Origin of the sequence: Roseobacter sp. N2S, from assembly GCF_031454055.1 — a bacterium.
Taxonomy (GTDB): domain Bacteria; phylum Pseudomonadota; class Alphaproteobacteria; order Rhodobacterales; family Rhodobacteraceae; genus Amylibacter.
On record NZ_JAVDQB010000005.1, the window covers coordinates 1 to 57,671 of the forward strand.

The 57,671-nt window shown below is 56.1% G+C and carries 53 protein-coding genes (1 of these 53 running past the window's edge); 35 read left to right on the top strand and 18 right to left on the bottom strand.

Annotated features, from left to right (window positions below; genetic code table 11):
* Window positions 1-473: 473 nt before the first annotated feature.
* The 11 genes from GGE09_RS12850 to GGE09_RS12900 all read right to left on the bottom strand — a co-directional run bounded on the left by GGE09_RS12850 (window position 474) and on the right by GGE09_RS12900 (window position 15,006).
* Window positions 474-2,204 (bottom strand): OFA family MFS transporter, encoded by a 1,731-nt coding sequence (locus tag GGE09_RS12850; RefSeq protein WP_309746543.1) that lies wholly within the window; start codon window positions 2,202-2,204, stop codon window positions 474-476.
* A gap of 254 nt (window positions 2,205-2,458) precedes the next feature.
* Window positions 2,459-4,363, bottom strand: coding sequence for a cache domain-containing protein (locus GGE09_RS12855; protein WP_309746833.1), 1,905 nt, complete (start codon window positions 4,361-4,363; stop codon window positions 2,459-2,461).
* A 69-nt stretch (window positions 4,364-4,432) separates the two neighbouring features.
* Window positions 4,433-5,890: a sigma-54 dependent transcriptional regulator gene (locus GGE09_RS12860; RefSeq protein ID WP_309746544.1), complete on the bottom strand. Its 1,458-nt coding sequence runs from the start codon at window positions 5,888-5,890 to the stop codon at window positions 4,433-4,435.
* Entirely contained in the window at window positions 5,862-6,086 is a 225-nt protein-coding gene (locus GGE09_RS12865) for a formate dehydrogenase subunit delta (protein WP_309746545.1), read from the bottom strand. The genes GGE09_RS12860 and GGE09_RS12865 overlap by 29 nt, the downstream gene beginning before the upstream one ends.
* Complete coding sequence (gene fdhD / locus GGE09_RS12870) at window positions 6,076-6,897, bottom strand: formate dehydrogenase accessory sulfurtransferase FdhD (protein ID WP_309746546.1); 822 nt, start codon at window positions 6,895-6,897, stop codon at window positions 6,076-6,078. Before fdhD ends, GGE09_RS12865 begins: the two co-directional genes overlap by 11 nt.
* A gap of 2 nt (window positions 6,898-6,899) precedes the next feature.
* Window positions 6,900-9,776, bottom strand: a complete 2,877-nt coding sequence (gene fdhF / locus GGE09_RS12875; protein ID WP_309746547.1) for a formate dehydrogenase subunit alpha — start codon at window positions 9,774-9,776, stop codon at window positions 6,900-6,902.
* Window positions 9,773-11,290, bottom strand: a complete 1,518-nt coding sequence (locus GGE09_RS12880; protein WP_309746548.1) for an NADH-quinone oxidoreductase subunit NuoF — start codon at window positions 11,288-11,290, stop codon at window positions 9,773-9,775. Before GGE09_RS12880 ends, fdhF begins: the two co-directional genes overlap by 4 nt.
* Window positions 11,287-11,757 carry a formate dehydrogenase subunit gamma gene (locus GGE09_RS12885; RefSeq protein ID WP_309746549.1) on the bottom strand — a complete coding sequence of 157 codons (471 nt, stop codon included), beginning with the start codon at window positions 11,755-11,757 and terminating at the stop codon, window positions 11,287-11,289. Before GGE09_RS12885 ends, GGE09_RS12880 begins: the two co-directional genes overlap by 4 nt.
* Window positions 11,758-11,851: 94 nt before the next feature.
* Window positions 11,852-12,742 (bottom strand): LysR family transcriptional regulator, encoded by an 891-nt coding sequence (locus GGE09_RS12890; protein WP_309746550.1) that lies wholly within the window; start codon window positions 12,740-12,742, stop codon window positions 11,852-11,854.
* Between the two features lie 77 nt (window positions 12,743-12,819).
* A complete protein-coding gene (locus GGE09_RS12895; protein WP_309746551.1) occupies window positions 12,820-13,983 on the bottom strand; it encodes a mandelate racemase/muconate lactonizing enzyme family protein in 1,164 nt (387 codons plus the stop codon).
* A gap of 114 nt (window positions 13,984-14,097) precedes the next feature.
* Window positions 14,098-15,006 (bottom strand): LysR family transcriptional regulator, encoded by a 909-nt coding sequence (locus GGE09_RS12900; protein ID WP_309746552.1) that lies wholly within the window; start codon window positions 15,004-15,006, stop codon window positions 14,098-14,100.
* 159 nt (window positions 15,007-15,165) lie between these two features.
* Here GGE09_RS12900 and GGE09_RS12905 point away from each other — a divergent pair, with 159 nt between their 5' ends.
* From GGE09_RS12905 to GGE09_RS12940, 8 genes are all read left to right on the top strand, one after another.
* The gene (locus GGE09_RS12905; protein ID WP_309746553.1) at window positions 15,166-16,020 is read left to right on the top strand and encodes a transporter substrate-binding domain-containing protein; all 855 of its coding nucleotides are present in this window, start codon (window positions 15,166-15,168) and stop codon (window positions 16,018-16,020) included.
* A 66-nt stretch (window positions 16,021-16,086) separates the two neighbouring features.
* Window positions 16,087-16,776, top strand: a complete 690-nt coding sequence (locus GGE09_RS12910; protein ID WP_309746554.1) for an amino acid ABC transporter permease — start codon at window positions 16,087-16,089, stop codon at window positions 16,774-16,776.
* An 11-nt stretch (window positions 16,777-16,787) separates the two neighbouring features.
* Window positions 16,788-17,537 (top strand): amino acid ABC transporter ATP-binding protein, encoded by a 750-nt coding sequence (locus tag GGE09_RS12915; RefSeq protein WP_309746555.1) that lies wholly within the window; start codon window positions 16,788-16,790, stop codon window positions 17,535-17,537.
* Window positions 17,538-17,560: 23 nt separating this feature from the next.
* A complete protein-coding gene (locus GGE09_RS12920; protein WP_309746556.1) occupies window positions 17,561-18,739 on the top strand; it encodes an iron-containing alcohol dehydrogenase in 1,179 nt (392 codons plus the stop codon).
* 65 nt (window positions 18,740-18,804) lie between these two features.
* On the top strand, window positions 18,805-19,407 hold the full coding sequence (locus GGE09_RS12925) for an amino acid synthesis family protein (RefSeq protein ID WP_309746557.1): 603 nt from the start codon (window positions 18,805-18,807) through the stop codon (window positions 19,405-19,407).
* Window positions 19,408-19,442: 35 nt separating this feature from the next.
* Window positions 19,443-20,255, top strand: coding sequence for an alpha/beta fold hydrolase (locus GGE09_RS12930; RefSeq protein ID WP_309746558.1), 813 nt, complete (start codon window positions 19,443-19,445; stop codon window positions 20,253-20,255).
* 43 nt (window positions 20,256-20,298) lie between these two features.
* The gene (locus GGE09_RS12935; protein ID WP_309746559.1) at window positions 20,299-21,762 is read left to right on the top strand and encodes an aldehyde dehydrogenase; all 1,464 of its coding nucleotides are present in this window, start codon (window positions 20,299-20,301) and stop codon (window positions 21,760-21,762) included.
* A gap of 142 nt (window positions 21,763-21,904) precedes the next feature.
* Window positions 21,905-22,597: a GntR family transcriptional regulator gene (locus GGE09_RS12940; protein WP_309746560.1), complete on the top strand. Its 693-nt coding sequence runs from the start codon at window positions 21,905-21,907 to the stop codon at window positions 22,595-22,597.
* Window positions 22,598-22,615: 18 nt separating this feature from the next.
* Here the strand turns inward: GGE09_RS12940 and GGE09_RS12945 are convergent, their stop codons facing one another.
* From GGE09_RS12945 to GGE09_RS12955, 3 genes are all read right to left on the bottom strand, one after another.
* Window positions 22,616-23,230 (bottom strand): pyridoxamine 5'-phosphate oxidase family protein, encoded by a 615-nt coding sequence (locus tag GGE09_RS12945; RefSeq protein WP_309746561.1) that lies wholly within the window; start codon window positions 23,228-23,230, stop codon window positions 22,616-22,618.
* A 90-nt stretch (window positions 23,231-23,320) separates the two neighbouring features.
* Window positions 23,321-25,471 carry a TonB-dependent siderophore receptor gene (locus tag GGE09_RS12950; RefSeq protein WP_309746562.1) on the bottom strand — a complete coding sequence of 717 codons (2,151 nt, stop codon included), beginning with the start codon at window positions 25,469-25,471 and terminating at the stop codon, window positions 23,321-23,323.
* 115 nt (window positions 25,472-25,586) lie between these two features.
* On the bottom strand, window positions 25,587-26,414 hold the full coding sequence (locus GGE09_RS12955; RefSeq protein WP_309746563.1) for an AraC family transcriptional regulator: 828 nt from the start codon (window positions 26,412-26,414) through the stop codon (window positions 25,587-25,589).
* Between the two features lie 195 nt (window positions 26,415-26,609).
* Here GGE09_RS12955 and GGE09_RS12960 point away from each other — a divergent pair, with 195 nt between their 5' ends.
* The 5 genes from GGE09_RS12960 to GGE09_RS12980 all read left to right on the top strand — a co-directional run bounded on the left by GGE09_RS12960 (window position 26,610) and on the right by GGE09_RS12980 (window position 31,209).
* Entirely contained in the window at window positions 26,610-27,587 is a 978-nt protein-coding gene (locus GGE09_RS12960) for an ABC transporter substrate-binding protein (protein WP_309746564.1), read from the top strand.
* A gap of 32 nt (window positions 27,588-27,619) precedes the next feature.
* The gene (locus GGE09_RS12965) at window positions 27,620-28,561 is read left to right on the top strand and encodes an iron ABC transporter permease (RefSeq protein ID WP_309746834.1); all 942 of its coding nucleotides are present in this window, start codon (window positions 27,620-27,622) and stop codon (window positions 28,559-28,561) included.
* On the top strand, window positions 28,558-29,508 hold the full coding sequence (locus GGE09_RS12970) for an iron ABC transporter permease (RefSeq protein ID WP_309746565.1): 951 nt from the start codon (window positions 28,558-28,560) through the stop codon (window positions 29,506-29,508). The genes GGE09_RS12965 and GGE09_RS12970 overlap by 4 nt, the downstream gene beginning before the upstream one ends.
* Window positions 29,505-30,278, top strand: a complete 774-nt coding sequence (locus GGE09_RS12975) for an ABC transporter ATP-binding protein (protein WP_309746566.1) — start codon at window positions 29,505-29,507, stop codon at window positions 30,276-30,278. The genes GGE09_RS12970 and GGE09_RS12975 overlap by 4 nt, the downstream gene beginning before the upstream one ends.
* Window positions 30,279-30,411: 133 nt before the next feature.
* Complete coding sequence (locus tag GGE09_RS12980) at window positions 30,412-31,209, top strand: siderophore-interacting protein (protein ID WP_309746567.1); 798 nt, start codon at window positions 30,412-30,414, stop codon at window positions 31,207-31,209.
* Window positions 31,210-31,227: 18 nt separating this feature from the next.
* Here the strand turns inward: GGE09_RS12980 and GGE09_RS12985 are convergent, their stop codons facing one another.
* Window positions 31,228-32,520 carry a glycosyltransferase gene (locus GGE09_RS12985; RefSeq protein ID WP_309746568.1) on the bottom strand — a complete coding sequence of 431 codons (1,293 nt, stop codon included), beginning with the start codon at window positions 32,518-32,520 and terminating at the stop codon, window positions 31,228-31,230.
* 7 nt (window positions 32,521-32,527) lie between these two features.
* A complete protein-coding gene (locus tag GGE09_RS12990; protein WP_309746569.1) occupies window positions 32,528-33,454 on the bottom strand; it encodes a GntR family transcriptional regulator in 927 nt (308 codons plus the stop codon).
* A gap of 172 nt (window positions 33,455-33,626) precedes the next feature.
* Here GGE09_RS12990 and GGE09_RS12995 point away from each other — a divergent pair, with 172 nt between their 5' ends.
* From GGE09_RS12995 to GGE09_RS13100, 22 genes are all read left to right on the top strand, one after another.
* Window positions 33,627-34,688 carry a spermidine/putrescine ABC transporter substrate-binding protein gene (locus GGE09_RS12995; RefSeq protein WP_309746570.1) on the top strand — a complete coding sequence of 354 codons (1,062 nt, stop codon included), beginning with the start codon at window positions 33,627-33,629 and terminating at the stop codon, window positions 34,686-34,688.
* Between the two features lie 67 nt (window positions 34,689-34,755).
* A complete protein-coding gene (locus GGE09_RS13000; RefSeq protein WP_309746571.1) occupies window positions 34,756-35,610 on the top strand; it encodes an ABC transporter permease in 855 nt (284 codons plus the stop codon).
* Complete coding sequence (locus GGE09_RS13005; protein ID WP_309746572.1) at window positions 35,610-36,392, top strand: ABC transporter permease; 783 nt, start codon at window positions 35,610-35,612, stop codon at window positions 36,390-36,392. Before GGE09_RS13000 ends, GGE09_RS13005 begins: the two co-directional genes overlap by 1 nt.
* Window positions 36,389-37,447, top strand: coding sequence for an ABC transporter ATP-binding protein (locus GGE09_RS13010; RefSeq protein WP_309746573.1), 1,059 nt, complete (start codon window positions 36,389-36,391; stop codon window positions 37,445-37,447). The genes GGE09_RS13005 and GGE09_RS13010 overlap by 4 nt, the downstream gene beginning before the upstream one ends.
* 31 nt (window positions 37,448-37,478) lie before the next feature.
* Window positions 37,479-38,765, top strand: coding sequence for a glycosyltransferase (locus GGE09_RS13015; RefSeq protein ID WP_309746574.1), 1,287 nt, complete (start codon window positions 37,479-37,481; stop codon window positions 38,763-38,765).
* On the top strand, window positions 38,762-39,115 hold the full coding sequence (locus tag GGE09_RS13020) for a cupin domain-containing protein (protein ID WP_309746575.1): 354 nt from the start codon (window positions 38,762-38,764) through the stop codon (window positions 39,113-39,115). Before GGE09_RS13015 ends, GGE09_RS13020 begins: the two co-directional genes overlap by 4 nt.
* 11 nt (window positions 39,116-39,126) lie before the next feature.
* The gene (locus GGE09_RS13025) at window positions 39,127-39,468 is read left to right on the top strand and encodes a cupin domain-containing protein (protein ID WP_309746576.1); all 342 of its coding nucleotides are present in this window, start codon (window positions 39,127-39,129) and stop codon (window positions 39,466-39,468) included.
* Window positions 39,465-40,475, top strand: coding sequence for a phosphotransferase (locus tag GGE09_RS13030; protein WP_309746577.1), 1,011 nt, complete (start codon window positions 39,465-39,467; stop codon window positions 40,473-40,475). The genes GGE09_RS13025 and GGE09_RS13030 overlap by 4 nt, the downstream gene beginning before the upstream one ends.
* Window positions 40,472-41,980, top strand: coding sequence for an aldehyde dehydrogenase family protein (locus GGE09_RS13035; RefSeq protein WP_309746578.1), 1,509 nt, complete (start codon window positions 40,472-40,474; stop codon window positions 41,978-41,980). The genes GGE09_RS13030 and GGE09_RS13035 overlap by 4 nt, the downstream gene beginning before the upstream one ends.
* 21 nt (window positions 41,981-42,001) lie before the next feature.
* On the top strand, window positions 42,002-42,505 hold the full coding sequence (locus GGE09_RS13040; RefSeq protein WP_309746579.1) for a hypothetical protein: 504 nt from the start codon (window positions 42,002-42,004) through the stop codon (window positions 42,503-42,505).
* A 24-nt stretch (window positions 42,506-42,529) separates the two neighbouring features.
* On the top strand, window positions 42,530-44,584 hold the full coding sequence (locus GGE09_RS13045) for an NAD(P)-binding protein (protein ID WP_309746580.1): 2,055 nt from the start codon (window positions 42,530-42,532) through the stop codon (window positions 44,582-44,584).
* Between the two features lie 27 nt (window positions 44,585-44,611).
* Complete coding sequence (locus GGE09_RS13050; RefSeq protein ID WP_309746581.1) at window positions 44,612-45,001, top strand: cupin domain-containing protein; 390 nt, start codon at window positions 44,612-44,614, stop codon at window positions 44,999-45,001.
* A 48-nt stretch (window positions 45,002-45,049) separates the two neighbouring features.
* Window positions 45,050-46,213, top strand: coding sequence for a M20 aminoacylase family protein (locus GGE09_RS13055; RefSeq protein ID WP_309746582.1), 1,164 nt, complete (start codon window positions 45,050-45,052; stop codon window positions 46,211-46,213).
* Window positions 46,214-46,228: 15 nt separating this feature from the next.
* Window positions 46,229-46,837 (top strand): MliC family protein, encoded by a 609-nt coding sequence (locus GGE09_RS13060; RefSeq protein ID WP_309746583.1) that lies wholly within the window; start codon window positions 46,229-46,231, stop codon window positions 46,835-46,837.
* A gap of 172 nt (window positions 46,838-47,009) precedes the next feature.
* On the top strand, window positions 47,010-48,038 hold the full coding sequence (locus GGE09_RS13065; RefSeq protein ID WP_309746584.1) for a LacI family DNA-binding transcriptional regulator: 1,029 nt from the start codon (window positions 47,010-47,012) through the stop codon (window positions 48,036-48,038).
* A 125-nt stretch (window positions 48,039-48,163) separates the two neighbouring features.
* A complete protein-coding gene (locus tag GGE09_RS13070) occupies window positions 48,164-49,447 on the top strand; it encodes an ABC transporter substrate-binding protein (RefSeq protein WP_405048554.1) in 1,284 nt (427 codons plus the stop codon).
* Between the two features lie 108 nt (window positions 49,448-49,555).
* Entirely contained in the window at window positions 49,556-50,422 is an 867-nt protein-coding gene (locus GGE09_RS13075; RefSeq protein WP_309746586.1) for a sugar ABC transporter permease, read from the top strand.
* A 13-nt stretch (window positions 50,423-50,435) separates the two neighbouring features.
* Window positions 50,436-51,266, top strand: a complete 831-nt coding sequence (locus tag GGE09_RS13080) for a carbohydrate ABC transporter permease (RefSeq protein WP_309746587.1) — start codon at window positions 50,436-50,438, stop codon at window positions 51,264-51,266.
* 11 nt (window positions 51,267-51,277) lie between these two features.
* Window positions 51,278-52,282: an ABC transporter ATP-binding protein gene (locus tag GGE09_RS13085; protein ID WP_309746588.1), complete on the top strand. Its 1,005-nt coding sequence runs from the start codon at window positions 51,278-51,280 to the stop codon at window positions 52,280-52,282.
* The gene (locus GGE09_RS13090; RefSeq protein WP_309746589.1) at window positions 52,279-53,052 is read left to right on the top strand and encodes an L-iditol 2-dehydrogenase; all 774 of its coding nucleotides are present in this window, start codon (window positions 52,279-52,281) and stop codon (window positions 53,050-53,052) included. The genes GGE09_RS13085 and GGE09_RS13090 overlap by 4 nt, the downstream gene beginning before the upstream one ends.
* Complete coding sequence (locus GGE09_RS13095; RefSeq protein ID WP_309746590.1) at window positions 53,040-54,518, top strand: mannitol dehydrogenase family protein; 1,479 nt, start codon at window positions 53,040-53,042, stop codon at window positions 54,516-54,518. Before GGE09_RS13090 ends, GGE09_RS13095 begins: the two co-directional genes overlap by 13 nt.
* A gap of 25 nt (window positions 54,519-54,543) precedes the next feature.
* Window positions 54,544-55,470: a carbohydrate kinase gene (locus GGE09_RS13100; protein WP_309746591.1), complete on the top strand. Its 927-nt coding sequence runs from the start codon at window positions 54,544-54,546 to the stop codon at window positions 55,468-55,470.
* 4 nt (window positions 55,471-55,474) lie between these two features.
* Here the strand turns inward: GGE09_RS13100 and GGE09_RS13105 are convergent, their stop codons facing one another.
* Both GGE09_RS13105 and GGE09_RS13110 read right to left on the bottom strand, forming a co-directional pair.
* Window positions 55,475-56,548 carry a hypothetical protein gene (locus tag GGE09_RS13105; protein WP_309746592.1) on the bottom strand — a complete coding sequence of 358 codons (1,074 nt, stop codon included), beginning with the start codon at window positions 56,546-56,548 and terminating at the stop codon, window positions 55,475-55,477.
* A 125-nt stretch (window positions 56,549-56,673) separates the two neighbouring features.
* Window positions 56,674-57,671, bottom strand: partial view of an acyl-CoA dehydrogenase family protein gene (locus GGE09_RS13110; protein ID WP_309746593.1) — the 3' portion only. It continues 148 nt past the right edge of the window; the window shows 998 of its 1,146 coding nt (coding positions 149-1,146); its start codon lies off the right edge, out of view; it ends in the stop codon at window positions 56,674-56,676.

Here is a 57,671-nt window from a genome sequence, read left to right on the forward strand (position 1 = left end):
CCAACATGGGCATCGGCGGCATGACGCCCGCCATGAAACTGAAAACAGCTGCGTGAATTCTACGGCTGAACCCCATTGAAAATGGGGGGATTACCGAAAGAAGCGAGATTGATGAAATTTATTGGAAAATGGTCAAACGCGAGATCGCCAAACTCGAGCGAGAAACAGTAGATTTTGGACGATATTCATCGTAAAGACCCAAGCGTTTCCATCAAGTGTTTTCTTGACGCAACTGAAATATCGAAGGGCGTACAAATCCAATCATACTTTTTTAGGATGTAGGCGGTTGCTAGGAAGTTTTGTCTGCTTTGTGAAGGCAGCAGCCCAGATCGATATGTCCCAAAGAACCCCTAATCCGGTCTGGAAGCGCTAATTTGAACAGTTATATTGGCGCGTAGCGCCAATATAACGGGGATTTAGGAAGCTGAAAGGAGCGAAACGGGGGGCCAGTAGCAACGCTTACTACCTGCCTCCTATTCAGCAGGAGCAGCCGCCATGGATGGCTCTGCGTGGTGGTGATGGTCGCGCACGGGACGGATCAGCAGATTGGCGAAAAACGCAATCACCAACAAGGCCGCCATACAGTACATGGTGGTGTTATACAGACCCGGCGTCGGATCAATCGTCCCCTGCGGAGCGATTTCCATCAACTTGGAAATGGTCACCGTTTTGGCGGCCACCAGTTGATCAATCTGCGCCAAAGGTGCGCCGAACTTTTCAGCAAAAGCCGCAGGATCAACCCGCGCGGCAAGGTCCGAAATAGCCCGCCCCACCGACATTTCGCGCAAAGACGTGATCGCCAGTGGACCAAGCACACCCGCCGTTGACCAAGCCGTCAGAAGCCGCCCGTGGATACCACCCACATGCATGGTGCCAAACATATCCGCCAGATAGGCAGGGATCGTCGCAAACCCGCCGCCATACATGGAAAAGATAATCATCGTCGCCACATAGAACCCGATTAGATAAAACATCGACGGGTTCGCTGCCCCTGCTGTCGCAAAATAGGGGATCGACAGATACAACACCGTGCCCAACACAAAGAAGCAATGATAAGTGTTCTTGCGCCCGATAAAATCAGATGTAGAGGCCCAGAAAAACCGGCCCACCATGTTGAACACAGAAATCATCAGGACATAGGTCGAGGCAAAAGCCGCCGTCACAATCAGTGGCATGGTGGTGCCATAAATCTCGGACATCATGGTTTTAGCCACACCGATCACACCAATCCCGGCCGTCACGTTGAAACACAACATCACCCACATTTGCCAGAATTGCGGCGTTTTCAGCGCCTGATCAATATGCACATTGTTGCGCGTGATCATGCCGGATGCCGCAGGTTTTGGCTGCCAACCCTCGGGCTTCCAATCCTCGGCAGGCACGCGGTAGCTGAATGCTGCAATGATCATTACAAAGAAATAGACGATCCCCAGCGTCATAAAGGTAGACGCCGCACCGGTATTCCCTGTGCCAACTGCATAAACACCAGCCGCGCCACCCCCTGGCAGATTGGCCGCTTGCGCGGCAGAGGCGACGACCACCTCAATCTTGCCGGACGTGGTTTCTGCAAACAGACGACCTGCCTCGGTGATGGTGGCAATGGCATCCGTTGCGCCAAGGTAATCAGGCGCAGTGGCAAAAACCGACAGCAACCAGCCTTTGACCGGAGCCGCGATCATTGCGCCGCCGCCAAAGCCCATAATTGCCATGCCCGTTGCCATACCGCGGCGATCAGGGAACCAGCGGATCAGCGTAGACACAGGCGAAACATATCCCAAGCCCAGCCCGCAACCGCCCAAAACGCCGTAGCCCAGATAGACCAACCAAAGCTGGTGGCTTGCAATCCCGAGCGAGCCGATGATGAACCCACCGCCCCAAAGCGTAGCCGCAACTACCCCCACCATACGCGGGCCGACTTTTTCCAGCCATTTCCCTGCGAAAGCAGCCGCCAGACCCAGAAAAACGATGGCCACGGAAAAGATCCAGACAACCGAACTCAGGCTCCAGTCGTCCGCCGCAGGGGCCACGACGCCCAACTCTCGCGTCAGCGCGGGGTTGAACACCGACCACGCATAAACAGAACCGATGCACAGATGGATGGCGATAGATGCTGGCGGAACCAGCCAGCGATTGAAACCGGGCTTGGCGACAATGTTTTCCTTCATCAGGAACCCGAATGCGCCGCCAGAATTGGCGTTACTCATGGTATTTTCCTCCCTATTTCGCCCGTGCTTCCCGTTACAAGTGTCCTCCCGCAACAGGGCCGGCGCGCAGCATTTGACATTATGCTTGGGGTATTTCTGGGGTTTCCCCTTGTCTTGTCAATAAAATTAATTATATAAAACAATAGGTTAGATTGACAATTTGTCTTTCAGGCCCTTTGCATAAACCAACATTAGGGACAATTCGTCCAAGCCGTATGTCCCAACAGATCAAAAAACGGGACATTTTGTCCAAATCACTCGGATTTGACGATAGGCAGAGAAATCGTAAAACAGCTGCCCTGTCCAAGCGTTGACTCCACCGAAATACGCCCCCCGACCCGACTGACCAAGGTCTGACTGATCGAAAGACCAAGCCCGCTGCCCTGACCGTATTTGGTGGTGAAAAAGGCATCGAAAATCCGTTTGGTCGTTTCCGCTGCCATGCCGATACCACTGTCTTGCACCGCGATTTCCACGTCTGGACCCCGCACAGCTACCCGCAATGACATCGCCCCCCCATCGGGCATTGCCTGCACCGCGTTCAGGATCAGGTTCACGATCACTTGCTGCAATTCCGTGCGCGACATCAGCACGCTGGGTTTATAGTCCAGATCACTTTGTACATTGATCTTTTGCGACTCAATCTGGTGACTGGTCAGGACCAAACTATCGCGTAGTACCTCGGCTGGAGAGATCACATTGGCAGCACCCGAGTATTCCTCGGGGCGGGCAAATTGCAGCAGCTTGGAAACAATCGACCCGATCCGATAAACCTGATCGTCGATCAAATCAAATTCGGTTTTCACCCCGTCACTGGCGGGCCCCAACAAATCACGCGCCACATCCAGATTGCCCTGAATAACCGCAATCGGGTTGTTGATTTCATGGGCCACGCCTGCGGTGATTTCCCCCACCGCCGCCAGTTTTTCCGAAATGATCAACCGCTCTGTGGTTTGTTCCAACTTGCGATTGCTTTCGCGCAGATCGCGGGTGCGTTCCTCGACTTTTTGATTCAGTTTTTCGCCCCATTCGCGTAACTGTCGGTCCCGCTCTTGCACCTGATCCAGCAGGTCATCCAGATGCCCTGCCACTTGGGCGATTTCATTATCCCCGTCCTGCAAAGCGTTGCGCGCTTGCAGGTCTCCCGCTTCCACACGTGACATGGTTTGCGTCATCTGTTCCAGCGGCAAAAAGATACGTCCCGCCCATCGCAGGAAAATTGGAACCGACAAGGCGGCGATCAGCAGGAACAGTAGGGTCAGGGTGATCACAGAGCTGATTTTGGCCTGCTGAAACGGGGTTTCCAGAAAGCCCACATACAACATGCCAACCGGCATACCGCGACTGTCAACAATGGGTTCATAGGCCGAAATATACCAGTCATTCACCACAAAAGCGCGATCCAGCCAGATCATTCCCGCCCCTAAAACCCGGTTTCGAACCTCGGCTGAAACCCGTGTTCCAAGGGCACGGACGTTTTCAAATAGGCGCACATTGGTGGAAATCCGAACATCTTCCAGAAACAGGGTCGCGGTGCCCTGGCTGCCTTCTGGCAGGCTATGTTCTTGATAAACCAGTGCATTTATTGTGTCGATGAAATCAAGGTTACGGTTCAGCAGCAGCCCACCGACCAAAGCCGCTTTGGTGCCGTCGGGCAGGGTCACAGGGGCGGCGGAATGGATAATCATGCCGCGATCTTCAACCGCGCGGTCAGATGGAACCGCCGCACGCGTGGCCACCAATGGAATTGCTGCGCGGGCCGCCAGACCGGCCCCCAACGCTTCCAACTCGGCCGCTGACAGAATATCCACAGCACTTTGCCACCTGCCACCCACCGCCTGCTGCACCACGGGCCAAACTGAAACGTCAAAACCTACTGGCCCCTTGGTGCCATCCGTCAAATACAGGAAATCCAACCCCAATTCCCTGCGTTTTTGTTCGATCAAGCCCCGTGGGTCTTTGGTGTTGGCCAATGCATTCTGCAACGCCACAGATTTGGCCAGCGCGTCCAACCGCTCGCCTGAATTTTCCAGCAATCTGGCCAGATATTGATCCGCAATTGTCAGGTCGCCATTAACCTTTGTGATCAAGATTCCGTCGATTTTACCCGACCAGCGCAGCATGGTGCTGCCCAGCATCACAGGCAGCAAAACCAGCATCGGCAGCAGCGCAATCACCAACAACCGCACCCGAACCGAGCGAAAAATCCGCCTGAGCGCCAGCACGATCTATAATCCCCAAGCGGCACATTTGCGGTCGATTGTCTTGCGCGACACCCCCAAACGCAGAGCAGCCTTGGTGCGATTGCCGTTGACCGCCTCAAGTGCTCGCAAAATTTCGCGGCGCTCCACCTGATCCAAAGGTTCGATCTGACGAGTGGCGGGTGTTTCTGGAGACAGCGTATCCAGCGGGAAGCGCCCAAAAATCAACGAGCGTTCGATAAAATTGCGCAGCTCGCGGATATTGCCCGGCCAGTCGTGCCGCAAAAGGGCGGCGCGGGTGTCAGGGTCGATGTCCAACGCGGGCAAGCCAAGCCGTGAGGAAATATCTTTGATGAACAGCTCTGCCAGAACAATGGTGTCGGTTTCACGGCGGCTGAGCGGGGGCATGGCGATTTCCACCACGTTAATACGAAACAACAGGTCTTCGCGGAAACGACCTTCGGCTACTTCATGTTCCAGCACGGCACTGGTGGCCAACACAAAGCGCAGGTCCAGTTGGATGGCCCGCTCGGTACCAATCGGGCGCACCATACCGTCTTCGAGCACCCGCAAAAGCGCTGTTTGCGCCGAGAGGCTGAGGGCGGCGACCTCGTCCAGAAACACGGTGCCGCCGCGGGCTGAGGGCAACAACCCTTCGCGGGCCTGACCTGCACCCGGGAAGGCACCAGCCACATGGCCGAACAGTTCGATTTCAATCATATCGGCGGGGATTGTGGCGCAGTTTATTGCCACAAAAGGCATGGTTGCACGGTTCGAGGACTGGTGCATATGACGGGCGGCGACCTCTTTTCCTGACCCTGATGCGCCGGTGATCAGCACCGGCGTTGCCACAGTGCTGACGCGGGCCAGCGTATCGCGTACAGCCGCAATCGCGGGCGACTCTCCGATCAATTGTTCCCGCCGCTTGCGCCCGATGTCAGCCGTGTCCAATTCCCGCAACAACAGGGCATTTTCGCGGCGCAGAGTGGCCATCTGGATACAGCGGCGCACCGCGTTCAGAATTTGGTTGGAGCGGAACGGTTTCAGCACAAAATCACTGGCCCCCGCGCGCATGGCTTCGATCGCGGTTTCCAGATCAGCGTAGGCGGTGATCATGATCGTGTCAGTAAACCCGCCTTTGCTGCGTTGTTCGGCCAGCCAATCAATACCTTTCTGATCGGGCATTATGTTATCAAGGATCATCACATCGAAATGGTATTGCGCCAGCAGATCGTTGGCACTGGCAGCATCCTTGGCTTCGGCTACAGATTTGCAGTAGGGGCTAAGGGTCTTAACCATAAAGTTGCGCATGCCTGGTTCGTCATCGACAATCAGGATACTGGCCTGTTTTAACCTGTCGGTCAGCACGGCCTTGTCAATATCATTGCCGCTCATCCCCGCGCCCCCCGCCTGTTTCCCTGCGGGCATATTACGCAAATCCTGCGGCGTTACCACGTCAGAGTTGAACCTGTTCCAATCGCACATGAGCCACGGCCTGCTGGGCAAGTGCAGATAGGCCCGCAGCCCCCGCACCTGTATGGGCCACCAGTTGTTCGCGCATGCGCGGCTCCCAAAAATCATTGATATGATCGGCCACAAGGCGGGCCTGATCTGTGCCGGGTTGGGTCTCGAAATAGGTGGCGATCTGGTTGATCATCGTGACCATTTTTTCAGGCTGCATCACTGGCTCCGCTTAAAATACGTTCGGGATGGGAATAAACGTCAAATCCGCCCCCCCGCGCAAAAGCCGCAAGGGTCAGGTTTGCGTCCCGCGCAAGGCGCAGGGCAAGGGCAGTCGGGGCGGAAACTGCAATCAAAACGGGGCAGCCCGCAATCACCGTTTTTTGCACCATATCCACCGACACCCGCGAGGTGAGGACAATCGCGCCCTTTCGGGCATCCATACCGGCCAAAGCCAGCGCGCCGATCAATTTATCAAGCGCATTGTGTCGCCCGACATCCTCGCATGACATAACGATGCCCTTGTCTGGCAAAAGAAAACCGGCTGCATGAACTGCATGGGTTTGATCGTGAAGGGGCTGATGGTCGCGCAATCTATCGGTGGCCGAGGCGACATCAGATCGGGGCAATGCAACCCCGCCATCAGGTAAAACAGGCAACGGGCGGATCGCCTGTTCCAGACTGTCGATACCACACAACCCGCACCCCACTGGCCCCAGCATATTGCGCCTGCGCAAATGCAACGCCTTGGCGCGATCCGCGTCCAGCCAGATCCGCAACTCCGTGCCTTTGGTTTGGGTCACACAGTCAAAACTTTCAACCTGATCGGGGCGTTCGATGAATCCTTCGGACAGTGCAAAGCCGATGGCAAACTCTTTCATATTCGCAGGTGTTGCCATCATTACCGCCGCCGTTGTTCCATTGAACACCAGCGCGACAGGTTGTTCTTCGGGCAGAGAACGGCTGACCTGCCGCGCACCATCCCGTTGAACGGAAAGCCCCGCCATGCTTTGTGAAACCTGCACCACCATAGTTATTCCGCTGCGGGCAAGATGCGGCGGGATTGGGCGGCTTGGGCGCTATAATCTTCCTGCCAGTTCGTGGGCCCGTTTGACGCAGAAACCTGCACGGCGGTGACTTTGAACTCTGGGCAATTGGTGGCCCAATCGGAAAAATCCGTGGTGATCACATTTGCCTGCGTATCAGGGTGGTGGAACGTGGTATAGACCACCCCCGGAGACACCCGATCCGTTATTTTGGCCCGCAACGTGGTTTCCCCCGAACGGGACGCCAGTTTGATGAAGTCCCCTTCCTTCACGCCGCGCAATTCCGCGTCATGGGGGTGGATTTCCAGCACGTCCTGATCATGCCACGCCACATTGTCCGTGCGCCGCGTTTGCGCACCCACGTTATATTGCGACAAGATCCGGCCCGTGGTCAGCAACAGCGGAAAGCGGGGGCCGGTCTTTTCATCGGTTGCCACATATTCAGTGACAATAAATCGCCCCTTACCACGCATAAACCCGTCCACATGCATCAGCGGCGTCCCATCGGGCGAAGAGTCGTTACAGGGCCATTGCACCGAGCCTTTTTCCTCAAGCAGATCATACGTCACCCCTGCAAACGAAGGCGTAGTGGCGGCGATCTCTGCCATGATCTGGCTTGGATGGGTATAGCCCCACCCCGCCCCCATGGCATTGGCCAACAGTTGCGTGACTTCCCAATCCGCATAGCCGTTGCGCGGGACCATGACCTTGCGCACACGGTTGATGCGCCGCTCGGCGTTGGTAAAGGTGCCGTCTTTTTCAAGGAACGTAGAACCCGGCAAAAACACATGGGCGTAATTGGCGGTTTCATTCAGGAACAGGTCATGCACGATGACACATTCCATCGCCGCCAGACCTGCGGCCACATGTTTGGTGTCTGGATCGGATTGCAAAATGTCTTCGCCCTGACAATACAGCCCTTTAAACGTGCCATCCACGGCCGCGTCCAGCATGTTGGGAATGCGCAACCCCGGTTCAGGGTCGATTTTCACACCCCAAGCACTTTCGAAAATACTGCGCACTTCGGGGTTTTTCACATGGCGGTAGCCCGGCAATTCATGGGGGAAAGACCCCATATCACAAGAGCCCTGCACGTTGTTTTGCCCCCGCAACGGGTTCACGCCAACGCCCTTGCGCCCGACATTCCCCGTCAACATGGCAAGGTTGGCAATGCCGATCACGGTGGTCGAACCTTGGGAATGCTCCGTCACCCCCAGCCCATAATAAATCGCGCCATTACCCCCCGTGGCAAACAAACGTGCGGCTGCGCGCAGATCAGCCGCGGGAACACCTGTCAACAATGCGGTGGCTTCGGGGCTGTGGCGCGGGTTGGAAATAAACTCCGCGTATTCCTGAAATTCATCCCAGTCACAGCGATCACGGATATAGTCCTGATCCATCAGACCTTCGGTCACAATCACATGGGACAGGGCAGACACGACCGCAACATTGGTGCCCGGACGCAAGGGCAGGTGATGCTGCGCTTTGATATGGGCGGATTTCACCAGATCAATCCGCCGTGGATCAATCACGATCAGTTTCGCACCGTCGCGCAGGCGTTTTTTCAGACGGCTGGCAAAAACCGGATGGCCGTCTGTGGGGTTGGCACCAATCACGATCACCACATCCGTGTGTTCCACACTGTCAAAATCCTGCGTTCCCGCAGAGGTGCCAAAGGTCTGCCCCAGCCCGTAACCCGTCGGCGAATGGCAAACCCGCGCGCAGGTATCCGTGTTGTTATTCATAAACACCCCGCGCGTCAGTTTTTGCACCAGATAGGTTTCTTCATTCGTGCAGCGCGACGAAGTAATCACCCCGATAGAGCGCCGCCCGTATTTTTCCTGCAACCCGCGCATCCGTTTGGCGGCAAAGGTAAGGGCCTCGTCCCAACTGACCTCTTGCCACGGATCACTGACGTTTTCACGGATCATCGGGTTCAAAATCCGGTCTTTATGGGTGGCATAACCATAGGCAAACCGACCCTTCACGCAGGAATGGCCCCGGTTCGCCTTACCGTGTTTATAAGGCACCATACGCACCAGTTCGTCGCCGTTCAGTTCAGCCTTGAACGAACAGCCCACGCCGCAATAGGCGCAGGTGGTGATGACGGATCGTTCCGGCGTGCCAAGGTTCAGGATCGAATTTTCCTGCAAGGTCGCCGTGGGGCAAGCCTGCACACAAGCGCCGCAACTGACGCAATCAGAGGCCATGAAATCCTCGCCTGCCATGCCCGCCGACACACGGCTTTCAAAGCCGCGTCCTTCAATCGTTAAAGCAAAGGTGCCCTGCACTTCTTCGCAAGCGCGCACGCAGCGCGAACAGGCGATGCATTTTTGCGGGTCATACGTAAAATAGGGGTTCGACGTATCTGCCGGAATATATTCAGGGTTGGGTGTACCTGCCGTGCGCTGTTCAAAGTGGTTTCGACCCGGTTCATAACGCACATCGCGCAGGCCCACCATGCCCGCCATATCCTGCAATTCGCAATCGCCATTGGCCGAACAGGTCAGACAATCCAGCGGGTGATCCGAGATGTACAACTCCATCACACCCTTGCGGATTTTCTTGACCTTTTGGGATTGTGTGGAAACCACCATGCCTTCTGTAACTGGCGTAGTACAGGACGCAGGCGTGCCGCGACGGCCTTCGATTTCAACCACACACAAACGACAGGACCCAAACGCCTCGACGCTATCCGTGGCGCAAAGTTTCGGGATTTTGAACCCCGCCTCAGCGGCTGCGCGCATAACGGAAGTACCTTCAGGCACAACCACGTCGAACCCGTCAATGGTCAGCGAAACCGACTTACCGGTTCTGGCAGGCGTGCCCATGTCAAAATCGTCGGGGAGGATGAAATCTTTCATTCCGCAGCTTCCTTTTGGGTGGCAAATTCATCGGAAAAATGGGTCAGTGCAGACATCACCGGATAAGGCGTAAACCCGCCAAGCGCGCAAAGAGAGCCCTCTTTCATGGTTTCACAAAGGTCGGTCAGAATTTCGATCGCGGCTGTATCGCCACGCCCGATCCGGTCAATGGTTTCTACACCGCGCACCGCCCCGATGCGGCAAGGGGTGCATTTTCCGCAGCTTTCAACCGCACAAAATTCCATCGCAAACCGCGCCATGCCCAGCATATCGGCAGTGTCATCAAACACCACAATCCCTGCGTGCCCGATCAAGCCACCCTGCCCGTCGAATTCTTCGTACCCAAAAGGCGTGTCAAATTTCGATCTTGGCATATAGGCCCCAAGCGGTCCGCCTACCTGTACCGCTTTGACGGCCCGACCCGTTGCTGTACCGCCGCCAATTTCATTGACCAACTCGCCAAGCGGCATCCCGAATGCGGTTTCAAACAACCCGCCGTGTTTCACATTTCCCGCTATCTGGATCGGCATCGTTCCCTTGGAGCGTCCCAATCCAAAGCCCGCGTAAAATGCCGCGCCCCGTTCAAAAATCACCGGCACCGTAGCCAGTGAGATCACATTATTTACCACCGTTGGTTTGCCTAAAAAACCTTCAAGTGCAGGCAATGGCGGCTTTGCTCGTACTACGCCGCGTTTCCCTTCAAGCGAGTTTAACAATGACGTTTCCTCGCCACAGACGTAAGCCCCAGCCCCGTCACGGATTTCCATATCAAACGATAGCCCCGAGCCCAGAATATCCGCGCCCAAAACCCCATTTGTCCGGGCGATCTCAACCGCCGCTGTCATAATTTTAATCGCATCGGGATATTCAGAACGCAGATAAACAAAACCCTTGGTTGCGCCCACAGCCATGCCCGCGATGGCCATGCCCTCAATCAGGGTAAAGGGGTCGCCCTCCATGATCATCCGGTCGGCAAAAGTTCCGCTATCGCCTTCATCTGCGTTGCAAACGATGTATTTTTGATCAGCCTTGGCCCCCAGTACCGTGTTCCATTTGATCCCCGTCGGAAAGCCTGCACCGCCCCTGCCGCGCAAGCCACTTTCGGTGACCTCTGCCACGATTTCCGCGCCCGTTAACTGAACCGCACGGCGTAATCCAACCAACCCGCCGTGGGCGGCATAATCATCCAGATCCAGCGGATCAATCACCCCGCAACGGGCGAATGTCAGCCGTGTTTGACGGGCGAAAAATGGAATATCTTCGACGGAACCTAGACTATCCAGCGTGCCGCCCAACAAAGCTGGCACATCATCCACCGTGACCTGCCCAAAGGCTTTGCGCCCTGTGCCTGTGTCAACTTCCACCAAAGGTTCCAGCCAGATCATGCCGCGTGTGCCATTGCGGATCAAATCTACCGCGACGCCGCGGGCGGCAGCCTCAGCTACAATCGCTGCGGCCAGTTCATCTGCGCCCACGGCTTTGGCGGCGCTGTCTTGGGGGACGTAAATCTTCATGCGCCTGCCTCTTTCAAAAGGGCCTGCATGCGGGTTTGATCCACGCGGCCAACCACCCTGTCATCCAGCATTGCTGCGGGCGCACAGGCACAAAGCCCAAGGCAATAGACAGGTTCAACCGTCACAGCCCCGTTCGCGGTCGTGCCATGCCAGGCTATACCCAAATCCTTCAAGGTCTCCTCTGCCAACCCGTTTGCGCCCATCGCCTGACAGGCCTCGGCGCGGCAGATTTTGACCACGTGGCGGCCTGCGGGGGTTGTGCGAAAATCATGGTAAAACGACATCACGCCGTGAACCTCTGCCTTGGTGATGTTCAAGGCTTCTGCGATCAGCGGCAAGGCTGATGCAGGCACATGGCCAAAAGCGGATTGCAAGGACTGAAGGATCGGAAGCAACGGGCCTTCGAGGGTTAGGCACGGCGCAATCAACGCAGTGATTTCCGTATCAGAGGGGGCTTGCTGGGGCATATGCATGGCGGGCCTTTTGAAAATTTACTCCCAAGACCTAGCCCGCTGCTTCATGCGCTATCAATATTGACATTCCGTTAACCGATTGAGAAATTCAATCATTGAGCCTCGACATCTTACGGGCCTCCCCCAGCAAAGCCTGAAGCGTGGGCGTATGGGGTTCGCGATAAGGGGCGACCAAACCAACACTTGGCCCAGTGGTGGTTCCAGTCATCGAAACCAGCGCCAAGTCCTTGCCCCGCGTCAAGAAAACCGCCAGATCGGATGGCAGAACCGTCAGCCAATTTCCGTCTTCCACATTTGCCACCAGAACCACTGTTGAGTTGGATTCAATCCAGGCATCCGGTGTCGCCCCTGCATCGCGGAAATGCCGGTTAATAATCCGTCGGTTCTGGTTGTCTGGTGTCAAAAGACCCAGTTTTTCACCCTCTAACTCTTTCCAACCCACCGATGATCGCTTGGCGAATTTGGACTGTTTGCTGCACACCAGCATATACCGTTCGCGGTACAAGGGTTCAGTGCTGACGCGGCCTGTGGGTTCATTATCAAGGTAGGTTATCCCCGCGTCCACATCCAGATTTTCCATCATCGACAGAATTTCGATTGAGGTTCGAGACAGTAAAGTGAACCGCACTTTGGGGTGTTTTTCGGTGAACCGCGCACTGAGTTTTGCCGCCCATGTCAGCGCCGTCGGGATCACCGCCACGCGCAACTGTCCCGAAAGCCCGTGTTTGCTAAAGCGCATTTCGTCTTTCAATTGGCGGGCATCGCCCACAATGCGGCGCGCCCAGACCAATGCGCTGTGTCCCTCGGGCGTCAATCCCCCGAACCGAGAGCCACGAAACACCAGTTTCACACCAAGCTGCGCTTCTAGCTGTTTGATCCCCGTTGACAGGGTCGGCTGCGTGATCCCGAGCGTTTCAGCCGCTTTGCCAAAATGCTCGGTCTTGGCGAGCGCAATGAACATATCCAGTTTGTCGAGCATGAAACGCCCCCATCTTGATTGAATTTATCAATCAGGATAGCAGCGTTTCATTCAAAACCACAACCCAAAGCCCGATGCTATACAGCCAGATCCCGCATCACTTTGATCAGATCGGATTTCCCTTCAAACCCGATGCCGGGCAGTTCGGGCATGGTGATATGGCCGTCGATCACCTGTACCCCGTCGGGAAAGCCGCCGTAGGGTTGGAACAGGTCGGGATAGCTTTCATTCCCGCCAAGCCCCAGACCCGCCGCGATGTTCAAAGACATCTGATGCCCGCCATGGGGAATGCAGCGTTTGGGGGACCAGCCGAATTGTTCCAGAACATCCAAAGTGCGTTCATATTCAACTAACCCGTAAGACAGCGCGCAATCAAACTGCAACCAGTCCCGATCGGGGCGCATACCGCCATGCCGCAACAGATTGCGGGCGTCCTGGTGGGAAAACAGATTTTCGCCTGTAGCCATTGGCGCGGAATAAAATTCGGCCATCGCCGCTTGCAGGCTGTAATCCAGCGGATCGCCGATTTCCTCATACCAGAACAGCGGATATTCTCGCAACATCTTGGCGTAGGCAATGGCTGTTTCCAGATCAAATCGGCCGTTGGCATCCACGGCAAGCTGCGCCTCGGTTCCGATTTCCTGCAAAACGGCTTCAATCCGGCGCTGGTCTTCTTCAATCGACGCACCACCGATTTTCATCTTAACAACCGTATAGCCGCGATCCACATAGCTGCGCATTTCTGCCCGCAACGCACTGTCATCCTTACCCGGGTAGTAATAACCGCCTGCCGCATACACGAACACGCGGGGGGCAGCGGTGATGCCCTTACGCTCTGCCAACATGCGAAACAGCGGCTTTTCTTCGACTTTGGCAATGGCATCCCAAACCGCCATATCCAACGTCCCCACCGCGACCGAACGTTCGCCGTGCCCCCCCGGCTTTTCGTTCTGCATCAGTGCAGCCCAGATTTTATGCCCGTCAAAATTTGTGCCTGCGTCATTCAACAGGCTCTCCGGCTCCGCCTCTAAAATCCGGTCCCTGAACCGGTCGCGGATCAAGCCGCCTTGCCCGTATCGCCCGTTGGAATTGAACCCGTAGCCCACAACCCGTTTCCCGTCGCGGATCACATCAGTGACCACGGCAACCAGACTAGTGGTCATCTTGGTAAAGTCGATATAGGCGTTCCGGATCGGGGAAGAAATTGGCTTGGTGACTTCGCATACTTCAACAATGCGCATGGGGATATCCTTTGGTTTTCGGGGCACATGGGTGTGTGTTGACCCTAGCTACACCGGTGCCACAGGTTTTTTCCAATGCTGGTTCGGTACAAATTGATACCGGTTTTGCATAGATCAAACCGTTTTAAAGTCACTGACCTGCAGCCAGAACTTTTCGGAATGGGGGGAAAGGCGGATGCGGGGGCGATAGATGACGATTTGCACCGGCACATCAAAGGAAACCGCCCCTGCCCGCACCAATCGCCCTGCTGCCAACTCTGGCTCAGCAAGATGCAAAGGCAGATAGGCAACGCCCTGCCCCTGTTTTGCCATCTCTAGATTGGTCGCCGCCAGAACCGAACTCATACGTTGTTCAAACTGTGGCCCGCCCGCAGAACCCCAATGGGCCTGAAGGATCGTGCTAAGCCCTGACGCCGCTCCATAGCCGATCAGCGGCACTGGGTTCTGCGCATTTTCAAGTGACCAAAGCGACTGCCCGTTTGCATCGGGCGCACATAGTGGAGCCAAACGGTCATGGCCAATCACATGAAACTTGAACTGGCGTTCAGGCAGGCTCGTTTGATCAGCACTACCTTCATAACATACGAAAAAACTGGCATCACCGCGCACCATCAACTGGGTGCATTGGCGATGGGTATCAGACACCATGCTTAAGGACCCAAGCTGTTCCGGCCCTGAAATCTGCATCAACCAGCGCGGCACGAATGAATAAGATAAGGCATGGGTGGATGCGAGGGTTAGACCAAGTCCCGCTTTTTCTGCCACTTCTCGCACTTCGGTCTTAGCCTCGGAAAACAGGCGCACAAGGGCCAAAGCGCGGGGTTGAAAGGTCTGTCCTGCAGGGGTCAAAGCGACCGAGCGGCTGGTGCGAAACACCAGAGGAGTTTCCATCGCAGTTTCTAGGCTTTTGATCCGTCTGCTAAAGGCGGGCTGCGTCATATTTCGGGCCTCTGCGGCCCGTGAAAAATTCAAACAGCGGGCTAGTTCCAGAAAATCTTCTAAAAGGTCTAGATCCACAACCATTCCCGTCGCTGTTTGGTTTCCATGCATAGCAAACATGGGTCAAATTGGCAAATCTGTTGAAAAACGCCCCCTGCGCAAGCCCCTGCTTGACAGATTCGATCCCTTGAACTTATGGTATACCATAATACCGAATACCATAAATCAACAGGGAACTGAATTATGACACTGACCGCCACCTCTCGTTTTACAACCCATTCCTTTCGCGCTTTGCTGTGTTCTGTTGCTGTCGCGCTGACGGCCAATTCTGTACAAGCGCAGGACTGCACACCACGGATTGCCGACGAATTTCTGGTTGAACCCGCAACTTTGACCATGGCCACCAGCCCGACATTGCCGCCGATGGCCTATGCGGATCAAACCGGCGCGCTGAAGGGGTTGCGCATTGAACTGGGGATCGAAATCGCCAAGCGTCTGTGCCTGACGCCAAAATACATCAGCACCGAATATGCAACGATGATTCCGGGCCTACAAAGTGACCGTTGGGACATGGTCAATGCGGGTCTGTTCGTCACCGAAGCGCGGCGCAAAATCCTGTTGATGATCCCCTATGAAAGTCTTGCGATCAGTATCTCGACCAATGCAGGCGATACTTCGATCACCAAAATCGACGATCTGGCAGGTAAAACCCTGAGTACCGACATCGGCGGTTATGCCGAACGGAAAATGAAGGAGTTGAACGTCGAATTCAAAGACCGTGGTCTGGCAGAGATGCGCCTGAACCTGTTTGACAATTACGCCACCGTCTATCAGGCGCTGCGGGCAGGTCAGGTGGAAGCGGCTGTTTCCATTGATCCGGTTGCCAAACAATATCAGGACCGTGGCGAATTCACCCAAGCCTTGTCAGGCATGTACGCCACACCGGGTTCGCTTTCCCTATTGAAAGAGGATGTGGCTGCTGGTGTTTCAACCGCGCTCAAAGAAATGAAAGCCGATGGCAGCTTTGATGCACTGATGAATTCCTACGGCGTGATCCAAGCCCCTGGCGATCTAAGCTTTCTGCCATTTGCTGAATGAACTGACTGACTTTGCGTCCAGTCAGTGTGGCTGGGCGCACCACCAAAATACAGAAGGGAATATGTGGTGAAAGGCTGGAATTGGGATGGGTTCTTTGACTATCTGACGAACTATTACTTATTCGAGGGCGCTTTGGTGACCCTTGGACTGACGGTCTTTGCCATGACTGCGGGTTTGGCCATCGGCTTTGCACTTGCGCTGATGCGCATGTCCAAACACAAATTTATCTCGGCCCCTGCGGTGTTTTACATCTGGGTATTTCGCGGCACCCCGTTGTTGGTACAGTTGATCATCATCTACACGGGCCTGCCCCAGTTGGGTATCAAGTTCACGGTACTGCAATCTGTGCTGATCGGTCTGGCCATGTGTGAAGGCGCCTATCTGGCGGAAATCCTGCGCGCTGGTATTTCGGCCGTACCAGCAGGCCAGATCAACGCGGCCCGTGCCATCGGCATGAAAGAATCCCAAGTGATGCGTTATGTCATCGCGCCCCAAGCCTTGCGGATTGTCATTCCACCGCTGGGAAATTCGGTGAACAGCGTACTGAAAACCACATCCATCGCGTCCATCATTTCCATGGAGGAACTGCTGCGACGCACGCAAGTTTTGATTCAAGAACGGTTCCTGGTGCTCGAACTTTTTATCGTCGCAGCGCTTTATTATCTGGCGATGACTACGATCTGGGATCTGATCCAACGGCGGATCGAAGCACGGTTTGGCAAGGCCTACGGCCCCATGTCCATTGATAAACAATAAGGAGCGCCCCCATGACAGATCGTGAAACCGTCATCGAAATGCAGGACGTTAACAAATGGTATGGCGAGAGCTTTCAGGTTCTCAAAAATTGCAGCCTGACTGTTGGCAAAGGCGAGGTTGTGGTGATCTGCGGCCCCTCTGGCTCGGGCAAATCCACATTGGTGAAATGCGTCAATGCGTTGGAACCGATCCAGCAGGGCACCATCACCGTCACCGGAGTAGAGGTAAACGGCGCAAAAACTGACCTGCCAAAACTGCGCGCTCGCGTCGGGATGGTGTTCCAAAGCTTTGAGCTGTTCCCCCATATGACCATCATGGAAAACCTGTGCATCGGGCAGCGCAAGGTTCTGGGCCGCAGTGACGCCGAGTCTGAAACCAAGGCCACAATGTTGCTGGAACGGGTTGGCCTGCTGGCCCAAGCGCAAAAATATCCGGGCCAGCTTTCGGGCGGGCAACAACAACGGGTGGCAATCGCCCGTGCTTTGGCGATGGACCCTGTTGCCATGCTGTTTGACGAACCCACTTCGGCGCTTGATCCTGAAATGATTAACGAGGTGTTGGACGTGATGGTCGCCCTGACCCAAGAGGGCATGACCATGATGGTGGTCACCCACGAAATGGGGTTTGCCCGAAAAGTGGCCGACAGAATTGTGTTCATGGATGAAGGCGAGATTGTTGAAATCGGCGATCGGGGCACCTTTTTTGATGATCCCAAGACCGAGCGGGCAAAGTCCTTTTTGTCCAAGATCCTAGCCCACTAATTGGCCAGAAAGAAAAGACGACCATGATCAATCGCATCCTGACCCCGCGTGATATTCTTGTAGGGGGCGGCGCCCGCCGTGAACTGGCGGGACTGCTGAAATCAAGGGAGGTGAAACGGCCTCTTGTTGTGACCGATCCAACTATGGTGAAAGTCGGCCACGCCACCGAAATTATCGACGGATTGGCCGCCGCAGGGCTGGAAGCAGGTTTGTTTTCTGAATGCGTCGAAGACCCGACCGATTTGTCGGTGGCGGCACTGGTCGCAGTTGCACAGTCGGGCAAACATGATGGGTTGGTCGCACTTGGCGGGGGCAGCGCCATAGACACCGCCAAGGCTGCTGGCATTGTTTTGGCAACCGGCGAAGCGCTGAACGCCCTTAAAGTTCCGCGCATTGTGGATGTGGATACCATGCCACTGGTAGCGATCCCGACAACGGCTGGAACCGGCTCCGAAGTCACCCGCGCCGCAGTGATCACAGACACCGAAGTAAACGAAAAAATGCTGATCCTCGGGTCTGCCGCTTTGCCCACAGCGGCAATTGTGGATTATGAATTGACCTTCACCTGCCCGTTTCGCGTGACAGTGGACACAGGGATCGACGCGCTAACCCATGCGCTGGAAGCACTGGTGAACCGCAACGCCAATCCCCATTCGGACGCGCTGGCGCTGTCCGGGCTGGCGCTGATCGGCGGGCATCTGGAAACCGCCGCACATGAACCGAAAAACGCCGCTGCCCGCGAAGCGGTGATGCTGGGCGCAACCCACGCAGGGCTGGCGGTTTCAAACACGTCAACGGCGCTGATCCACGGGCTAAGCCGCCCGCTTGGCGCGTTTTTTCATGTACCCCACGGCATGTCTAACGCGATGGTTTTGCCACTGGTCACCCAGTTTTCGCTGGCATCTGCGCCCGTAAAATACGCTATGGCAGCTCGCGCCCTTGGTCTTGCAACGCAAGACGTTTCAGACCAAGCTGCGGCAGGTATGCTAGTGACGGCTTTTCAAGACATGAACGCGCGCCTTGACGTACCCACGCCGGAACGTTTTGGCATCGCGCGGGACCGCTACACGGATTTGATCCCTGAAATGGCCGCGCAAGGCATTGCCTCTGGCACGCCAAACAACAATCCGCGCGTGCCAACACCTGATGAAATGGCGCGGCTTTACATGCTCGCCTATGACGGACAGCTTGACGCTGCTTAACCCTTTTCCTGCCCTGCCCCAAAAGCGCGGCAGCAAAAAAGCTGACACTTATAAGGACCATTCTAATGGCAATTGAAATCCGCAAAACGCTTTTACAACTTGAAACCACCTTGATCGAAGGCGGGCGAGCTGCGCCAACCCCGATGAAACTGTATTCTGCCTTGGCCGTGGTGAAAAATCCTTGGGCGGGGCGGGGATTTGTCGAAGACCTGAAACCGGAAATCCACGCAGCAGGCCCCGTGTTGGGCGAGTTGCTGACATCAATGATCCTAGACGCTGTCGGATCTGGCGAAGCAGTCGAGGCCTACGGCAAAGCCGCCGTGGTGGGAACCGACGGAGAGTTGGAGCACGCCAGCGCCCTGATCCACACCCTGCGGTTCGGCAACCATTTCCGCACCGCAGTTGGCGCAAAATCCTATCTGGCTTTCACCAACACCCGCGGCCCTGCCAATGCGCCGATCATGATCCCCTTGATGGATAAAAACGACGCGGGACGGCGGTCACATTACCTGACAATTCAAACGGCAATTTCTGATGCACCCGCCGCAGATGAACTGGTTATTGCCCTTGGCGCATCTGTGGGCGGACGGCCCCATCATCGCATCGGGGATCGGTATCAAGACCTCAAGGATCTGGACCAAGACGTTGAAAATCCGGCAGGTGTTTGACAGTGGGCCAAGGCTTAACAGCAGATAAGGCACCCATGTCCCTGCGCAAAACATTTGCTGATCTGGCGGCTGTGCCGCGCCGCCACACAGCGCGTGGCACGGCCTATGTCAAATACGGAACAGGCGCGCCTTTGGTGCTGGTTCACGGAGTGGGATTGCGGCTAGAAGCCTGGGCGCCGCAGATCGCTTATTTTGCCCAAAGCCATACGGTTATCGCCTTGGATATGCCTGGTCATGGCGAAAGCGCACCACTGCCCATTGGAAGCAATCTGCGGGATTTTGTTGCTTGGTGCGGCGATGCTTTGGTTGATCTGGATTTGGAACAGGTCAATCTGGCGGGCCATTCCATGGGTGCGTTGATTGCTGGCGGGGTTGCTGCCAGCCAGCCGAACCGGTTGGCGCGAGTGGCCTGTTTGAACGGCACCTATCGGCGCGCACCCGCTGCCAAACGGGCCGTAATGGAACGGGCCGCTGCTATCTGGACAGACGGGGTGGACGCGGACGGCCCGATGGAGCGCTGGTTTCAAGGCACTGACGACCGCAGCTTTTTGCGGGACACGGTATATGGGCTGCTGTCGACTGTTTCTCCCCAAAGTTATGCCACGACCTACACCGCTTTTGCGACAGGGGATGAACTTTACGCCGATGCATGGCCTGACATTGCGATACCATCCCTGTTCCTGACAGGGGACGGTGATCCGAATTCAACGCCGGACATGTCTGCGCAAATGGCCGCGCTAACACCCAACGGCAAGGCAGTTGTGATCAAAGGCCACAGGCATATGGTCAACCTGACCGCACCTTTACATGTGAACGCAGCGATGGAAACTTGGCTTCAAACTGCCTAGGCGCAGGCCGTAGCAGGGTCGCCAGAACGAAAGGGAATATCCGATGAAACGGTTCCAACACTATATTGACGGTCAGTTTTCAGACGGGGCGAACAGCTTCCCAAGCATTGATCCCGCCACGGGTGCGCCTTGGGCCGAAATGCCCGAAGCCCGTGCAGCAGAGGTAGATGAGGCGGTAACAGCCGCCCACCGTGCGCTGTATTCTGGCCCTTGGGCAGAAATGAATGCGACCCAAAGGGGCAAATTACTGTCCCGTCTTGCGGAACTTCTGACGGAAAACGCACAGACTTTGGCAGAGTTAGAGACCCGTGACACGGGAAAAATCATTCGCGAAACATCCGCCCAGATTGCCTATGTGGCGGATTACTATCGCTATTACGCGGGTCTTGCCGATAAGATTGAGGGCGCGCATCTGCCTATCGACAAACCCGATATGGAGGTCTGGCTGCGCCGCGAACCCATCGGGGTTGTGGCGATGATTGTGCCGTGGAACAGCCAGTTGTTTCTGGCAGCAGTCAAACTTGGACCCGCGCTTGCGGCTGGGTGTACCGCAGTGTTGAAAGCCTCTGAAGACGGGCCTGCACCGATGCTGGAATTTGCGCGCCTGATCCACGAGGCTGGGTTTCCCGCCGGTGTGGTCAACGTGCTGACAGGGTTTGGCGAAACCTGCGGCAGTGCACTGACCCGCCACCCGAAAGTCGCCCATATCGCCTTTACAGGTGGCCCCGAAGCCGCGCGTCATATTGTGCGGGGTTCGGCGGATAATCTGGCGTCAACTTCCCTTGAACTTGGGGGGAAATCCCCTTTCATCGTTTTCGCCGATGCGGACCTTGAAAGTGCCGCCAATGCGCAGGTCGCCGGAATTTTTGCAGCGGCGGGTCAAAGCTGTGTCGCAGGATCGCGTTTGGTGGTGGATCGCCGCGTCAAAGACAAATTCCTGACGCTGTTGAAAACCAAGGCCGAAGCCATTCGCATCGGCGACCCGTTTGACATGGCAACCGAAGTCGGCCCACTGGCGACCGCACGCCAGATCGCCCATATTGGTGATCTGATCAACAGGGCGGCTGATGCAGGGGCCAAGGTCATCTGTGGCGGCGCGGCCCTGAACCGCGACGGATTTTATCAAGCCCCGACGATTCTGGATTGTGACGGTGTTTCTTCGCCGTCAATGGTCGAGGAATTCTTTGGGCCGGTGCTTTCAGTTGTGTCTTTTGAAACCGAGGCTGAAGCATTGGCCATCGCCAATGACACGCACTACGGTCTGGCTTCGGGTGTTTTCACCACCAACCTGTCGCGAGCGCATCGCATGATCCGTGGCATTCATGCGGGCGTGGTCTGGGTTAACACCTACCGCGCGGTGTCACCCATCGCACCTTTTGGTGGTTATGGCCTGTCGGGTCACGGACGCGAAGGCGGGCTTGCGGCGGCGCTTGATTATACCAAAACGAAAACCGTTTGGTTGCGCACCTCGGATGACCCAATTCCTGACCCTTTTGTGATGCGCTAGGCGCTTAAACCTACCCGCAGCACCCTGTCGCCGCACTCTATCGCCGCAACCACAGGATAAAATGAACTGCCAGCGTGGCGGGGCTGTACTTTGTATACCATATTACCCTAGTGAAATGCAGGGCAGGAGTTGGGAGAACACCATGGTTGGCAAAGATGAAAATACTGGCATGAAGGTCGCGCGCCCCACCAAGACGCTGCGCGAGTTGGCTCTTGGCAATCTGCGCGATGCAATTCTGGACGGCGTTTTCAAACCCAGTGACCGTCTTGTGGAACGGGACCTATGCGAACAATTGGGCGTCAGCCGCACGATCGTACGCGAGGTTCTGCGCCATCTGGAATCCGAAGGACTGGTCAGCACGCAACCCGGCAAAGGCCCCATCGTCGCCCCGCTGGACAGTGATATTGCCCAGCAAATCTATGAAGTGCGCGGCGCACTAGAGGCAATGGCCGCGCAGCTTTGTGCGGAAAGTGATGACCCCAGCATCGTGCCCGCCCTTGAAGCGGCGCTTGCCGACATTCACGACGGCTATATCACAGCGGATCAGGCCAAAGTGCTGAACAGCACGTCTGAATTTTATCACGTGATGTTTAGCAAAGTAGACCGACACGTAGCATGGGACATCGTCAACATGCTGACGGTTCGCATTAACCATTTGCGTTCAATGACCATTCAAACCGGCAATCGTGACGTGAATGGCCCTGCGGAAATGGCAGCAATCGTGGCGGCGATTAAGGCCCGCGACGGGGCGTTGGCCTACCGCGCCGCCGCCGATCACGTGGTCAGCGCCGCCGCAATTGCCATGCGCATTTTTGCAGATAGACAGCAGGACTAGGCTTCTATCAACAGGGGTTTACCAAAGCGCTTTGCGGTAATTCTCGGCCAATGAAGAATCGATTTCCTCTGCACTGGTTGATATTTCCAACTGGTCGCGAATAATTTCGCCCAGCGTTGGAATGGTAGACCGATCCGGCCAAGATTCCGGCTTCCATAAGGCCGAGCGGATATATGCCTTGGCACAATGCATGTAAACTTGGCGGATTTTAATCACTAGAACAGATAGCGCTGGTCGCCCGTTCATCGCAAGTTGCTGGCACAGATCAGCGTCCACCGTCAGCCGAGCCTCGCCGTTGATGCGCAGGGTTTCGTTCATACCGGGGATCATGCAGCACAGCCCGACCGCAGGGTTCTCCAGAAAATTTTCCCATGTATCCAGGCGATTGTTGCCCGGCCGATCCGGAATCGCGATGGTGGTATCGTCCAACACCTGAATAAACCCCGGCCCGTCGCCTTTGGGTGACACATCCGCATTGCCAGCCAAATCCTGACTACTGATCATAACAAACGGGGATTTTTCCAGAAAATGCCGCGAATGGGAGTCCAGCCGATCCAGTTGTTTGCGCACCGCCGTATCACCGGGCATCTGGTAAACTGCGCGCAGCTGGTCTTGTGTCTCGATAAATTTCATCACGTTTTCCTTGGGTAGGGTATCAGAACCTGCCTGTTGCTGCGAAAGGCAGCGCAAAGCGCAGGGGCCGATTGGCCCCTGCTGCAAATGTTACCAACGTGCCGCCAATGACAAGCTGATTTCGCGCCCGGACCCATATGAGCAGACAAAGGACGTCTGACACCCTGTCACATAATCTTTGTCGGCGATGTTGGTGACGGCAAAATTCGCCTCTAGACCTTTGCGGATTTCATAGGTGGCGTAGAAATCCACCAGCGTCGCGTCAGGCACAACAAGCGTGTTGGCCGCATCTGCAAAGCTCTCGCCCGTATAGCGCACGCCCGCCCCTAAGGTCAGACCGCTTAGATCGCCCTGAAACGCATAGCTGCCCAGCAAGGACAACTGGCTTTCGGGGATCAGGGTTGGCGTGGTGCCAATCAAAGCCGTATTTGTGTCTTCAGTGACTTTTGCGTCGATAAAGGTCGCCGCCCCTTGCAGGGTAAAGCCGTTGTTGAAATCATATTTGCCTTCAAATTCCACCCCGCGGGATCGAACAGACCCAAGCTGGCTAAAGGCAGGGAAAGCCCCAGTCACCACATTATCGCGGTCAATCTGAAACGCCGAGGCGGACATGCTGAAGTTCGCATCGGTCGGGGCCCATTTGAAGCCCACTTCGAATTGCTCACCCGATTCCGGTTTTGTCACACCAGATGCCGGGGATGCGATCAGCGGGTTAAAGAAGGTGGAATAGGTCACATAAGGCGTGAATTCATTGGCAAATTCGCGGGCAAGGGCCACACGGTAGGATGTTTCATTGTCTTTGCGATCAAAGCCGCCGTTGAAATCCTGTGTGGTAGACACAAAATCATGACGCAGGTTCACTGTGCCGATCCAGCCGTCCCCCCAGCGCATCTGGTCTTGGAAATACAGCCCCACTTGCCGTTGGAATGTACCACCAGCAATGTATGGCGCATTCAGCACGGGCGTGCCGGGGTTGACCGGATTCACTACGCTGTTGGTGTCACTAAAGTTGGACGCCTGCGTTTCGCCAAGGGAATAAAACCGCGCATCCAGACCCATTAACAGATCATGGGACACAGCACCTGTTTCAACTGTCCCATAATAGCGCAGGTCGGTTTGTGCCGTGCGCACCAGCGTATCATGTTCAAACCCGATCAGCGCCAGCGTGCCCGTTGCATCCACCGGAGTTTCGGAAAATCCTGCATAGCCGAAGGGGTAGAAATAGCGTTCCTCTACGCTGGCAACCCCAAGACGGGCGATGCCGGTGATGGTAAACCCGTTCGCCAGTTCCTTTTCCACGATCCCCGAAACAGAGGCCTGTCTGCGGCGGTAGTCATCCCAATCTGAATCCGAAAAGTTTGCATCCGGGTCGATGTAGCCAAATTCAGTGGTTGGGGACACTGTACCGTAATAGGGCAAAAACGTGCTGCCGTTGTGCTGCTCGTCGGCAGCGTGAAGGTTGGCCAGCAGGGTAATCTCGGTCCCGCCATCGGTGGTGAATTTAAAGGAAGGTGCAAAAGTGCCGCGCAAACCGTGATTGAAGGAGTCGTATTTGTCGCCCCCTTCAATCCGCCCTGTCAGACGATAGGCCCGATCCGCGCCAAGGGAATCGCCATAGTCGAATTCAACCCAAGCCCCCGAAGCATCATTAACCCCAAAGGTCAGTTCACGCACACGTTCTGCAGGGCGTTTGGACACATAATTCACGATCCCGCCCGGATTCGACCCGCCATAAAGCGCCGAGGACGGACCGCGCAGAACTTCAACCCGTTCCAGCGTGTAGGGATCAATGAAAAACGAGCCGAACGCATAAGACAGGTTTTGCGCGTTATCCAGATAAATACCCGTCTGATCCGCTTGAAAGCCACGAATCCGCAGCCAGTCGTAATCCTGATCGTTGCCAAAAACTTCGGTGGTGACCCCGGCAGTGTAGCGCAAAGCTTCACTGACTGTGCTAGAGCCGAAACGTTCAATATCTTCACGGCCCAACACCGAAACCGACTGGGGCACTTGGTTCAGGGTGACTGGCGCTTTGGTCCCCGTCACGGTCGGCGGATTGCCATCCCCATCCACGGGGCCTGTCGCATCTTCTTGGTTACGCAGAACCAAAGTGCCCAGTTCAAACGACTCCGCGCCAGATTGCGCAGCGGCCAAAGTGGCGGTGAATGTGGCAGTGCTGCATAACAAAGCAGCGGCTAGGCTAAGCGTCACACTGCTGTTTTTACAGGTCCGTGGTGTCATGGTTTCCGTGTCCCCAGAATAGGATGATTTCTTTGATCTGAGTATCAGATAGAAATAGTCAGGAATTCTGTATTGAATATTCGGCCCAAGTCTGACGGTTTCTAAGCCGCGTTTTCTAAGCCGGGCAGCTTTTTTGGCGGTTAGACCACAGGCCGGGCGGGGTTCCGGTGATCCGTTTGAAGACGCGGTTCAAATGGGCCTGATCAGAAAACCCAGTGCGCGCGGCGACCTCGACCAGGGGCAGGTCCTGCAACAACAGGTCTTTGGCCCGCGCAACACGGGCGCGCAGCACCCATTGATGGGGGGATTGTCCGGTACGGGTGCGAAACCACCCATTGAACCGCGTGCGTGACAGCCCAGCAACTGCCGCAAGCGTATCGGTTTGCAAGGCGGTTTCCAGATGGGTATCAATGTAATCAGTGACCTGCGCAAACCAGTCGGTTGTCGCACATCTGGCGAAAACCGACTGTAACAACTGTTGCGCCTGCACAGCGATCCCCTGCGGCGTGGCGCTGTCTTGCAGTGCATAGGCCATGATCTGTTCGGACAGCGCAATTACCGCGTCGGGGGCCTCTGCAAAAATCGGGGCATCGCAGGGCGTATCAGCGTCCAGCAGTGTTTCAAGCGTGCTGCGTTTGATATGAATATCCAGATGGCGCAGCGGGCCTACATCAGCAAAACTGCCCCATAGGTTCATGCCCGCCGGAACGTAACAGACAGTGCAGGGCGTACCTTTAAGCCCCCGATTGGGCGTCAAAGACATCTGCGCCCCGTCCAGAAACAGGATCAATCTGGGATGCATTGACACATATTGCCCCCGCGCGCCGTTGCGCATTTGCACCCGCCAGCAATCCACCAACATATCCTGTGTCGCAAAGCTGCGCATAGGGCCGGAAGACTCTATTCCAGTGACTTTTGCATACATGCGGGGGTGAAACGACATAGACAGACCTTTGTTGGTATCTGGCTGAGTCGATGAACTTGGCTGATAAACCTTTGGATAATCAGCCCAGCAGCCGAGTCAAGTGATTGACGCCGCTTTTCCCTGCTATAGAGAGGGGAAAGCCACGTCTGGGCTGCATTTCCCACAGGTTTTGCGCCCTGCCAAGCCAGTCCACGTTCCCTTTGCAGGTAGTCCATGCGACGAGTCCTTCAGATTTTACTGGTGATGGTCTGGCCGATTGCGCTGGCGGCAGAGCCTGTGCGGATTGATCATGTCTGGGGCAGCACGACCGTTCCAGAACCCCCAAAACGCATCGTCAGCCTGTCCTTTACAGGCTTAGACAACTGGCTTTCGCTGGGACTTTCGCCCATTGCCTACCGTGTCTGGTACGGGGGCGACGCGGCGGGGCTGTGGCCTTGGGCGCAACCACTATTGCAGCCAGTTGCGGGGTTAGACAACGGGCTAGCCCTGCGCGGTGAAATTGATCTGGAACAGATCGCCCGTCTGAAACCCGACCTGATAGAGGCAATGTATTCCGGCATCAGCTATGCCCAATATACCGCCCTGTCCCGCGTTGCGCCCGTGTTACCGCCGCCCCCTGAAACTTCGGATTTCGGCGCCTCATGGCAACAAATGATCGCCACCTTCGGGGCGGCAACGGGCAAAACCGCGCAGGCGGTTAAAGTGACCAAAGACACGCAAAACCGCCTAAACGCGATCCGCAACGCCCACCCCCAGTGGCAAGGCAAAACAGCCGTGGTTGTCTGGCCGGACGGACCGCTGATCTATGGCCCCCAAGATGCCCGCGTGCGACTGTTGCACAGTCTTGGCTTTGTGCTGCCTCCTGCCGCAAAACGGTTTGCCCGGGGGGGATTTTACTTTGCGCTGGATCGTGAACTGACCGAGCCGCTGGATGCCGACGTGCTGATCTGGCTTGATCTGGGCGGAGGGGTTGGGGCAGCCGCCCGACACCCCTTGCGCCAGACGATGCGGGCGGTGCGCGAAGGGCGAGAAATCGTCACTGACCCGACCCTGTCTGCCGCACTCAGCTATGCAACGCCGCCCAGCATCAATTACGCGCTGGACCGTCTGGTGCCCCTGCTGGAACAAGCCTTGGACGGCGACCCGACTACAGCCGTTGATGGCAGCGCGGAGGCAGGCCTATCCCGCTAATACGCCTCATATTCCCCGCAGCCACCCTGATCCTGCTAGCCCTTGCCTCGCTTTTGATCGGCGCGCGCGGCGGTATCGGGCTGGCCGAATTTCAGGTTTGGCTGGCAGGTACAGCCCCCGACGATGCAGCCTCCGTTGTGCTGGGCGAAATGCGCCTGCCCCGCACGGTGACGGCCCTTTTGGCGGGGGGGGCGCTTGGCTTGAGCGGTGCGTTGATCCAAGGCTTGTCGCGCAATCCACTGGCCGATCCGGGGCTTCTTGGCATCAACGCAGGGGCCGCTTTTGCCATGGTCGCAACGGTTTGGTGGCTGGGCCCGATGGCCCCTGCGCTGCTGTTATTCCCCGCCCTGTGCGGCGCGGCTTTGGCGGCTTTGACAGTCTCAAGCATCGCAACCCTGTCCACCAGTCCCGTCACTTTGATCCTTGCAGGCGCGGCCCTGACCGCCCTGCTTAGCGCCGCACTGCGCGGTTTGATCCTGCTTGATCCCTACGCGCTAGAGGTCTACCGCCACTGGGCCGTGGGCGCGGTTGACCGCGCGGATGTGGCCACGTTGCAGACCGCCGCTTTGGTCGCACTGGCTGGTGTGGTTTTGTCCCTGACCGTCGCCCGTTGGTTAGATGTGCTCGCACTTGGCGCAGATATGGCCCAGAGCCTGGGCGCAGGGGTCGGCCGTATCCGCTTGGTCGGGTTAACAGCCGTGGCGTTGCTCTGTACGGCGGCAGTTATGGTTGCCGGGCCTATTGCGTTTGTCGGCCTGCTTGCCCCCCATATGGCGCGGCTGACAGGGGCGGGTGGGATGCTGTCCCAAATGCTGCGTGCCGCACTGTTTGGCGGCGGGTTGCTGTTAATTGCAGATATCCTTGGTCGTGTCATCGTTCCGGGCGTCGCGATTGAGGCAGGTCTGGGTGTCACCGTGATCGGCGGGCCTTTCCTGATCTGGCTGGTGCGCCGTCAGGCCGAGGGTCTGACATGACCCGCATAACCGTTTTATACGTAACCCTGACGGGCCTTTTACTGGGGCTGGTGTTTCTTCTTTTGGTGGTTGGCCAAGGGGAATTGCACCCGTTTTCCGTCCCGCTGGATCGTACAATTCTGCTGCATTTCCGCGCGCCCCGTGTGGCCTTGGCGCTTGTCACTGGCGCGGGTCTGGGCATGGCTGGCACTGCCGTGCAGACGCTGCTGCGCAATCCTTTAGCCTCGCCCGATATTATCGGGTTCAGTGCCGGTGCCGCCGCAGGCGCTGCGCTGGTGATCGTTGTTTCGGGAACCGGTGTCTGGGCAGGCGCGGGTGCTGTTCTGGGCGGCAGTGTCACCGCCGCTTTGGTTCTGGCACTGGCATGGCGCGGGGGCATCGCCCCCTTACCTCTGGTGCTGATCGGCGTTTCTTTAAGCCTGCTACTGGCCGCGGCAACCGATGTTCTGCTCAGTCTCGCCCCGGACTTACAAGCCAGCGAGGTTACGCGTTTCCTGTCGGGATCATTCGCAGGGGCAGAATGGCACCGTGTCGGGTGGATGGGTGCAATCACGATCATCGGCGGTGTTTTTCTGGCATGGCATACCTTTGCCGTAGATCGTTTGGGAATGGGCGATGACATGGCCCGCGCCTTGGGCTTGGGACCAGACGGTGTGCGCATCAGGGTGGTTGCGGTCTCGGCGGTAATGGTTTCTGTCAGCGTGGCGGTAGCAGGCCCAATCCCCTTTGTGGCGTTTTTATCCGGCCCGTTAGCGCGCCAACTGTCCAAACAATCCGGCACGGTTTTGCTGTTGTCAGGTGGCATTGGCGCAGCGCTGGCCCTTGGGGCAGAGGCCCTGTCCGGCATGCTGATCTTTGGTGCCCACCTGCCCGCAGGCGTCTTTACCGCCCTGATCGGCGGCCCTGCCATGCTGGGCATTTTATTCTTAAACACGAGGCAACAATGAGCGCGCAATTAGAAGTTCAAAACCTGTCTATCACGCTGGCTGGGCGGCGGGTGTTGGATGACCTGTCGTTGGGTTTTGCAGCGGGCAGTGTCACCGCGATTATCGGACCCAACGGCTGTGGCAAGTCCACATTGCTGCGCACATTGGTGCGGATATTGGACCCAAGCCACGGGGCAATCAGTCTGGACGGGACCGACATCCGAGACCTTGCCGCACGGGCCCTTGCGCAGCACATCGCATTCCTGCCACAAACCCCGCAAACCCCCGATGGCCTGCGTGTTGCTCCTTTGGTCGAGCGGGGCCGCACCCCCTATATGCGCCCGTTCCAACCCCTGCGCCAAACAGACCGGGATGCCGTCACCGCCGCGCTAGAGGCAACAGGCATGACAGACCTAAAAGACCGCCGCGTGGATCGCCTGTCTGGCGGACAACGCCAACGGGCATGGATCGCCCTTACCGTTGCCCAGCAAACGCCGATCCTGATTCTGGACGAGCCAACCACCTATCTGGACCTGCCCCACCAAATCGAAATCTTGCGTATGGTGCGAAAATTAAATGCTGAAACGGGCAAAACAGTGATCATGGTGCTGCATGACATTAACCTAGCCAGCCATTATGCAGATCGCATCATCGCGTTGAAAAACGGGACGGTTGCCTTTGACGGCACACCACAAGAAGTGGTGAGCGCTGCAAATCTAAGCGCGCTGTTTGATACAGATTTACAGGTGCGCCAAGACGCAGGCCAGCCTCCTTTGGTTCTGCCAAAATAGGGGCTGTGCTGCTTAAACCCATTCACAAAATCGGGAGTCGATCCGCTTTTGGCTCGAAATTCCTCTTTGTCCGTGTTAGCGGGGGTTAAACAGGCAGGCTTCCCCCCACCCAACACATATAAGGAACCCTTCCATGGCAGAACCAACCCGTGCCAAACGCCCTCCGCGTCTTTTTGTTGTAAGTGCCGTCAAACGCCTGACGCCCCATATGATCCGTGTCACCTTTAGCGGCCCTGAAGTTGCCGAAATCCCAGACGGCTGTGAAGGCGCCAATTGTAAAGTCTTCCTGCCCGAGCCTGCACAAAGCAAAGACAGTTTTATCCGCCAGTTGGTGGATGGACCCCGACCGTCCGTGCGCACCTATACCGTGCGCCATCAGCGCCAAGGCGCAGGGGAAATGGATATTGATTTTGTCGATCACGGCGATGCGGGTCCAGCCTCGGCTTGGGCGCGGGCAGCGCAGGTGGGGTCGTTTTGTGGTTTTGCAGGGCCTGGTCCCGTAAAGGTAGAAACCTATTATGCGAACCACTATCTTGTGGTGGCAGATATGTCTGCCCTGCCCCTTGCCGCGGCCACTTTGGAAGCCATGCCTGCAGACGCGCAAGGGACGGCAATTTTTGACATTCCCCATGCGGATGACCAACAGGATTTTCGAATCCCTGCAGGCATCAAACAGCATTGGATCGTCAATGCAGACAGCCACGCCCCAACGGGTGAAATCGTTGAAATGGTGCGGGGGTTGGACTGGCCTGCTGAAACCGTTCAGGTTTGTATTGCGGGGGAAAGCACGATGATCAAAGAACTGCGCCAGCACATTCTAGTGGATTTGCAGACCCCGAAACAGGATGTCTATATTTCGGGCTATTGGAAGATCGGCCTGATCGAGGACGAACACCAAAAGGCAAAACGTCTGGAAGCCAACGCCGCATAAGAAACACAGGTCTGCCCGTCAGGTGTTGGCGGGCAGCACATCCAGAATTTTACGCGCCGCAGTCATCGCGCCCGGTTTTTGCTGCATGGCTTTTGCATTTTCCTGCAACCGCGCACGCATCGCAGCGGCATCCAACAAGGTGGTGATTTTGTCTTGCAACAGCGCATCGGTCATGGACCAGCGATCCAACCGGTCCCCGACGCCACATTCCACCGCCCGCCGCGCCGTATCATGCCCGTCCCAGCAATAGGGAATAACCAGCGAGGGCACGCCGAAGTACAACGCCTCGCAAAAGCTGTTATTGCCGCCATGGTGGATGAACAAATCGCATTGTTCAATGACGGAGGGCTGGGGGAACCAATCTTGCAAATGCACATTGTCAGGCACTTTGGAATAGCTTTCGATCAAAGCCCCCACATTCACCAAAAACCGCGCAGGAATGGTGGCCACGGCATCAATGATCCGCTGCAAGAACTGCACATCTGTTGATCCCAGACTGCCAAAACTAAGGTAAACCAGCGGGCCATCATTGGCAGGAAATTCCGGCACCTGATAAGGGCGTTCATCCCGAACGCAGCCTTCGAGCAGGGCGAAACGGGGGGCTTCGAGAGGGGCTTCCCGTTCAAACCGTACGATGCTCGGGGCCAGTAACAGGTTCAAATCATCCGAGTTTTCCAAGAATTCCCCTGCGGGCAGAGGCGCAAGGCCAGCATGGGTTCGAAACGTATTGTAGCGCTTGTGCGGGCGATCCACGGCCTCCAGATATTCGGCGTTGAATTCCGCAATCTGCAACCCTTCACTTGGATCAAGACCTGACAGATAGGGCGGTACATTGGCATCCCGAACCTCGGTTTCGGCACAGGACACGATCCGCACCCAAGGGCAGCCAAAGCGGGCGATGGCGGGGAACATGATGACATTGTCCAGCACGATCAGATCGGGCGCAATCTGGTTCAGCACATGGGTCAACCCCTGCTCCAGATCAACCGCCGTATCTACAATTGCATCCCAGACGGGGGCCACATACGTCGTTAACTGCTGCTGGGGCGTCAGATTGAAATGGGGCAAATGGCGGGCGAGAAATTCTTCCCAATAGCGTCCGGTTTCTTCAATTGTGCTGGCGGATGACGGTTCGACGTAATGTTCTTCAAAACCATAGTCCGAAAACACCCCCGTAAAGCCGCCGTGGGTGATAAAAACCGGCGTGGCCCCCAGTTTCGCCAAAGCCTGCGCGATGCCGATACAGTTCAGCGCCGCGCCGAAACTGGCTTCGGGGAAAAACGCGATAACGGGGGATTTTCGGGTGGTCATCTAGGGGTCAGGTCCGCTGCATTCGGCCCGCGAGCATGATCGCCGGCGCGCCGCGGTTGGCCACGCTCGGGCGGTTGCTTTTGGACATACGCAAATGCACCCGCATCAGGTCAGCAGCCACCGCAGGCATCCCCTGTTCCAGCGCATCAAGAATCCGCAGATGTTCGCGCAACGACTGGCGCATGCGAAAATCGCTGATGGTGTGGGACGCCCCGTGTAAATGGCGTAGTTGGTTATGGTTTGTCATTGTTTCGCTGATATAGGGATTTGTCACAGCCCGTGCAATCAGCAGATGGAACGCCAGATCGGCGTTGCGGAATTCATCCAGACGGATGGCATTTTCGGCCCGCGCCAACAGGTCTTCGGTCTGAAGCCGCACAACGGCTGCGCGGTTTTTTTCGATCCGAAAGCCTTCGGATAAAATCGCTTCGGGTTCCAGCATCAGGCGAAATTCAAAGCTGTGGGCCTGCGAAGACTGCTCGCCCATCAGTTGTTTGAACATCCACGACTGGCCATCCGCCTTATCCACAATCCCCTTTGATTTCAGGTCCAGCAACAGATTCTGCGCCGCAGCACGGGGTACGTTGTAGCGGCGGCTTAACTCCGAAACGGTCACACTGGCCCCAAGGCGGCGGCTGGCGCGATCGCGCACAACCCGTTCCACCAAAACGCCTTCGGGCGGGTCCGTTTTCATGTCTGCATCCAGCCGCACCGTCAACGGATCGCGGGCCAGCACATAGCCGCCCTCAGGCGCTTTGCTGGCATAGCCTTGCTGTTCCAACAGTTGCAGGGCGTTGCGGATCGGGGTGCGGGACACGTGGCAGGCCTCGGCAAGGGTGTTTTCCACCAGACGCTCGCCCACGGCCAATCCCGAATCGATTAGCACATCCAGTATTTTTCCCGCCATAGCTGCGGGTCGGTTCGATGTTTTCATAAGATCCAAGCCCCCTATGTACAAAAAAAAGCCGCCTCTACAGCTATATAACCCAGTCATATACAGCAATACATGAAGTTCAAGTTTTGTCTTGTGTATTTTTTACATCAAAAATACAGTCATGCCTATCCACGCAGCCAAAGAGGTGCGCGGCACAACGGGAGTATAATAAATGACAAAGTCATCCACCGCGCTTGGCGCATTCAAAACAATTCTCTTCGCAGGCTGCGGCATTGCCGCCCTGTCCACAGCCGCATTTGCGGAAAAAATCGTGATTTCGAACTGGGACGGCTATATGCCGCCCGACCTGCTGGAAAACTTTACCAAAGAGACCGGCATCGAGGTTGATATGGCGGTTCACGGCACCAATGAGGAAATCATGGGCAAGGTCGTGGCCAGCGGCGGGCGCGGCTATGATGTTTTATTTGTGTCATCCCCCTTTGCCGAGGCGCTGAACAATCTGGGTCTGGCTGCCACGCTGGATCACGCCAAAATCCCCAACCTGTCCAATCTGGTAGATGAAGCCACGCAACTGGCCCATGATCCGGGCAATACCTATTCGGTTCCTTATACTTGGGGCACCACGGGTCTGTGTTACCGCAGCGATCAAATGGACGCGCCCACGTCGTGGAATGATCTGCTGAAACCGTCCGATGATCTGAAGGGCCAGACGACCATGCTGTCTACGGATCGCTGGATGATGGGGGCTGCGGCGCTGGCTTTGGGCAAATCAGTGAATGACACATCCGACGAAACCTTAGCCGAAGAGAAAGAATTGCTGGTGGCAACAAAACCGACACTTCTGGCCTTTGATGATACCACTTTCTATCTGAAGCTGGTTTCGGGCGAAGCCAAGATGGTTCAGGCGTGGGACGGCTGGTGCAACTATGGCATCGGGGAAAATGCCGAGATCAAATATGTGATCCCGTCCGAAGGCTCTGATCTGTGGGTGGATTCCATTCTGGTGACAAAAGCTTCCGAACACAAAGAGGCCGCCGAGGCGTTTATCAACTATATGCTGCGGGTGGATGTGGGCACTTGGGTTGCGGAAAACATCCTCTACAAAGTGCCAAACGGCGCGGCGATGGCGGCTCTTGATCCGTCTTTGTTTGAAACCTTCCCCAATATGGCGATGAAGCCGGCAGAGCTGTTGGCCTTTGAACAACTGCGCGATTTGGGCAAGGGTCAAAAGGCTTTTGCGCGCACTGTGACCGAAGTAATGGCCGCCAAATAAGACCCGACAGGCACCAGCGGACCAATGGGTTGGCTGGTGCCACAAACATTTCTGGCGGAACATAAATATGCGAAACAGCGTCAAAACCTGGGTACTGATCGGCCCCGGATTGGGATGGATTTCCCTACTGCTGGTCATCCCCTGCGCCTTGATCTTTGTCTATGCCTTCTTTGAACGGGGCGTTTACGGCGGCGTTGACTACATCTTTACCTTTGAAAACTTCCAACGGGCCTTTGATCCGCTGTATATGGGGATTTTCCTGCAATCCGCCAAAATCGCAGGGCTGGCCACGTTGATTTCGATCCTGATCGCCTATCCTACCGCCGCCGCAATCACTCAGGCCCCGCGCCAGTGGCAGACCGTGCTGTTGATCCTTGTGATCATGCCGTTCTGGTCCAACTATCTGATCCGCACCTATGCGTGGATTGTGATGCTGAACCGCGAAGGCCTGATCAACAACGGGCTGGCGTATCTTGGTGTGATCGATGACCCCCTGCCCCTGCTCTACAATAATTTCGCCGTGGTGACGGGGCTGGTCTACAACTACACGCCCTTTGTGGTGCTGGCGATTTATTCATCCCTGACACGGATCAATCCCGAAATCATCGAGGCGTCCTACGATCTGGGCGGCAGCGGCTGGACAACCTTTCGCCGTGTGACCCTGCCCCAAACCGTTTCGGGTGCTGCGGCCGGGGGCGTGTTCGTTTTTGTGCTGTCCATCGGCAACTTTATCACCCCTGATTTACTGGGTGGCGGGCGCGTGCAAATGGTGGGCAATCTGATCTATGACCAATTCCTAAGTGCGCGGGACTGGCCGTTTGGCGCGGCCCTGTCCCTGTTCCTGATCCTTGTGATGATGGCGCTGTTGTTTACGCAAGCGGTGCTGACCAATCGGGCCGCTGGCGATAGGGGGGCAGCATAATGGCGCATAAATCCTCGCGGTTTTTGAACCTGCATCTGTGCCTGTTCTACATCTTCCTCTATGTGCCGATCCTCGTTCTGATGGTGCTTAGCTTTAACAAAGCGGGCCTGCCTACGGTTTGGACCGGATTTTCGCTGGAATGGTACAGCAAACTTTGGCAGTCCAAAGAAATCCTGTCTGCCGCGCGCAACACGCTGGTGGTGGCCGTCAGCGCAACGGTTCTGGCCACGATTGTCGGCACGCTACTGGCAGTTGGGGTTGAAACGCGTCGGCAGTCCTCGGCACTGGATGCAGTGCTGTTTGCACCGATGATTATCCCTGACATCGTGCTCGCCATCGCGCTTTTGTCGTTTTATTCCCTGCTGAATTTCACCCTTGGCCTGCATTCGATCATCCTAAGCCATACGGTTTTCAACATCGCCTTTGTGGCCGCCGTCGTGCGCACCCGTATGCGCAATTTCGACCATTCCATTCTGGAAGCCAGCGCCGATCTGGGCGGCAGCGAGGTGACAACCTTTTTCCGTGTGTTGTTGCCCGCAATTGCACCCGGCGTAATCGCGGGGGCTTTGCTGTCGTTTACTCTGTCCATTGATGAATTCATCATCGCCTTTTTCACCGCAGGACCGGGGTCAGCTTCGACCACGCTGCCCATGCAAATCTACGCCATGATCCGCTTCGGCGTGACACCAGAAATCAACGCCATGGCGACCATTGTGATGTTCGTATCCTTCGCCATCGTCATCATTGCCCAACGGGCCGACAAAGGAGCCTTCACCCGATGAGCAACGGAATTGAGCTGCATAACATTACCAAACGATATGGCAGTCTGACGGCGGTGGATGATGTTTCCCTGTCCATCAAAGACAATGAATTCTTTGCACTGCTGGGGCCAAGCGGTTGTGGCAAGACCACGCTGCTGCGGTCTCTTGCAGGGTTTGAAACGCCACAAGAGGGGCGGATTATTGTGGGAGGTGTGGATGTTACCCACACCAAACCCAGCCAGCGCCCGCTGAACCTGATGTTCCAGTCCTACGCTTTATTTCCCCATATGAGCGTGGAAAAAAACATTGCTTACGGGTTGGAAATGGAAAAGCTGCCCAAAGCGGAAATCGCCACTCGTGTGGGCGAGGTTATAGACAGCGCCCGTCTGGGGGATTTTGCCAAACGCAAGCCCGATCAACTGTCAGGCGGGCAACGGCAACGGGTTGCACTGGCCCGCGCCTTGGTCAAACGTCCCCGCGTATTGCTGCTGGATGAACCGCTTTCCGCGCTCGACAAAAAGCTGCGCGAAGACATGCAGTTGGAACTGAAACGCCTGCAAAATGAAGTGGGGATCACCTTTCTGATGGTGACCCATGATCAGGAAGAAGCCCTGGTCATGGCAGATCGCATCGCGGTGCTGCACGATGGAAAACTGGCGCAAGTGGGCACACCTGTTGACCTTTATGAACATCCCAAAACCCGCTTCGTTGCAAACTTTATTGGCGAAATGAATTTTCTAAGCGGCACAGCCACCACAGGCGGTGTTGAAATCGCCGATGGGGGTCTGTTGCGCGGAACCGCCGATACGGCGGGGGGCAGCGTTATCGCCGTGCGTCCCGAACGGATCAGCCTGCAAACCCACGCCCCTGCCGAAGGCCAGAACGCCCTGCACGGCACCGTATTTGACACCGCCTATCACGGGTCGGACCTGAGCGTTCATCTGAAAACCTGCGGCGGGCGGGAAACCGTGGTTGCGCGGATGCAGATCGGGCAGGTCGATCCTGCCAGCATCACCAAAGGCACTGATCTTTATTGCGTCTGGTCGCCGGACCACACGCGCATTTTACACGCCTGAACACCGATTTTTGTCAAAAGGGAGACACAAAATGACACAGAAAACGATAGCCTTCTTCCCCGAAGCCGCCTTTGGCCCTGCGCTGAATTCCGTCGGCATCGCGCAAGCCTGCGAAAAGCTCGGCCATAAGGCGGTATTCCTCAGCGATCCGGGATTTGTCGAGATTTACCAAGGCTACGGCTTTGAAGCCCATCCCGTGGCCCTGTCCGAACCCATGGAACCCGAGGCAATGGCAAAGTTCTGGGAGGACTTTATCAACAGCCACATTCCGAACTTTCGCAAATCCCCGATTGATCAGATCGACACCTATGTCAAAGAGTGTTGGGAAAACATCGTGGACAGCGCGAAATGGGCGCAAAAAGACCTGCCCGGCATCCTGAAGTCCATCAACCCCGATATGATCTGCGTGGATAATGTGATCCTGTTCCCCGCAATCAAACAGTTCGGCGTGCCATGGGTGCGGGTGATTTCCTGTTCGGAAAACGAAATCACCGACCCCAAAGTCCCGCCCCATCTGTCAGGGTGCAGCGTCACTGATCTTGCGGGGATGAAAGCCTACCGCGAAAAGTTTAACGCGGTGATCAAACCGATCCATGACGATTTCAACGGCTTTCTGGCCGATTGCGGCGAAGACGCCTACCCCATCGGCGAATTCTGCGAAACATCACCCTTTATGAACCTGCTGTTGTATCCCGAAGCCGCCAAATTCGAACGGCAGAACCCGCTGTCCCCCGATCAGTTTCAATATCTAGAGGGCTGCGTGCGCGAAGAAAAACCCTACACCGTGCCCACCTTTAAGGCCAATAACGACAAACCATTGCTGTATATTTCCTTTGGCTCGCTTGGGGCGGGGGATACCGATCTGTTAAAGCGGATCATCGACGTTGTGGGCAAACTGCCTTACCGCGCTTTGGTGAATGTGGGCGACTATATGGATGCCTATGATACCGTGCCGGATAACGTGCATCTGGCGGGCTGGTATCCGCAGCCCTCTGTCATTCCGCAGGTGGATGCGGTGATCCATCACGGCGGGAATAATTCGTTTACCGAGTGTCTGTATTTTGGCAAACCCGCCATCGTGATGCCCTATGTCTGGGACGGCCATGACAACGCCATGCGCGCACAGGAAACTGGTCACGGCTTTGGTTTTGACCGCTATGAATGGACAGATGCGCAGTTGGAAAAAGCCCTGAACGATTGCATCACCGATCCCGCAATGCAGGCAAAACTGGCCGCCACATCAAAGGCGATGCAGGGTGAACACGGCCCGACCAAAGCGGCAAGAATCCTCGATTCACTTTTGAAAGACACGGCATGATTGCGCCTTCGACACCGCATCTGCATCATGCCTCGACCCGTCAGGATCTGGTGGATTGGGGTCCGCAGCCGGACGCACTGGAAGGCGCGTCTGCATCTAGTGGCAAACTGGTGCACAAAGGCCCTGACAACCGGCCTGAAACCGGTATCTGGGTCTGCACGCCGGGCCGTTGGCGCCTTGCGATTCCGCGCGATGAATTCTGCCATTTTGTGGCAGGCCGCGCCACCTATACGTCTGACGACGGAGAGGTCATCGAAGTGGAAAAAGACACCATCGTTATGTTCCCCGCCGGCTGGTCCGGCGACTGCACGGTCCATGAAACCATGCGCAATGTTTATATGCTGTTCTGAAAGGCAACCCGATGACCACCCCTGTGATGCACAAACCCCTTGAAACCACCGATCTGGCCGATTGGGGGCAACCCGAATTGATCGAGGGCGATTCCAAAATGTCCGGCAAACTGCTGCACAAAGGCCCGAACGGTGAATCTGAATGCGGCCTTTGGATTTGCACGCCCGGCAAATGGAACTGCCACGTCACCCGCGACGAATTCTGCCACTTCCTTGAAGGCCGCTGCACCTATGTGCATGACAACGGCGAGGTGATCGAAATCACCCCCGACACGGCAGCGTTTTTCCCACAAGACTGGAAAGGCGTTTGCACCGTCCATGAGACCATCAAAAAGGTCTATATGATCCGATGACCGCGCTTGGGCCAGAACAGGCCTCTTTTGTCACCTCTGCCGGATTTGCGGCAGAGGGCTGGAAAGCTTTGCCAGCGGATGCGTCCCCGCGCCGCTATTTTCGCAAGTCCGTAGGCGGGCAGGCCAATGCTTTGCTGATGGTCACAGAACCGGATGCGCCTGACACCTTGGCCTATCTCGATATTGCACGCCACCTATCTGCGCTGGGGTTTTCGGCTCCTCATATTCTGGCGGATCGTGCGGATTTGGGATTTGTTCTGGTCGAGGATTTCGGCGATGCCACATTCACCCATCTGCTGGACCAAGGCGCGGATGAAACGGCTCTTTATGAACAGGCCATAGACGTGCTGGCCGCGTTACATTCCCATTCCTGTGCGCTGCAAATAGGACTGCCCGCCTATGACATGGCCCCGCTGCTGGACGAAATTACCCTGTTCGCCGACTGGTTTGTGCCTGCGTATTTCCCAAACGTGGATGCCGCCGATTTTCGCCAACAGTTCACTGCCCTCTGGCGCGATGCTCTGCACAGCGTTGCACAGCGGCGCGAGGCTTTGGTCCTGCGGGATTTCCATGTGGATAACCTGATGATCCTGAAACAGCATTCCGGCATTGCCCGCTGCGGGTTGCTGGATTTTCAGGACGGGTTGATCGGGGCAGCGGCCTATGATGTGGCGTCACTGACCCAAGACGCCCGCCGCGATGTCAGTGGCGAATTGGAAACCCGCCTGCTGGATCGCTATATGGCGCAGCGCGGCCCGATGGATCGGGCGCAGTTCATGGCGGATTTTCACCTGCTGGCCGCACAGCGCCATACAAAAATTGCGGGCATTTTTGTGCGCTTGTGCCAGCGGGACGGCAAGCCGCGGTATCTGGATCACCTGCCCCGTGTGCTGCGCCTGTTAGATGCTGCTCTGACCCAGGCCAACCTGTCTCCTATAAGTGATTTTATGGCCGCAGCCCTGCCTGACTGGCCCAACGCCGCCCTTGCGAAAGTATCCCCAAAATGACCTATGACCCGCAAAAACCCAGCTATTACCTGAACCCGACCCATTACCCTTTGCACGGTACAGGCACAGTTTTGAACGACCCTGCCACACTGGAACCTGTAGGCGTTTTCGGCCAACCTACGGAAGATGAAATCGACAGCGTTCTGCTGCGGGTGAATGCCGCGCAAAAGGGGTGGGGGGCGATGGATGCCAAATCCCGCGCCCAAGCCCTGCACCGTGTGGCCAGCGCCATTGAAGACACTGACATGAGTACGGTCGCCAAGCTGATGACCCTTGAAACCGGCAAACCCTACCCCGAATCCATCGGTGAAATCGCCAATATCCCCGCCGTGTTCCGCTATTACGCTGAACTGGCCCGCCATGACGGGGGCAAGGTTGCGGGCACCATGCAGCCCGGGTCTTTTCAGTATCAGATTGTCGAACCCTACGGCGTGTCCGTCCATGTGGTGCCTTATAATTTTCCGCTGATCCTTGGCTGCTGGACCATTGCGGCGTCTTTGGCGGCGGGCAACGGGATCGTTCTGAAAGCCTCTCCAATCGGGACGCTGTGTACGATGGAATTCATGCAGGTTTTTGCCGCCCTGCCCGACGATCTGATCGCGTGCTTGCCCGGGGATGGCGGCGTGGGCAAACACCTGATCGCCAGCAAAATGACCCATGCGGTGGCCTTTACCGGATCGGTTGAAACAGGCCGCGCCGTGGCCATTGCGGCTGCATCCGCCATGAAACCTGCCGTCATCGAAGCAGGCGGAAATGACGCCTGCATCGTGTCCAAACACGCCGATATTGCCGTGGCCGCAGCGGGCTGTGTGACGGCGTCCTTTTTGCAATCAGGACAGGTTTGCACCTCAACCGAGCGGGTTTTTGTGGTTGATGAAGTCTATGACGCCTTCCTTGACGCCTTTGTCGCGCGCACAAAACAATTGCGCATCGGCAACGGGCTAGAGGTCGCGGAAATCGGCCCGCTGGTGTCCCAAGCCGCCCGCACCAAAGTCATGGCACTGGTCGAAGACGCCCGCAGCAAAGGCGCGACCATCGCTATCGGCGGTGAAATCCCATCCGAACACCCCACCGGCTGGTTCTATGCGCCGACCATCCTGACCGACGTAACCGACGCCATGGACGTGCTCCACTCCGAGGCCTTTGGCCCCGTCGTTTCCATTGTCCGTGTCAAAGATTTTGACGAGGCCATCACCCGCGCCAACGATTCCGATTTCGGCCTAGGCGCCTGCCTGTTCACCAATGATCTGGCCGAGGCATTCGAGGGCGTTAACCGCCTAGAGGCCGGTATGGTCTGGGTCAACAACCCGCTGGTGGACAATGACGCACTGCCGTTTGGCGGAATCAAAAATTCGGGTCTGGGGCGGTCTTTGTCCGGTCAGGGGCTTGAATCCTTCCGCCGCGCAAAAATGGCGGTCATTGACCCCAAAGCCAAACAGGCCGACTGGTGGTATCCCTACCCTGACGACTGGTTCTATTCTTCAACCGGACGCAGCCACAGTTAATCCTTGCAAAGGTCAGCCCCGATGACAAACGCCCCCAAATCAAGCCCTGCCGAAAACCCGTACCCACCCAGCGATGCCCTGCGCCACGTCCTGTGGGAGCAGCATATTAAAACCGACATTGACGCCTTTATCGCAGGCGACTGGTCACGGGTTGCCGCTGATTTTGACGAGGATCGGTTTTGCGCGCTTGATGCGGGGCGCAGTGCCGATCCTGCGGATTGGACGGTGGGGTTTCCAACCCTTGAAGCCTATAAAACCACGTGGTTGTCCCAGTCAAAGGTGACCAATGAACGGGCCGACCCTGCGTTGTTGCGTGATGCTTTGCTGAAAGGCGCAAGTCTGGCCAAAGTCACGCAAACCAGCACCGATGCGCTGGTGATGTTAAAATCCTTTGACGGGGCGCTGCCGCTGAAAGACGGCACATTTGAACCCTACGGCTGGCAGTCTTTGTTCACCTTGCGGCTTGTGCAGCAAGACTGGAAAATCGTGTCTTTCATCGGCTATTTGCCCCCTTCAATTCCGTAACACCCCCATAAAGGTACCCCCCATATGGCCCGTGATCCCCGCTATGACATCCTGTTCAAACCGATGAAAATCGGCCCCCATGTGGCCAAAAACCGCTTTTTCCAAGTGGCCCATTGCAACGGGATGGGGGTGAAATACCCAAAATCAATGGCCGCCATGCGCGCCATGAAAGCCGAAGGCGGCTGGGGGGTGATCTGCACCGAAGAAACCGAAATCCATCCCACCAGCGACATGAGCCCCCTGACCGAAGGCCGCATCTGGGACGCACACGACCTGCCGCTCTATCAACGGATGACCGATGGCATCCACGAACACGGCGCTTTGGCAGGCATCCAACTGAGCCATACAGGCCACCGCGATGGCTGTTTATACAGCCGCGAAGTGCCCCTATCTGTCGCCCCCTATCCGATCACCTCCATGACCTATCCCGCACAAGCGCGGCAGATGGATTTGCAAGACATCCGCGACTATCGCCGCTGGCATCGTGACGCAGCGGTGCGTGCCGCCGATGCGGGGTTTGACATCGTCTATGCCTACTGCCGTGCTAACGCCAGTTTGAACGGCATGTTCCTGTCGTCGAAATTCAACACACGGGGCGATGAATACGGCGGCGTTCTGGAAAACCGTGTCCGATTGTTGCGCGAAGTGCTGGAAGACATGCACGACGCCGTTGGTGATCGCTGCGCCATCGGGCTGCGCTATACGGTGGATGAATTCAGGGATGTGGCCGGAACCACCAGCCCCGAAGAAGACCGCGACATTGTCTCAATCCTCGCTGATTTACCCGATCTGTGGGACGTGAACCTGCGCGACTGGAGCAGGGATTCGGCCCCCTCTCGGTTCTATCCCGAAGGCGCGCAGGAAGAATTTGTATCCTTCGTGAAAAAGACCGTAAACAAGCCTGTAGTCGGTGTGGGGCGGTTTACGTCCCCTGATGCGATGGCCGCCCAAATCCGCCGTGGTGTGCTTGATTTCATCGGGGCGGCGCGGCCCTCTATCGCTGATCCGTTTTTACCGTCGAAAATCGAAACCGGCGACATCGACAAAATCCGCGAGTGTATCGGCTGTAATATTTGCGTATCAGGGGATGCGATGATGGTGCCCCTACGCTGCACCCAAAACCCCACAATGGGCGAGGAATATCGCAAGGGTTGGCACCCAGAAACCGTGCCGCCGAAATCCACTGACGACACAACACTGGTGATCGGCAGCGGCCCGGCAGGGTTGGAAGCGGCGCTGGTTCTGATGAAACGGGGGCATACGGTTGTGCTTGCGGAAAAAGACGCTGAATTTGGCGGGCGGGTCACACGGGAATCCCGTTTGCCTGGCCTTTCCGAATGGGCCCGCGTGCGCGATCACCGCCTGTTGCAACTGAACCAAAACAGCAATGTCACCCTTTACGCCCAAAGCGAACTGGATGCCGAAGCCGTGCTGGAACTGGGCTGCGCCCATGTGGTTCTGGCCACCGGTGCAAAGTGGCGGCGCGATTGTGTGGGGCGGGTTCACCCGCAGCCTTTGGCGATCCCTGATGACGTTAACCTGCTGACGCCCGACGATATTATGGCGGGCACACCCTGCACAGGCCATGTGGTGATTTATGACGACGACCGCTATTATATGGGCTCGCTTCTGGCGGAAAAGCTGGCGGTTCAAGGGCTAGATGTGACCCTTGTCACGCCGGATGCCAATATCGCGGCGTGGAGCAGTGCCACGCTGGAACAAGGGTTGATTTCCCAACGGCTCTACGGGTTGGGCGTGCAAATCCTTGAAAAATACACTCTGGCAGAGGCTGGCAAAGGCCACATCCGCCTGCAACACAGCGAAAACCCTGCGGGGGTTTTATCGTTGGACTGTGATACCATTGTTCCGGTCACCTCCAAACTGCCCGAGGATGCGTTGTATCACGCTTTGATCGCCCGCCAGTCCGACTGGGCCACTCACGGCGTGCAATCCGTCACCCGCATCGGGGACGGACTGGCCCCTGCCACCATCGCCGCAGCAGTTTACGCGGGCCACCGCTATGCCCGCGAATTGGGCGTTGCCCCCGCTGAAATCCAGTTCAACCGAGAATTCTTCTGATATTCAAACCTTAGAAAGGTGCCCGCTATGTCTAAATCCCCCAATCCAATCATCCGAATGACAGATTCAACTTTCGGCGACTGGTCTTCTATAACCGAATCTGGCGTCATTGAGGCCGATGCAAAATCCCGTGGGCATATGATGATTGACCGTAAATCAGACGGCCCCGTGCGCACCTTTTCCGGCGTTTGGGAGGCCACCGCCCATGTGGAAAAAATCACCGATTTCCACATGGATGAAATCATGGTTTTCCTGTCGGGAAGTTGCACCATAACCGATGAAACCGGCCATGCAGAACATTTCAAAGCGGGCGACACGGCGCTGATGCCCAAAGGGTTTAACGGCGAATGGCGTCAGGATGAAACCCTGCGCAAATTCTATATGATTGTGGATTACGGGCAGGCTGGTCATCCTTAATCTCGCGGCGTAGGCTGGGAGAAATCTTTCAGACCCAAGGAACCTTCGATGCCCGTCCTGCCGCAAATTGCCGACCACGCTGATACTCTGACCGCCATTCGACGCGACCTGCATGAACACCCCGAACTGGGGTTTCAGGAACACCGCACCAGCGGCATCGTGCAGGATTTGCTGAAAAGTTACGGAGTGGATGAAATCCACGCGGGTCTTGGCACCACTGGGGTTGTGGGGCTGATCCACGGCAAGGGGAAAAGCACGCGGCGGGTTGGGTTGCGGGCCGATATGGATGCGCTGCCGATCCATGAAACCACCAACCTGCCCTATGCGTCCAAAACCGCGGGGGTAATGCATGCTTGCGGCCATGACAGCCACACCACCATGTTGCTGGGCGCGGCTAAATATCTGGCGGAAACACGTGATTTTGCAGGTACGGCGGTTCTGGTGTTTCAACCCGCTGAAGAGGGACTGGGCGGCGCACGCACTATGATCGCGGACGGTTTGTTCGAAAAATTCCCCTGCGATGAAATCTATGGAATGCACAATAACCCCAACGGTTTGCCCGGACAGGTTAGCGTAAAACCCGGCGCAGCCATGGCAGGGGCCTGTTTCTTTGACATCACGGTTCATGGCATCGGCAGCCATGCGGCCATGCCCCAAGCGGGACGGGATTCCATCGTCATCGGCGCCGCCCTTGTGGGCGAGCTGCAATCCATCGTCAGCCGCAATGTCGCCCCCACAAAACCCGCCGTGTTATCGGTGACTACCTTTAATTCGGGCAACGCCTACAATGTGGTCCCTGCCACCGCGACCCTGACAGGGACTGTGCGCTATTTCCACGACGAGGTGCGCGAATTGATCGAAATGCGGATCAAGGAAATCTGCGCGGGCATGGCAAAAATGCACGGGATCGAAATTGATGTGAAAATCTGGAATGTGTTTGATGTTCTGATGAATGACGCGACCCTGTCCACCGCCTATCTGGACGCCGCCGCTGAAATCGTGGGCGCAGATATGATCGAGGAATCCAGCGAACTGCGCACCGGAAGCGAGGATTTTGCCGATATGCTAAAGGTGGTGCCGGGGGCTTATTGCACGCTTGGGCATGGCGGAACAGTGCCGGTGCACAACCCTGCCTATACGCTGGACGATGACATTCTGCCTGTGGGCGCCAGCATCATGGCGCGCATCGTTGAACGGCGTTTGAACGGATAACGAAGGATCAATCACATGATACGATATTTTCTTTTGGGTTTCCTTGCTTTTACGACCCCCGCGCTGGCGCAAAACGGTCCGTCTTTTGACTGTGCTGCGGCGGAAACAACGGCGGAGAAGCTGATTTGCCAAGACCCGGAACTGGCTGCTTTGGATCAACTTGTGGCGGATCGGTATAAGGCGGCGATTACGGTTATTCGGGGTTTGGACAGCGGCGCAAAGTCGGCGGAGGAGGCTTTGCACAGCTATCAGCGGGGCTGGATCGGCGGACGCGACGACTGTTGGAAAACCGACGATCCGCGCGATTGTGTGGCGTGGAATTACAAGCGCCGCGAGGGGCAGTTGGTGGCGCAATATTTGCTGGAAACGCCCAGTTCCACGGCCACGTGGCACTGCGGGGACTCCCCTGCAAACGAAGTGGAGACACAGTTTTTTGACACAGCGATGCCCAGTGTGCGGATCGAAAGGGGCGATCGCGTGACTGTGGGGGCTCTGACGCCCGCCGCTTCTGGTGCGCGCTATGATGCTGATTTTGGGCAGTTTATCTGGATCAAGGGCGATGAAGCACATTACCGCGAGCCAGATCCGGATGGGCAGGACTTTAGCTGTAAAATCGTAAAATAACCGGCGTTACTTTGGATCCTAAACGCTGAAGCGGACTTTGACCCTACGAAGCCTTCGGGCTTTTGGTCGGGTGAACCTTGACCTGCGCCTGCCAAACTTTCTATAATGAAGAAAATAGTTTGCGCGCGATAAATACGACTTGCAATCGTGGTGCTGAGGGCAGGGTGAAAGTATGAGTGGGCAAAAAATCCGGAATATGGAAGAATTCGCCGCAAAAAGTGGTGTCTCGCGGCCAACGGTTTCCAAATATTTTAACGATCCGACAAGCGTTCGGAAATCCACCAGAGAACGCATCGAAGAAGCGCTGGAGCGGTATAATTTCCGCCCGAACCTTTATGCTGTTAACCAGAACCGTCGCCTGACCAAAAACATCGGCATTGTGGTGCCATATGTGGCTGACCCGTTTTTTGCCGAAATCGCGCGGACCATTGAACGGCGCTGCATTGATGCGGGGTTTTCGCCCTCAACCTTCAGCTCTCACGGTAGCGTTGAACATGAAATTGAAATTCTAGAGACTCTCCGCTCTATGCGGCCTGCGGGTGTGCTGTTGGCGCCGCTTGGTCGGGCCTCGGATCGCAAAAAAGTTGAGGCATTTTGCCATGATGTGCCCACCGTTCTGGTGGACAGTAACATCGAGGGTTTGGGCGCTGCCTTTATCGGGTTGGACAATTTTCAATCCGTCCCCCTGATGGTGGAATATCTGTGCCGCACGGGTGAGCCTCCGTGCTTTTTCGAAATGCCTCCCGTCAATCCGAACGCCAACAAACGCCGCTCGGCCTATATTCAGTCGATGGAACGCTTGGGGCATACGCCCCATGTGATTCGGGTAGAAGGGCAAGGCTGGGACTTTGAAGACATCGGATATTCTGGCGGGTTGCGTGTGCTGGATAATGGTGAATTGTCCAGCCGAACCGTATTGTGCAGCAATGACCGGCTGGCAATCGGCTTTATGGCGGCGGCCTATGAACGGGGGATTCGCGTTGGCATAACCGATGAGTGTACCCTGCGCATTGCAGGCCATGACGACCATCCGTTTTCCCGTTTTACCTGCCCGTCCCTGACCACAATTTCCCAAGATTATGACGCAATATCAACAGGTAGCGTAGAAACCCTGATGAACTTTATTGAAGATGGCGTGCCAAGTGGCCCGCGCAGTGACACATTGTTTGACGGACATTTGGTCATGCGCTCATCCGCTTGAATCTATAGTAAATTTTCCGCGCGTAAAATTAATATTGACACCGCGCAGTCATACTCTCTAGGGTTGTTGTCAGCATATGATTCACCAAGGGAGGACTAGGGATGAATTTGACGACGCCACTATGCATGGCGAGCGCGGCTGCACTTCTTGCAGCGAACGCCGCATTTGCGGAAACCACATTGACCATCGCGACCGTTAACAACGGCGACATGATCCGGATGCAGGGTCTGACAGATGATTTCACAGCGAAAAATCCAGACATCAAACTGGAATGGGTCACACTGGAAGAAAACGTGTTGCGCCAACGGGTGACACAGGACATCGCTGCCAAAGGCGGTCAGTTCGACGTGATGACCATCGGCACCTATGAGGTTCCAATCTGGGGCGCACAAGACTGGCTGGTTTCTTTGGACGACCTGCCTGCCGAATGGGATGCGGATGACATTCTGCCAGCGATGCGCGGCGGTTTGACCGTGGATGGCCACCTGTACGCCGCGCCATTTTACGGCGAAAGTTCGATGGTTATGTATCGCAAAGACCTGATGGACGCGGCTGGCCTTGAAATGCCGGAAGCCCCCACATGGGACGATATTGCCAAAGCTGCCGAAGCAATGACCGATAAAGAAAAAGATGTTTACGGCATCTGTCTGCGCGGCAAAGCGGGCTGGGGCGAGAACATGGCCTTTTTGTCTGCAATGGCAAATTCCTTCGGCGCACGTTGGTTTGACGAAGACTGGAAAGCCCAGTTCGACACACCGGAATGGGCCGCGACACTGAACACCTATATGGACTTGATGACCAAATACGGACCACCGGGTGCATCCACAAACGGGTTCAACGAAAACCTGTCCCTGTTCCAACAAGGCAAATGCGGCATGTGGATTGACGCAACTGTTGCAGCGTCTTTCGTAACCAACCCGACAGATTCAACTGTTGCGGAACATGTTGGTTTTGCACTGGCACCGGATAAGGGTCTTGGCAAACGGGGCAACTGGTTGTGGGCATGGTCTTTGGCTGTTCCGGCAGGTTCTGACGCCACAGACGAAGCTAAAAAATTCGTAGCTTGGGCCACCAGCAAAGAATACACAGCACTGGTTGCTGAAAATGAAGGCTGGGCAAATGTTCCTCCGGGCACACGCTCTTCGCTGTATGAGAACCCAGAATATTCAAAGCTGCCGTTTGCGGAAATGACGTTGAATTCCATCAACTCGGCTGATCCAAACAATCCGACTGTGGAACCCGTGCCTTATACAGGCGTGCAGTTTGTAGCGATCCCTGAATTCGCCGGTTTTGCCACCCAAGTAGGGCAAGAATTCTCGGCGGCATTGGCTGGGCAACAAACCGTGGAAGAGGCGCTGGCAAAAGCACAGACCTTGACCACCGAAGAAATGGAAGCCGCTGGCTACTAATGCTTCTCCCGCGTTTCGGGGGGCAATGATACCTGCCCCCCGGGATGTTTACCTTTTTTCCTGACAGACCAGAACAACCGCGCCTTTCCCTGCGCGAGGAGACATGTCATGGCCACCCAACATTCCCGTTCTGCTGCCCGTTTGATGATGGCACCCGCAGTCATTCTGCTTCTTGGCTGGATGCTGGTGCCCCTGACGATGACGCTGTTTTTCTCGTTCAAAAAATACCTCCCCATGCGCGGCGGCGATCTGGGCTGGGTGGGTTTTGACAATTACATCCGCTTTGTGACGTCCAGCGCGTTCTGGCCGTCTGTGCTAACAACGCTGGTTTTGGTCGGCGGCGTGCTGATTATTACCGTCGCCTTAGGGGTGCTGCTGGCGATCCTGCTGGATCAACCCATGTGGGGCCAAGGCATCGTGCGCATTCTGGTGATCGCACCGTTTTTTGTGATGCCAACAGTGACCGCGCTGGTTTGGAAAAACATGTTTATGGATCCGGTGAACGGCTTGTTCGCCCACCTGTGGCAAGCCTTTGGGTTAACGCCGATAGAATGGCTTAGCCAAGCCTCGCTTGGGTCGATTATCATGATTGTGTCCTGGCAATGGCTGCCGTTTGCGACGCTAATCTTGCTGACCGCGATCCAGTCGCTGGACAGTGAACAACTTGAAGCCGCTGAAATGGACGGTGCCCCGCCCCTGTCACGGTTTGCCTATATTACCCTGCCCCATCTGTCGCGGGCGATCACAATTGTGGTGCTGATCCAGACGATTTTCCTGCTGTCGATCTTTGCCGAAATCTTTGTGACCACCCAAGGCAGTTTTGGCACCCGCACCTTAACCTATCTGATTTACCAGCGTGTGCTGGAAAGCCAGAATGTCGGCCTTGGCTCGGCGGGCGGCGTCTATGCCGTGATCCTTGCCAATATCATGGCGCTGTTTTTGATGCGCATCGTCGGCAAGAACTTGGACGCGTGAGGAGACACAAAACATGAGCCGCAGCGTCACAAAACAACGCAAAGTCATCAACACGATCGCCGCTTGGGGCATCGGATTGCTGATCTTCTTTCCGATCCTTTGGACCATCCTGACCAGTTTCAAAACTGAAGCCACGGCCATCGCTGATCCGCCTGTGTTCCTGTTCTTTGACTGGACGCTGGAAAACTACTCCGTGGTGATGGAACGATCCGATTACGCCCGCTTTTTGTGGAATTCCATTTTTATTGCGGGGGGATCAACCATTCTGGGCATCATCATCGCAGTGCCTGCCGCATGGTCTATGGCCTTTGTGCCGTCGCGCCGCACCAAAGACATTCTTTTGTGGATGTTGTCGACCAAAATGCTGCCCGCGGTGGGCGTGCTATATCCGATCTATCTGCTGTTTATCAAAATGGGATTGCTGGACAGCCGCCTTGGCCTGACCATCGTGATTATGCTGATTAACCTGCCGATTATTGTCTGGATGCTATACACGTATTTCCGCGAAATCCCCGGTGAAATCCTTGAGGCGGCACGGATGGACGGCGCGACCCTGCGCTCTGAAATTATCTATGTGCTGACCCCGATGGCCGTGCCCGGAATTGCCTCTACCTTGCTGCTGAATTTCATCCTTGCTTGGAACGAGGCCTTCTGGACCCTGAACCTGACCGCTGCCAAAGCGGCCCCGCTCACGGCTTTCATCGCCAGTTACTCCAGCCCAGAAGGGCTATTTTACGCCAAATTGTCGGCCGCTTCGACAATGGCCATTGCACCTATCCTGATCCTCGGCTGGTTCAGCCAGAAACAGCTTGTACGCGGCCTGACGTTTGGCGCGGTTAAATAAGGAACACACCTATGGGACAGATCACGCTTGAAAAAGTCACCAAGAGATTTGGCGACGTCGAAGTAATCCCCCCGCTCGACCTGACTATTCAGGACGGCGAATTCACGGTCTTTGTCGGCCCATCCGGTTGCGGTAAATCTACACTGTTGCGTCTGATCGCCGGTCTGGAAGATATGACCACGGGCACAATTTCCATCGACGGTCAGGATGCCACAGATACACCGCCTGCCAAACGGGGGCTGGCGATGGTGTTCCAATCCTACGCGCTGTACCCCCATATGAGCGTGCGCAAGAACATCGCATTTCCCATGCGCATGGCAGGGATCGACATTGCAGAACAGAACCGTCGCATTGAACAGGCCGCAGCTGCGTTGAACTTGACGGATTATCTGGATCGACGCCCCGGACAACTGTCAGGTGGTCAACGTCAACGGGTCGCAATCGGGCGCGCCATTGTGCGCGAACCAGAGGCCTTTTTGTTCGACGAACCCCTGTCAAATCTGGACGCGGCCTTGCGCGTCGGTATGCGTCTGGAAATCAGCGAGTTGCACAAACGTCTTGCAACAACAATGATTTACGTGACCCACGACCAAGTAGAAGCCATGACAATGGCCGATAAAATCGTCGTTTTGCGGGCGGGCCATATTGAACAGGTTGGCACGCCGCTGGAACTGTATCACACGCCGCGCAACAGCTTTGTGGCGGGGTTCATAGGGTCGCCCAAAATGAACCTGATCACCGGCCCCGAGGCTGAAAAATGCGACGCCCATACTATCGGAATCCGCCCCGAGCACATTGATGTGGTTGACGGTGAAGGCTTGTGGACGGGCAAAGTTGGCGTCGCCGAACATCTGGGTTCGGACACTTTCTTTCACGTTCAAGACACAGGACTGGCCGAAACCATTACCGTACGCGCCCCCGGCGAGGTGAACTATCGCCACGGTGACACGATAACCCTTAATCCGCGCCCCGATCAGGTGCATCGCTTTGACGCCCAAGGTTTACGCATCGCATGAAACGACTAGACGGAAAGACCGCGCTGATTACCGGCGCTGCGCGGGGCATTGGACGTGCCTTTGCAGAAGCTTACGTGCGCGAAGGCGCACAAGTGGTGATTGCAGATATAAATATTGCACTCGCCACCAAAACCGCCTCGGAAATTGGCACCGCAGCGGTGGCTGTGGAAATGGATGTAACTTCGCAAGACAGTATTGATCTGGGCCTTGCCACTGCAATTGATGCCTTTGGCCCCATGAACATCCTGATCAACAACGCCGCTCTGTTCACAGCCGCCCCGATCACAGACATCACCCGCAGCGATTTTGATCGTGTGTTTAACATCAACGTGGCAGGCACGTTTTTCACACTACAGGCGGTTGCCAAACATATGATTGAACAGGGCAACGGGGGAAAAATCATCAATATGGCCAGTCAGGCAGGCCGACGGGGCGAACCCCTTGTGGCAGTCTATTGCGCAACCAAAGCGGCGGTTATTTCCCTTACGCAATCGGCTGGTCTGAACTTGATCGAGCACGGCATCAACGTAAACGCTATCTCTCCGGGTGTTGTGGACGGTGAACATTGGGACGGTGTGGATGCGTTTTTCGCAAAACACGAAAACAAGGCACCGGGCCAGAAAAAGCGCGAAGTGGGGGCGGCTGTTCCCTTTGGCCGCATGGGAACCGCACAGGATTTGACGGGCATGGCAGTGTTTCTTGCCAGTGCTGAATCAGATTACGTCGTGGCGCAAACCTACAATGTGGACGGTGGCCAATGGATGAGTTGAAACTTTTGTCCAATGCCACTTTGGGGCAATTGGCAGACGAAGTGCGCGTGCCGCGTTATGACCGCAGCACCCTGAAACCCGGAATTGTTCACATCGGACTGGGCAATTTTCACCGCGCCCATCAGGCTTGGTATCTGCACCGACTGTTTGATGCGGGTCTGAACCACGACTGGGCGATTATCGGCGCAGGTGTGCGGGCCGGTGACGCTGTGCAACGGGAAAAACTGTTGGCGCAGGATTGCCTGACCACTTTGATCGAACTGGACCCATCGGGAAAATCCGCCGAAGTTTGCGGCGCAATGATAGATTTCCTACCCGTGGAACCCGATAACGCCGCGCTGATCACACAAATGGCCGATCCCGCCATTCGCATTGTGTCCCTGACCGTGACCGAAGGGGGCTATTTCATCGATCCCGCCACAGGCGGGTTTGCGACCAATCACGCCGATATCCAGCATGACTCGACCCATCCCGATCAGCCCTGCACGGCATTTGGGGCGATCATTGCCGCCCTGAAATTGCGCCGCGATGCGGGCACCGGCCCTTTCACCTGCATGAGCTGTGACAATCTGCAAGGCAACGGCGCGGTGCTGCGCCAGACCGTTGTGTCATTGGCAAAACTGTCAGATGCTACGCTGGCTGCTTGGATTGAAGAAAACTGCAGCTTTCCGGATTCCATGGTGGACTGCATTGTCCCTGCCACTGGCCCCAGCGAAATTGCACTGGCCAACGGTTTTGGCATCAACGACGCAGCCCCCGTCACCCACGAAAACTTTCGCCAATGGGTGATAGAAGACGCTTTTTGCGCAGGCCGCCCCGATTGGGAAAAAGCCGGCGCAACCCTGACCAGCGATGTCCACGATTACGAAACGATGAAGATCCGCATCCTGAACGGCGGGCATCAGATCATCGCAGGTACAGGGGCTATTCTGGGACTGGAGACCATCGCCCAAACCATGGCTTATCCCGCGATCCGCGCGCTTTTGCGCAAAGTCGTGACCGAGGAAATCGCCCCCCATGTGGCCCCTGTTCCCGACTGTACGCCGCTGGAATATCTGGACCTGATCGACAGCCGCTTTTCCAACCCCGAAATCGCCGATACCACCCGCCGCGTGGCCTTTGACGGCTCCAGCCGTCACCCGGGGTTTATTGTGCCATCTATCCGCAACGGATTGAAGGCAGGAACCCCGATCGAGGGTCTTGCACTGGTTTCAGCCGCTTGGGCGCGCTATTGTCTGGGCAGCCGCGAAGATGGCAGTGAAATTGCACCAAATGATCCCCATTGGGATCTGTTGACAGCAACCGCGCAGGCGGCGAAAATTGATCCTGCTCACTGGCTGGGCATGACGCAATTCTACGGCAATCTGGCCCAAGACACACGTTTTGCCAGTGCCTTTGCAAAGTGGCTGACCAAGATTCACGCTGGCGGTCTGGACGCGGCAATGGCTGATTATCTGGACGCATGACCGGCCTTCCAACGGGGACCCTAAGATGATTTTATGCTGCGGTGAAGCCTTGATCGACATGATCCCTGCCCCTGCTGCTGAGGGGCAAAACGGCTTTGTGTCCCACACAGGCGGTGCGGTGTTTAACACGGCAATTGCCCTCGGGCGGTTGGGCGTGCAGGCAGGAATGCTGAGCGGGTTGTCCCGTGATGTATTCGGTCAGCAGTTGTTAGCGGCACTGACCGCCAGCGCCGTGGACACATCGCAAATCATCCACTCTGATCGCCATTCCACCCTTGCCTTTGTGCAGCTGGTGGACGGTCAGGCGACCTATGATTTTTTTGACGAAAATTCCGCAGGTCGCATGTTGACCCCCAAAGACATGCCTGCCCTGCCCGACACAGTTTCCACACTGTTTTTCGGCGGCATCAGTCTGGCCTGTGAACCTTGTGCCGATGCCTATGCCGCCTTGATGGCCCGCGCGGGCGACACGCGTGTGGTGATGATAGACCCTAATATCCGCCCCGGATTCATCAAAGATGTTGCGCGCTATCGTGACCGTCTTAACAGGATGATTGGCCAAGCGGATATTATCAAAGTTTCGGATGACGACCTGAACTGGTTCCTGCCCGCGCCACTGACGTTAAACGAAAAAATTGCGGTTCTGCTCGATCAAGGCCCTTCAGTTGTGATCCTGACACAGGGCGGCGACGGGGCAACAGGGTATCTCAAAGACGGGCGTACTGTTTTTGTACCCGCCGCCAAAGCAAAGGTCGTGGACACCGTTGGCGCGGGCGATACATTTAACGCAGGCGTTCTGGCACATCTGTCTGCGGCTGGGCTTCTGTCCAAAAAGGACCTTGCAAACCTAAGCCCGACAGATTTGGAAGCTGCCGTGCAACACGGCGCCCGCGTGGCTGCGATTACTGTGTCACGGGCAGGTGCAAATCCGCCTTGGCAGGCAGAGTTGTAGGCGTTTATCCTTTTGGGTTTTGCGGAATAACAAAAGGTTTCACCCGCGCTTTTCGCCGCTGCTGGATCATGAGTTTTTCGCTTTTCCGCCACGCCTTAAACAATCGTTCTGTCTGTCTGTGCTGGCGATCCGTCCATGTGGTTTCTTCGGCAAGTGTTTCAGGCGGTTCAGGAAACTTCATATGCGGCGCGCTCTGAAGTGCGGCTTTGTTAAAGGCATCACGCTGCGCGATACTTGGCCAGAACCCAAAACGCTGATCTCCGCCAAAGTGGATTTTATGTTCAGGCAAATGGGCAAAAAGCCGTCGGGAATTAAACGCCCGTTTCTGGATACGTTCGGATAATTTACACCGCTGCAACCACAATACCGCAGGCTTTGGAACCGAGGCACGGTTCATCAAACCATCGTCCGGAAACGCGTCCCCGATCCCGAAATCCGCAAACACATTATTCAAAAGCCCGCCTTTGATACGATCCTCAAAGACATAATCACACACGGGAAAGAATTCACCAAATGTGGCTAACTGGGCACCGTAATCAAAACGGAATTTTTGAAATTCAAGGAACTCTGCAAAAGTTCGCCCTGATTTTCCGTTGACGATGCCCTCGGCATACATGGACTCTGCAAAACTGTCTGGACGGCGGAAGTAAGAAATGATCTCAGTATCAAAACCGTCAAGAACCTCGGCCAGTCGACGAAAAATAGCGCTGCGTTTGCCTTTGACGCTTGCAGGTTCTTCCAGATTTTCTTGGGCAAAACTATCAGTGCTGGGCAACATTCGATAAAAGGTTTCGGCACTTAGAATGATCTTTGAATAGTGCGATTTTTCCTGTTGCAGATGTTCTCTGAATGCGGCCAGTTCAGCGCGATCCTGCGCTGTATAAAGTGCCAGCGCTTTTGGCAGTTCGAAATGTGCATTGGCGCTTAGGGCCGTGCTTTTTTTATCGCCGAAAAATTCAAAGGTTTTGGGGTAATAGACCCCACGGGCCTTTAACGCATCGCGGTTGCTGGCCAGCACGGATTGCACCAAAGTTGTTCCCGTTTTGTGAGAGCCAACATGGATCAGAACCTTCGTCATCGCAATTTTTCCGCGTTTTATCAGTGCATAAAGGGATCGTTTCGGACTGGAACTCCCCCGAAACGATCTAATGCAGCTCTGACGGGTTCTTCAAGGCAAAGTTTGCGCGACAACCCAAAACCCGCCTACATCCGCTTGGCGATTTCTTCCAGCATCACCTCTGTCGCCCCACCGCCAATGGCGTGGATACGGGCGTCGCGCGACATGCGTTCCACGGGTGTTTCGCGCATATAACCCGTGCCGCCGTGGAACTGAACACAGTCAAACAAGACCTTATTCACCAGATCACCGCAATAGGCTTTGGCCATGGAAACCTGCTTTACACAGTCCAACCCTTGGGTGTCCAACCATGCGGCGTGATAAATCAACTGCTGGCCCGCCGCCACTTGCGCTGCGCGTTCTGCCAACCGTTGGCGGATCACCTGACGGTCCCATAAATATCCGCCGAAGGCTGGGCGGGTTATCACATAATCAAGTGTCAGTTCAATCGCTTTGCTGGCCTCCCCCATGGCCATGGCTGCCAACACGGTGCGTTCGTTCTGGAAGTTTTTCATGATGGCGTAAAAGCCTTTGTTAACTTCGCCCAGAATGTTTTCGGACGGGATACGCACGTTGTCAAAGATCAACTCGGCAGTGTCCGAACACAGCCAACCGGTTTTGTTCAACTTCTTGCCAACGGTGAAACCGGCAGTGCCTTTTTCCACCACAAAAATCGTCACCCCCCGAGAGCCCTTGGCGCTGGTGTCGGTCTTGGCGGCGACAAAAAAGATATCCCCATACACGCCGTTGGTGATGAACATTTTGGTGCCGTTCAAAACCCAGTCGTCCCCGTCTTTCACTGCGCGGGTGCGCATGCCCGCCACGTCCGATCCAGCGCCGGGTTCTGTGACCGCCACCGCGCAGACTTTTTCACCGCGGGTCAGTGCTGGCATCCAGCGGGCCAGTTGTTCGGGGGTTCCCACATTGGCCAAATGGGGCGAGGCCATGTCCGTGTGAACCAGAACATCTGCCGAAAATCCGCCAAAGGTACAGCGGCCCAACTCCTCGGCAAAAACAACGCTGGCCAGTGTGTTCAGCCCGCCACCGCCGTATTCTTCAGGGTAGCGCATGCCCAGATAGCCAA

Bases quoted from the DNA above. Each gene is read 5' to 3' on its own strand.
- GGE09_RS12850 (WP_309746543.1), bottom strand. From the start codon at position 2,204: ATGAGTAACGCCAATTCTGGCGGCGCATTCGGGTTCCTGATGAAGGAA.
- GGE09_RS12855 (WP_309746833.1), bottom strand. From the start codon at position 4,363: ATGCTGGTTTTGCTGCCTGTGATGCTGGGCAGCACCATGCTGCGCTGG.
- GGE09_RS12860 (WP_309746544.1), bottom strand. From the start codon at position 5,890: ATGTGCGATTGGAACAGGTTCAACTCTGACGTGGTAACGCCGCAGGAT.
- GGE09_RS12865 (WP_309746545.1), bottom strand. From the start codon at position 6,086: ATGCAGCCTGAAAAAATGGTCACGATGATCAACCAGATCGCCACCTAT.
- fdhD (WP_309746546.1), bottom strand. From the start codon at position 6,897: ATGGTGGTGCAGGTTTCACAAAGCATGGCGGGGCTTTCCGTTCAACGG.
- fdhF (WP_309746547.1), bottom strand. From the start codon at position 9,776: ATGAAAGATTTCATCCTCCCCGACGATTTTGACATGGGCACGCCTGCC.
- GGE09_RS12880 (WP_309746548.1), bottom strand. From the start codon at position 11,290: ATGAAGATTTACGTCCCCCAAGACAGCGCCGCCAAAGCCGTGGGCGCA.
- GGE09_RS12885 (WP_309746549.1), bottom strand. From the start codon at position 11,757: ATGCCCCAGCAAGCCCCCTCTGATACGGAAATCACTGCGTTGATTGCG.
- GGE09_RS12890 (WP_309746550.1), bottom strand. From the start codon at position 12,742: ATGCTCGACAAACTGGATATGTTCATTGCGCTCGCCAAGACCGAGCAT.
- GGE09_RS12895 (WP_309746551.1), bottom strand. From the start codon at position 13,983: ATGCGCATTGTTGAAGTATGCGAAGTCACCAAGCCAATTTCTTCCCCG.
- GGE09_RS12900 (WP_309746552.1), bottom strand. From the start codon at position 15,006: ATGGTTGTGGATCTAGACCTTTTAGAAGATTTTCTGGAACTAGCCCGC.
- GGE09_RS12905 (WP_309746553.1), top strand. From the start codon at position 15,166: ATGACACTGACCGCCACCTCTCGTTTTACAACCCATTCCTTTCGCGCT.
- GGE09_RS12915 (WP_309746555.1), top strand. From the start codon at position 16,788: ATGACAGATCGTGAAACCGTCATCGAAATGCAGGACGTTAACAAATGG.
- GGE09_RS12920 (WP_309746556.1), top strand. From the start codon at position 17,561: ATGATCAATCGCATCCTGACCCCGCGTGATATTCTTGTAGGGGGCGGC.
- GGE09_RS12925 (WP_309746557.1), top strand. From the start codon at position 18,805: ATGGCAATTGAAATCCGCAAAACGCTTTTACAACTTGAAACCACCTTG.
- GGE09_RS12930 (WP_309746558.1), top strand. From the start codon at position 19,443: ATGTCCCTGCGCAAAACATTTGCTGATCTGGCGGCTGTGCCGCGCCGC.
- GGE09_RS12935 (WP_309746559.1), top strand. From the start codon at position 20,299: ATGAAACGGTTCCAACACTATATTGACGGTCAGTTTTCAGACGGGGCG.
- GGE09_RS12940 (WP_309746560.1), top strand. From the start codon at position 21,905: ATGGTTGGCAAAGATGAAAATACTGGCATGAAGGTCGCGCGCCCCACC.
- GGE09_RS12945 (WP_309746561.1), bottom strand. From the start codon at position 23,230: ATGAAATTTATCGAGACACAAGACCAGCTGCGCGCAGTTTACCAGATG.
- GGE09_RS12950 (WP_309746562.1), bottom strand. From the start codon at position 25,471: ATGACACCACGGACCTGTAAAAACAGCAGTGTGACGCTTAGCCTAGCC.
- GGE09_RS12955 (WP_309746563.1), bottom strand. From the start codon at position 26,414: ATGTCGTTTCACCCCCGCATGTATGCAAAAGTCACTGGAATAGAGTCT.
- GGE09_RS12960 (WP_309746564.1), top strand. From the start codon at position 26,610: ATGCGACGAGTCCTTCAGATTTTACTGGTGATGGTCTGGCCGATTGCG.
- GGE09_RS12970 (WP_309746565.1), top strand. From the start codon at position 28,558: ATGACCCGCATAACCGTTTTATACGTAACCCTGACGGGCCTTTTACTG.
- GGE09_RS12975 (WP_309746566.1), top strand. From the start codon at position 29,505: ATGAGCGCGCAATTAGAAGTTCAAAACCTGTCTATCACGCTGGCTGGG.
- GGE09_RS12980 (WP_309746567.1), top strand. From the start codon at position 30,412: ATGGCAGAACCAACCCGTGCCAAACGCCCTCCGCGTCTTTTTGTTGTA.
- GGE09_RS12985 (WP_309746568.1), bottom strand. From the start codon at position 32,520: ATGACCACCCGAAAATCCCCCGTTATCGCGTTTTTCCCCGAAGCCAGT.
- GGE09_RS12990 (WP_309746569.1), bottom strand. From the start codon at position 33,454: ATGAAAACATCGAACCGACCCGCAGCTATGGCGGGAAAAATACTGGAT.
- GGE09_RS12995 (WP_309746570.1), top strand. From the start codon at position 33,627: ATGACAAAGTCATCCACCGCGCTTGGCGCATTCAAAACAATTCTCTTC.
- GGE09_RS13000 (WP_309746571.1), top strand. From the start codon at position 34,756: ATGCGAAACAGCGTCAAAACCTGGGTACTGATCGGCCCCGGATTGGGA.
- GGE09_RS13005 (WP_309746572.1), top strand. From the start codon at position 35,610: ATGGCGCATAAATCCTCGCGGTTTTTGAACCTGCATCTGTGCCTGTTC.
- GGE09_RS13010 (WP_309746573.1), top strand. From the start codon at position 36,389: ATGAGCAACGGAATTGAGCTGCATAACATTACCAAACGATATGGCAGT.
- GGE09_RS13015 (WP_309746574.1), top strand. From the start codon at position 37,479: ATGACACAGAAAACGATAGCCTTCTTCCCCGAAGCCGCCTTTGGCCCT.
- GGE09_RS13020 (WP_309746575.1), top strand. From the start codon at position 38,762: ATGATTGCGCCTTCGACACCGCATCTGCATCATGCCTCGACCCGTCAG.
- GGE09_RS13025 (WP_309746576.1), top strand. From the start codon at position 39,127: ATGACCACCCCTGTGATGCACAAACCCCTTGAAACCACCGATCTGGCC.
- GGE09_RS13030 (WP_309746577.1), top strand. From the start codon at position 39,465: ATGACCGCGCTTGGGCCAGAACAGGCCTCTTTTGTCACCTCTGCCGGA.
- GGE09_RS13035 (WP_309746578.1), top strand. From the start codon at position 40,472: ATGACCTATGACCCGCAAAAACCCAGCTATTACCTGAACCCGACCCAT.
- GGE09_RS13040 (WP_309746579.1), top strand. From the start codon at position 42,002: ATGACAAACGCCCCCAAATCAAGCCCTGCCGAAAACCCGTACCCACCC.
- GGE09_RS13045 (WP_309746580.1), top strand. From the start codon at position 42,530: ATGGCCCGTGATCCCCGCTATGACATCCTGTTCAAACCGATGAAAATC.
- GGE09_RS13050 (WP_309746581.1), top strand. From the start codon at position 44,612: ATGTCTAAATCCCCCAATCCAATCATCCGAATGACAGATTCAACTTTC.
- GGE09_RS13055 (WP_309746582.1), top strand. From the start codon at position 45,050: ATGCCCGTCCTGCCGCAAATTGCCGACCACGCTGATACTCTGACCGCC.
- GGE09_RS13060 (WP_309746583.1), top strand. From the start codon at position 46,229: ATGATACGATATTTTCTTTTGGGTTTCCTTGCTTTTACGACCCCCGCG.
- GGE09_RS13065 (WP_309746584.1), top strand. From the start codon at position 47,010: ATGAGTGGGCAAAAAATCCGGAATATGGAAGAATTCGCCGCAAAAAGT.
- GGE09_RS13070 (WP_405048554.1), top strand. From the start codon at position 48,164: ATGGCGAGCGCGGCTGCACTTCTTGCAGCGAACGCCGCATTTGCGGAA.
- GGE09_RS13075 (WP_309746586.1), top strand. From the start codon at position 49,556: ATGGCCACCCAACATTCCCGTTCTGCTGCCCGTTTGATGATGGCACCC.
- GGE09_RS13080 (WP_309746587.1), top strand. From the start codon at position 50,436: ATGAGCCGCAGCGTCACAAAACAACGCAAAGTCATCAACACGATCGCC.
- GGE09_RS13085 (WP_309746588.1), top strand. From the start codon at position 51,278: ATGGGACAGATCACGCTTGAAAAAGTCACCAAGAGATTTGGCGACGTC.
- GGE09_RS13090 (WP_309746589.1), top strand. From the start codon at position 52,279: ATGAAACGACTAGACGGAAAGACCGCGCTGATTACCGGCGCTGCGCGG.
- GGE09_RS13095 (WP_309746590.1), top strand. From the start codon at position 53,040: ATGGATGAGTTGAAACTTTTGTCCAATGCCACTTTGGGGCAATTGGCA.
- GGE09_RS13100 (WP_309746591.1), top strand. From the start codon at position 54,544: ATGATTTTATGCTGCGGTGAAGCCTTGATCGACATGATCCCTGCCCCT.
- GGE09_RS13105 (WP_309746592.1), bottom strand. From the start codon at position 56,548: ATGACGAAGGTTCTGATCCATGTTGGCTCTCACAAAACGGGAACAACT.